Below are 57,671 nucleotides of genomic sequence, written 5' to 3'. Positions count from 1 at the left end.
CGACAGCATGAACCTTGAAAAATACATCGCAGTACAGTCCCAGTACAACCTTCTTCGAAGGGAGATCGAGGATGAGATAATTCCATTCTGCAAATCTGAGGAAGTGGGCCTGATGGTATACAGTCCGCTAGGCCGGGGAATGCTGAGCGGAAAATACAAGATGGGATCACCTCTTCCAGATGACAGCCGCGGTGCACACGGTGAACAGCTGCTTAAGAACTACTTCACTGAGCGTGACTATAAGCTTGTAGAATCCTATATGGAGATTGCAATGGATAATGGAGTGAGTCTTCCAAAGCTTGCCATGTCATGGATAATAAACCAGAAACAGGTTACATCCGCGATAATTGGCGCAAGCAAGACCTATCATGTCACCGATGCGGTTGAAGCGGTAGAATGGAACGCGCCAGCCGGTCTTATGGAGAAGGTCAGCTCGATAGGCAGATAATGTGATACTCTCTTTCAAATTGGGTTTGCTGATTTCATTGATGAAATGCCCCGCTTGTCATTTTGGCAAGCGGGGCATAGTAAATTTCAGATGGTTTATTCTTCTCCTCTGGCTGCCTTTGCAGGGTCGTTTCCAGGATAGTCAATTAGTATTGCCCTGAGGCCGAAAAGGTCCATGACCTTCTCTTCCATGTTTCCTACCTTGAATTCGCTGATTATGTTTATTCCACTGGCCCTAACCTCTTCAGCAGCCTTTTCGATGCCATCAACCTTGAAATGGAAGCTCCTGAAATGTATCTCTTTTCCTGGTATCTCCAGCAGCTCAATTCCCTGGTTGCTTATTGCGAGCTTCACCTTTTTGCCGTCAGGCATTGTCGCTTCGCCAGAGAACTCGAACTCAAGTCCCATAGTCCTTCCAAACATAGCCTTGCCTTCTTCCAGGTCCGGCACCCCAATACACAGCCTGTCCAGTCTCTCAACTTTCATTCCACACACTCCTTATTTAATGATTATTTACAGACACTTTTTCTTATTGTATCACCATTCAAGTAAACATATGCTATCCGTAATTTATATGCGGCTCAGCTTCCTAAGCCTTGCTGCGATCATGATACAGAATACTATCCAGGGGATCAGGGACAGAAGTGAAAATATAAGCCCTATGATTCCTGCTGTTGACGGTACTACCATCAATATGCCTGATATCAGCCCTACGACAGCTGTCCTGTTGCTGAAAATACCGCTTCCGTACATTACCTTCGATATGAGCAGCAGCGTAATTCCATTCAAGACATAGTATGTATTGAAGGCTGTTCCTCTCCAGGTCTCTATCATAACCATGGCAGATGCCATTATCATGTTCCTGTCCGCTTCACTTGATGTCCTTTCGAAAGCCCTGCTGAGAGACAGCATCTCAAAGGATGTATTCGATGCGAAATAAGCTGCTATACCTAAGAATCCGAGGAGCATGGCGATCGCCATTAGGCTCTCATCCCTTTTCCTTAGAAGCACATAAAGCGAAAGATAGATTACCGCAACAAGCACATTGTCGATAATGTAGATACTGTCGAGGTGTATGAGACCGAGGAGCCAGCTTTTCCTGAACAGCTCGAACCATCCCTCTATTGTTTCAGGAGGCAGGGAGACAGAGAATATGATGACCTGTATGGGAATAAGGATCACCATGATAATTGCTGCAACACCTGAGATCCGAAGTAACGTCCGCCAGTCCTTGCCGATGGTGCCTGCGTCAGAAGCTAGTACATGTTGTTCCATCTTTAACCCCCATTCTGAACTCATTACCGCCTTTCCATAATCTATAGTATCTTCTTTAGTCAGACTTCCCCAAGGTACTCTGCAGGGATCTCCGTTTCAATAAGCTTCCCGTCAAACCGAACTTCATATGCAAACTTTCCAGTGTGAGAGCTTACTATCTTGAATAGTCTGTCATCGAGATAATGTAATGCAACTCCATCTTCTGCTGCCATTCCAGGCTGCAGCCTGCCCGAAGCAATAAGCTCCTGATACACCGGACGCCTATCCGGCTCAGAATCGTAATGGGGGCAGTTGCTTCCCTTAAGGAATCCAAGGCACTCAAGAGGTTCAAGACTGTCACCGTATGAATCTGTAAGCCCCTGCTCGAACCAGCAGATTGAGCCTGCGCTGATTCCCGCAAGAACCATACCTTTTTCCCAGGCTTTTCTCATTACCTTGTCCAATCCCCATTCCTTCCACAGGACCATGAGGTTCTTAGTGCTGCCTCCACCCACATAAATGATGTCCTTTTCAAGCACGAAGGCTTCGATGTCCCTTGATGGCGGCTTGAACAGAGACAAATGCGAAGGCTGGCATTCCATTTTATTGAAGAAATCATAGAACCAGGAGATGCAGATGTCTGAATCTCCACTTGCAGTCGGAACATAGCATATCTTCGGATTTTCTTTTCCACTGCACCCTAAAATGTACCGGTCAATAAGCTCATTCTCCGGTTCAGTGGAGAATCCCCCGCCACCGAGGGCAATGATCTGCTTCATTCCGTCACCTCCTCGAATCTTTTCACTCTATATCCATATTAAGTTCTTACATATCTATATAGCAATACTGTTTCAACGCTTTTACCAACAAAAGATGATTATTTCACGGGCATCTACATACTGAAACCACATGATTTCTCTTTGCAGGGACAAAGGCCGATATGATAACATGGATTGAATAAGTTAAATAGACAATTTACGAGGTACCAAATGATTACAATAGAAAAGAATCCTGAAACCAAATCAGCGATCAGTGCCATCATGCAGTCAATGTTTGACCAGCGGAACTACCTTGCTGATATCCTTGAATACCTTGAGAAGCCGCTGACTCCGGGCATGGAAAGGCAGGTAGAGGGTATCCTCAAAAAATATGGGATGCACGGCGGAAGCCTGGCACTGGATGAAAGGATACTGACTGATAACCCATACTTTCGAAATATCAGTTTCGACAAGGTCGATTTCCCGACAGTAAAGTATTCCAAAGATGTCATTCCCAAAAGGACACTTATGAACACGGACTTCAACAGGCAGCTCGGAAAATATCTTTTCCATTACCATCCAGTCGGATACTTCAACATTGATCTGGCGATGCCATCACTTAAGGAAGGCAATATAACCTGGATGTCCCCGGCTCCCAGTGAGATCATAAGCATGGCGGAAGGTATAGAGAAAGGCTCAGGCAAATGCCTTACCATGGGGCTTGGAATAGGCTTTCTGCCCTACATGTGGCTCCTGAAGGATAGCGTGGAAAGTGTCACTGTAATTGAACACAATAAGGACGTGATCGACCTTTTCAACAAGGTCATCCGACCTCAGTTCAATACAGTCAAGAACCTTGAGATAATCCACGGGGATGCCTATGAGTACTTCAACGAGGAGTACCTCAGAGGATTTGATTATGCCTATATCGATTTCTGGGAATCAAACGAAGACGGGCTTGATGACTACATAAGGCTTATGGAGAAGAAAGTTGATCTTCCACATGTTGACTATTGGATCGAAGGGTCGATTCTCTCGCTGGTAAAGCAGATAGTCGCGCTTTATCTCATCACTCTTTATCAGGGTAGGAGCATCACCGACTTCATAACATCCCTTGACGATGACAACAGAAGATTGGCCAGGAAGGCAAACAAATTCTTCAAGAGGAGAACTGATGTCATCTCAACCGAGGAGGAGCTTCTTCACCTGATCCATGACAGGAACGTTCTAAGAGATATGCTCTCTGTTCCGGTTTCCATGTGACAGACCTTTACCATGATATGTCCATTTGTATGGATTTCATTTGATAAGAGCGGTCAAAGATCTTTATTGATCCATGACCGCTCTTATTATTGTTCCGGCTGTTATTGATGCTTCCTACATCCACCTTGCATCGTTCTCCACAAGGTCCTTTATCCTGCATTCGGCCAGCTTCCTGACAGTTTCGGCAGGAATTGGCTTATCATAAGGTATCTGAAGTGCGCAGTCTGTTACCTTTTGTGATATAAGCTCATCCCTGCATTCGCTTATCACTGAAGGTGTGGGACAGAAGTTCATATGTTTCTTGTATGCAGCTACTGTGAAGAGTATCCTGTCATACGAGAATGCCGGGGTCCCCCATTTAAGCGATATGCTGGCCTCAGGGGCTGTTTCCGAAAGGATCGCCATCATCTCCATGAAATGTCTCCTGGCATTTTCAGGCAGGGCTTCAACATATTCTTCAACAGTCTTGGGTTTGTCGGCCATATGGATCTCTCCTTTACAAGCTTCTAAATGACAAGCTCATGAATGGCTTCGAATGCAAGTCCTTGCTCCTTTATGAATCGAAGCAAAGTTTCCTTGTTCTCCGGAGCATCTTTCCAGGCAAGTCCGCATCCTGCCGTTATGGATGTCGGAACCGGGATCAGCCTTCCATTGAAGCCTGCAGCCTTTGCGGAGTCCTCAAAAGCCATCGCTTCGGTGGTTGCGTGGAATGTGATCACACATTGCAGCTCCTTGACCCTCATCTTGCTTCCTCCCCGATGGTCCTTAAGGCATCAATAGCTGCCTTGACTTCCTCCATGGTATTGAAATGGGAGAAGCTGAACCTTACCATTCCCTGCTTTTCCGTTCCGAATGTCCTGTGTACAAGCGGTGCACAATGGGCACCGGCACGTACGGCAATGCCGAACCTTTCATAAAGCTCATCGGCAAGCTCTCCTGCATCCATATCCCTGATATTAAGGGAAACCACAGGGGTCCTGTTTCCATCACTAAAATCACCATATAGTACAAGCCCTTCGATGTCCATTATCCCATCAATGAAGGCTTTCGAAAGCGCTGTAGCCTCTCTATGCATCCTGTCCTGTCCGTAGCTCCTGATATAGCCGCAAGATGCCAGGAGTCCAGCCAGACCATGTACATTTAAAGTACCAGCCTCAAGATTTTCGGGGAGGACTGATGGCATGTTCTTCGCAAAGCTATCCATTCCTGTCCCGCCGTATATCAGTGGTTCAGGGAGCACACCTTCCGCAAGGCAAAGCGCACCTGTACCCTGAGGGCCGAGAAGGCTCTTGTGTCCTGAAAGGCACAGGGCTGAGATATGGCTCCTAACCATATCTATTGGCAAAAGACCTGCAGTCTGGGCGGCATCAACTATGAAAAGAAGCCTGTGACGCCTGCAAAGATCCCCGATTGCCTGTATGTCCGTGACATTTCCGGTGACGTTTGAACCATGTGCCATGATGATCGCTTTGGTGTCCGGCCTTATCGCCGCCTCAAAGAGTCCGGGGTCTACCCTTCCTCTGCTGTCGGCAGGAAGAATATCAAGCCTTATTCCCTTTGTCTCCATATGGTAAAGCGGCCGAAGCACGCTGTTGTGCTCCATGGCTGTGGTTATGCATCGGTCTCCTGGAGAAAGCAGCCCCTGAATGGCAATGTTCAGGCTTTCCGTTGCATTGGAGGTGAATACTACCCTTGAAGGGTCAGTCACATTGAAAATCTCTGAGATCGCCGCCCTGGTCCTGAACACGATCCGGCTTGCCTCGAGTGATGCACCGTGTGCTCCCCTTCCGCTGCTCCCGGTACCCTGGAGCGCATTGAATACGGCCTCTGCCACTTCAGGCGGCTTGTGGTATGTGGTCGCTGCGTTGTCAAGATAAATCATGAGTGTCCCTTCTTCCGGTTCTTTTCCTGATAATATGCCTGTCAGACCATTATCGGATCTTATGGTTTCACGATTTTTGCTGCCTTCATCTGCTTTTCTGCAATGACATACATGTTGGTGACTGATCCTACACCAAGCTTTTCAGTGATGCCATAGAAGTTCAGGCAGGTGCCGCAGGTGAGTATCTCAACACCCTGGGACTCCAGAAGCTTCAGGTCCGGCAGCGAATCAGAGCCATGCACTGAGAGCTTCGCGCCATTGTTATACAATAGGATTGTTTTCGGTAGGATGTCCTGCTCGGTGAGTGCGTATATGAATCCTTTCATTAAGGTACGCCCAAGCTTCTCGTCACCTTCGCCCATCTTGTCTGAAGAGAGCACAACTACCGTGTTTCCCCTTATCCCGTCAGGAATGCACTCAGCTGCTTCCACGATGTCTTCAGCTTCAGGTGCTGTCTCAGTCATCGTAAGTGTCACTACATATTCTGACTCATCGACCTTAATTGAAGATACCGGTATGTTCTTCTGGCTTGCCATCTTGCTCAGGTTCTGCACGGCAACATAGTTGTCTACCGTTACCACAACAGTATCCCCTGAAGCCATACCGGCAAGCAGCTTCTTTGTTTCGACCACAGGAATGGGGCAGGCCTTTCCTCTGGCATCAAGTTCCTTTTTCATATTGCCTCCTCTATTTCACGATTATCCTTTTGTCCTCTGACCCTGTTATCTTTCCAACTATTCCGCAGGGCATGCCCAATGCTTCAATTTCAGAAATGGCGGCTCTGGCATCTTCACTGGAAAGACTCACAAGAAGTCCACCAGAGGTCTGCGGGTCGAAAAGTATCTCTTCCATGGCGAAAGGCACATCCTTGAACAATACCCTGTCGCCTATATGGTTTCGGTTCTTCTGGCCTGCTGATGTGATGTAGAACTCATTTGCGTAATGAACCGCTTCACGAATGTATGGGACCTCGATGCTGTCAATCTCCGCCCCGTATTTGTCCCCTACCATCTCCATTAGATGTCCAAGGAATCCGAATCCTGTGATATCCGTGCAGGCATGTACATCATACTTTCTGAAGACCTCAGCAGCATACTTGTTTAGCGTGGTCATGGAACGGATCGCCTTTTCCATGGCCTCCTCTGAGCTCTCGCCGATCCTGTCAGCCGTGCAGACTATTCCAACTCCAAGGGGTTTTGTCAGTATCAGGAGGTCTCCTTCCCTGCAGGTATTGTTCCTGAATATCCTGTCCGGGTGAACTATTCCAGTTACCGATAATCCATACTTTACGTCAGTGTCATTTATCGAGTGTCCCCCGGCAAGTGACCCTCCGGCCTCCATTACCTTTTCGCTTCCACCCTGGAGTATCTTCCCAAGAATGTTCAGGTCCATCGTCTCCGGGAAGCAGACAATATTCAGGGCAGTCTTTACCTCACCACCCATGGCATAGACATCTGATAAGGCATTTGCAGCTGCAATCTGCCCGAAGGTGTAGGGGTCCTCAACCATCGGAGGGAAAAAGTCCAGTGTCTGCACAAAGGCAATGTCATCTGTCAGCCTGTATACGGCAGCATCATCTGAGCTTTCAAAGCCTACTATCAGATTGGCATCAGTTGGCCTTGGCAATTTGCCAAGTACGGACTCAAGTATTCCTGCTCCAAGCTTTGCCGTGCAGCCTCCACCCTTGCAGAATAATATCTCTTCCTTCATATAAAACTCATCATCCTTTGATTTGCGCCGCATCAATACTAAACAATTATGTTCAGGCGCTATTTCACTTCCTATTATAGCTTATTCATAGGAATCGCGGAGCATATAATCTTCTGGTTTCACCATTGGCGGCATTTCAAATAACCAGGGGAAGTATTCATGACAGGGAACCTGAATCCTGACTGGTATGGCACATGGTTCCTGTCGCAGTCTGAGCCACTTTGCTAAGGAAACAGAGATAAAGAAAATACCGCCAACTGTATATGCAGCGGCGGTATTATTTGGTTATTCGACGTCCGTACGAGCCCTTCCTTTACCGGTAAGTGCCATTGAGTTGAAGATTCCGACCAGCTTTCCAACAAGGAGGGCGGATAGCACCGTACCTTCCCTGACTCCAAGGATGCGGCCAGCAAATACGAGCGATACGGCAGCCGAGATGATGACCACGGAAGTGTCGAAAATCATCTTCACCTTGTGGAAGGAAATCCCGGTCAGCTGGGATATCGCAATCATCACGCCTTCTGCCGGCATCGGCATGAGGTCAGCGCCCATGTACAGAGTGACGCCTATGGCCACCAGGACTATGCTCATGGCAAGGTACGCCATCTGGAGCGGATAGAATTCCGCAACCGGGAATGTGAGCATTTTGTTGCTGAAGCTTACGAAATAGCCGAATATTGTCGAGAACACTATCTGCAGCAGGTATTGAGGTTTGAACTTCCTTCTAAGAAGCACCAGCTGAAGCAGAACATAAATGGAGAATATTACTGTTATTACCTTTCCCTGGTCGATTCCCATTATAACGCTGAGCACATAGCCGATTGAATTGACAGGCGATATGCCAAGGTTCGATTTTATCGAAAATGTGACTCCGACAGCAAGGAAGAGGAGTCCCAGGCAATACTTCGGGATTTTAACCAACAGCTTCATGAGCATTGTTTGTCGAGTTCATCGATTATCGCAGGGATTACCTTGAACAGGTCTCCAACTATGCCATAATCGGCAACTTCGAATATCGGTGCATTTTCAGCTGTGTTTATCGCGATGATCTGCTCTGAATTCTGCATACCTGCGATGTGCTGTATCGCTCCTGATATTCCGCAGGCGATGTATATCTTTGGCTTGACTGTGGTTCCTGTCTGTCCTACCTGGTAGGCATGGTCCATCCAGCCGGCATCGACCGCAGCCCTTGATGCCGCTACGACTCCGCCAAGCCTGTGGGAAAGCTGTCTCAGGAGTTCGAAGCCCTCAGGCCCCTTCATTCCCTTGCCGCCTGAAACGATTATCTCCGCATCGGTCAGGGATACCATTTCCTTGAGGTGCTTAACAACATCTACAACCTTAGTCCTTATGTCTCCTTCGGAGAATGAAACTGACAGTTTTACCGTCTCTCCCTTTCTTCCGGGAACCTTTGCAGCCTTGTCCATGACGCCAGGCCTTACGGTTGACATCTGTGGGCGATGGTTAGGGCATACTATGGTTGCCATAAGGTTTCCGCCGAATGCCGGACGGGTCTGCTTAATCTTCTTGTCATCAGGATCTATCTCAAGCTTTGTGCAGTCTGCAGTAAGGCCTGTGTTGGCTTTGACCGCAAGGCATGGTCCAAGGTCCCTTCCTATATGGGTTGCGCCAAGGAGCACGATCTCCGGCTTGTATTTGCCTATGGCTTCGAAAATGACCTTTGTGTATCCATCCGTAGTGTACTTTTCAAGCTCCGGTGAATCAGCAACATATACCTTGTCAGCACCGTACTCGAAAAGCTCGTCAGCAAGGTTTCCAATACCGGATCCACACACTACAGCTGACAGCTCACATCCGATCTCTGCTGCAAGCTTCTTGCCTTCGCCAAGCAGCTCGATGACAACTGGCATTATCTTCTTGTCCCTCTGCTCTGCGAACACCCAGATTCCGCTGTATTCTGAAAGGTCGGTAGTTACCTTCTCTTCCTCAATCTTCTCTATGGCCTTGAACGGGCATTTGTCTACGCATACGCCGCAGCTTGTGCAGGCCACGCCTATGACGGCAAGCTTTCCTGACATTGTTATCGCACCAAAAGGACAGTTCTTTACGCATATGGTGCAGCCCTTGCATTTCTCGTTAATTATGTTTACAGACATGTTATCTCAGTCCTTTCAATTTAGATGTAATGTTTCTGCTTAAGCCTGGTGACAAGATCCCCAGCCATGACCTGAATTGTTCCGCCCAGCATCTCTCCCTTTCCCTTAGGAGGAGGAGTGAATGAACGGAATACCTGTGTCGGTGAAGCGCTGAGTCCGCAGCAGGCTGGGTCAAGTTCAACATCCTTGTGGCCCCAGACCTCTATCTTCTTCTGGTATGCGTTCATTACTCCGCCTACCGACATGTACCTTGGCACATTGAGCTCCTTGACAGCAGTCAGAACGCAAGGCGTCTTGACCTCTACGACCTCGTAGCCGTCCTCCATCTGCCTGTGTACGACAGCCTTGTCCTTTTCCAGGCTTACAAGCTTCTCCACATAAGTCACCACCGGAAGGTCCAGCCTCTGTGCAAGCTGAGGTCCTACCTGCGCCGTGTCTCCGTCAATTGCCTGTCTTCCGGCAAATATGATGTCAACATCCTTTACCTTCCTGACTCCAGCCGCAAGGGTGGTCGAGGTAGCACAGGTGTCGGCTCCGCCGAATGCCCTGTCGCTAAGAAGATATGCTTCATCAGCGCCCATTGCGAGGCACTCCCTCAGCATATATGTTGCCTGAGGCGGTCCCATGGTAAGGACGGCGACAGTCGTGTCAGCCATGGTATCCTTCAGGGCTAGAGCTGCCTCAAGTGCATTGGCATCATCCGGATTAAGTATGCTCGGGACTCCGTCCCTTATCAGTGTGCCCTTGACCGGGTCTATCTTTACTTCGTTCGTATCAGGAACCTGTTTTACGCAAACCAGAATCTTCATTGTAAATTACCTCCCCTTACTTCTTCAGCAGGGTGCCAGCTATTACCATCTGCTGTACCTGCGAAGTGCCTTCATATATTGTGAATATCCTTGCATCCCTGTAGTACCTCTCAACCTTGTACTCCTTGATGAAGCCGTAACCTCCGTGTATCTGCACTGCCTTGGCGCAAATCTCGTTGCAGACCTCAGATGCGTAGTACTTCGCCATGGAAGCGCTCTGTCCTGATGGCTGTTTTGTATCCATAAGGTATGCTGTCTTGTAGACAAGCTGCTTGGCTGCCTCGAGCTTCGTCGCCATGTCAGCGATCATGAAGCTTATGGACTGGAAATCAGCTATCCTTCTTCCGAACTGCTTCCTCTCCTTGGCATACTTTATCGCCTCATCGAGGGCTCCCTGGGCAACTCCTATGGATTGTGCCGCAACTCCCATTCTTCCTGTGTCGAGGGTCTTCATTGCGTTTGTGAATCCCTTGCCTTCTTCGCCAAGCAGGTCATCCTTGTGCACCCTTACGTTCTCAAGTATGATATCGCTTGTTGCGCAGCCTATGAGGCCCATCTTGTGCTCGGCTTTTCCGCAGGAGACGCCTTCAAGAGTCATGTCGACTATGAACGCTGATATTCCCTTCGTACCCTTTGTAAGGTCGGTCTTAGCGTAGATTATGGCGTAATCCGCCAGAGGCGCCATCGTTATGAAGGTCTTCCTGCCGTTAAGGATATAGTAGTCGCCATCCTTCACTGCAGTACTTGTCATTCCGCCAGCATCAGATCCGGCACCAGGCTCTGTAAGTCCGAAGGCCAGTATCTTCTCCCCTGTCACTACAGGTCTCAGATATTTCTCCTTCTGCTCGTCAGTTCCTGCAAGAAGCAGCGGGCCGCCTGACAGAGAGTTCGGTGATGAGACATAAAGGCTGGCAACTGCGCTTACCCTTGCTACCTCCTCCATGACTATTGCGTAGGACCTGGCGTCTGCGCCCTGACCACCCACTTCCCTTGGGATCTTGATACCGAAAAATCCGGCTTTTCCCATCTTGTCCAGGATTTCCTTTGGAAACACACCGGACTCCTCAACCTTGTCAAGTACGTCGTTTGTAAGCTCCTTCTCGGCGAAATCCTTCGCAAGCTTTCTTATGAGCTCATGCTGTTCAGTAAAAAACATTTCATTTCCTCCTCAATCTCTTTTCAGTATGTATTGCTCTGTCATCTAGTTTCTTTATGGTCTGTGCTTTAGTTTCTACAGCTTAAGCCCGCCCCAGTCTTCACAGAACAGGCTGCTGTCCATAAGCTTAAGGTCCTCTGCTATTTCCGGAATGAACTCCATCTGGCCTATGATGTCCTTTTCCAGGTCCACACCGGGAGCGATCTCGGTTACTGTCATCTTTCCGCTTATCAGCCTGAAGACGCAGCGTTCTGTCACATACAGTATCTCCTGCCCGCTTCTTGCTCCATACTCCCCGCTGAAGGTCACCTGCTCAACTTCCTTAAGGAACTTCATTCCCTTTCCTGGTTCATGGACCACAAGTTTTCCATCCGCGACTTCCATCCTGCATTTCGCTGTGAAGGTCCCTGCGAACACTACCTTCTTGGAACTCTGCGAAATGTTTATGAATCCTCCTGGACCGGTAAGCCTGTCCCCGAATCCCGGAATGAAGAACTTGCTTACATTGATGTTCCCATGCCGGTCGGATTGCGCCAGGCCAAGTATTGCGACATCAATTCCTCCTCCGTCGTAGAAATCGAACATGTAGCCATGGTCAATGTTCGCCTCGGCGTTATACGAGCTTCCGAAGTTCGGCTGGCTGGCTGGGACTCCTCCGAAAGCTCCGCTCTCTGTAGTCAGGACTATGTCCCCTATGTGCCCTTCTTCAGCCATGACGCTTGCCACATCGGCGGGAATGCCAACTCCCAGGTTGACTATGTCACCTTTCTTCAGTTCTGCTGCGCATCGCCTGGCGATCACTTTCCTCTCGGAAAGCGGCACCACAGGGATACCGTCCAGCGGCTTCCTGATGTTTCCTGCGAATGCCGGCTCATAGTATGTTCCCTCAGTCTGCCAGCAGGCTCTCTTGTCAGTTGCAACCACCACATAATCCACGAGGGCTCCGGGTATCTTCACACTCTTCGGATGAAGGGTCCCCTTGGCAGCCTCGTACTCAACCTGGACTATCACTATTCCGCCGCTGTTCTTGGCAGCCTGAGCAACCACCAGACCTTCGTTTATCGGGCCTTCATTCTCAAAGGTGATGTTCCCGTTCCTGTCCGCTGTCGTTCCCCTGAGTATTGCAACGTCAAGGGGAAAGGATTTGTAGAACAGGTACTCTTCTCCATGAAGGTTTACAACCTCAACCAGGTCTTCAGTGGTTACCTTGTTCATCTTGCCGCCTTCCATGCGGGGATCGACAAAGGTACCAAGTCCTATCTTTGTCATAAGTCCCGGCCTGTGCGCCGCTATTTCTCTCCACAGGTTGACGATCACTCCCTGTGGAAGGCAATGGCATGCTATCTTGTTTGCCCTGACAAGGTCATTCATGGCAAATGCAGACCCGATATGTGCAGCCGACCACTTTGATACAAGGCCTTCCACGCCGAACCTTGTCATGCCTCTCTCTTTCCAATCTCCCAGTGCGCTGCCCTGCTTCATCGAGAGGCATTTGGGATGGCCCGTTGCTTTATAGTTCTCTGCAATTGCCACCGCCACTTCCTCAGGCCACCCTGAGAGGCCCATTCCCGCGACGCCGACAGTCGCATTGTCCGGTATGAGCTTTGCAGCTTCCACCGCAGTTATGAATTCAACCATGACTCTCTTCACTCCCACAAACTTCTTATCGTTAATTTCATAACAATAGTATAACATGTTAATTTAATCACGTAAATATTTACATGTTTGAATTTACGCCTTTTTCTAAAATTTTCACAAACATATTTTTGGATATGCTGACCATTTTATGCTTACATAGATGTTCAGTTTTTATTTTTGTTATGGTATGATTGCTTCAATATGTAGGAGGTAACATGTATGCGAACACTTAAATATGCAATACTTGGACTTATCAACCGGGAGCCCATGACAGGGTACGACATAACCAAGGAATTCAACTCAAATGTCCTCGCCAACTTCTGGTATGCAAACCACAGCCAGGTATATCCCGAGCTCAGCAAGCTCATCGATGAGGGCTCCATAAGCTTCGAGGTAGTGATCCAGGGTGAAAAGCTGGAGAAGAAGCTGTACACGATAACCGAAAAGGGCAGACAGGAGCTGATGAAGTGGCTTATCAAGGATGATCCGCTTGAAGCCACACCCAAGGACATATTCCGTCTCAGGGCATATTTCTCTGAGTTCCTGGACCTTGACGAGCTTTCAGGCATCGTCGCTTCGCAGAAGAAGAAGCACCAGAAGAAGCTTGAGTCCCTGTCAAGGATCATGGACGGAGCCTATCCGGTTCCACCATCAGTGAAGACCAGGGAATTCGGCGACTTCATAGTCCTCGAGGGTGCCATCATGCGCGAGAAGTACTACATCAGCTGGCTTGACGACTATCTCTCGCATATTTCAAGGGCATAATCTGAAAAAGGAAGGCACGGGTTCTACACCGTGCCTTCTCTTCTTTACCAACGGTCAGAGGTTTACTTGAGTATCTTTACAGTAGCCTCACCATCAATTACGATGACGCCATCCTGGTTTACAGCGTAGTTGTGGACCTTGAGTATCTTCTTCTCTTCGATCTTCTCAGCGACTTCAACGAAAGCTGTGATAGTGTCTCCCATCCTTGTTGGTGCCTTGAATTTCTGTGTATGTCCCATGTATACCGATGCTCCTCCGAAGAAAGGTGCTCCGGCAGGTCCGAAAAGGCTCTCTACAAGCATTCCATGGCAGATCCTTGATTTGAATACTGTTGTCTTTGCGTACTCGTCGTTCATATGGAGAGGATTGAAGTCACCGCTTATACCTGCGAACAGTATTACATCTGTCTCTGTTATGGTCTTTGTGAAGGAGTTCTTGTCTCCTACCTTGAAATCGTCAAAGCTCTTCATTTCATATGCCATTTTTTTATTCCTCCAAATTTCATTTTTATTCTTGTATCAGTATTAGCTGCAGTAGGTTCCGCCATTGACATTGAGTGTAGCTCCGTTTATGAATCCTGCTTCGCCTGACGCAAGGAAAGCCACTGCTCCAGCGAGCTCCTTAGGGTCTCCGCCTCTTCCTACAGGTATCTGGGCGATGAGGTTATCGATTATCTCCTGCTTCATGGAGAGTGTCATTTCTGTCATCATGAATCCAGGTGCTATTGCGTTGCAGGTTACACCCTTCTTTCCGAACTCCTTGCTCCAGGTCTTGGTCATTCCGATCACTCCGGCCTTTGCTGCGCCGTAGTTGGTCTGACCGAAGTTTCCTGCAACTCCTGTAAGTGAGCTTATGTTTATGACTCTTCCGTACTTTCTTTCGAACATATACTTGACAGCTTCCTGGGTGCAGATGAACATGGACTTCATGTTTGTGTTGATTACAAGGTCGAACTGGTCGTCTGTCATCTTGAGGAATGATGCATCCCTTGTGATTCCTGCGTTGTTGACAAGTACATCTATCTGTCCGTATGTCTCAACGATAGTCTTCATCATGTCTGCAACCTGAGCCCTGTTTGTCACGTCACATGCGATAGCTATTGCTTCTCCGCCTGCAGCTATGATCTCATCCCTTACTACGATGCATGCCTCTTCGTTGATGTCGGTGACTACAACCTTGGCACCTTCCTTAGCGAACCTCTCAACGAAAGCCTTTCCAAGGCCTCTTCCTGATCCTGTTACTACTGCTACCTGATTTTCAAAACGTCTCATTTTAAAATCTCCTTTATTACTAAGCGTTCTTATTGTTTCTATTGATTAGCCGACCTTAATTACTATGGAAGCTCCTATGTCACCGGCTGCACAGCCTGTGAATGCTCCATATCCGCCGCCCTGCTTTGCAAGCAGCTCTACAAGCTCCATTATTGACCTTCCTGCTGTAGGACCCTGTGGATGTCCGTAGATCATTGATGATCCGCCGTTGTTTATTATCTTCTGGTCGATGTTAAGCATCCTTCCAAGGTTTGCATCGTTAACTGCAAACGGATTGTGTGTCTTAACCTGGCTGAGGTCGCTGATCTTTATCCCTGCCCTATTGGCAGCAAGTTCAAGAGCCGGTACCGGTGCAGCTGCCATACGGCCAGCTCCGATCCTGACTATCCCGTATGAAAGGACCTGTACTGTAATGTTCTTGTCTGTGCTGAGTTCCTTTGCCTTGTCCCTTGTCGTGACTATAAGTCCGCAGTTTCCGTCAGCCGGGTGAGTCTGGCTTCCGTATGAAAGCACTCCGCCCTCTTCGATCGGCTTGAGCTTTGCAAGCTCCTCCGCTGTTACAGGCCTTACTCCCTCATCCTCTGAGATATATCTGACATCCCTTTTGCTTTCCCTTACTTCAACAGGGAACATGTACTTCTTCTGGAACTCCCTGTCGTTGGCAAGTGCATCAAGGTACTGCTGGTATCTTAGGAGCGCAAGCTCGTCACATTCCTGTTTGGTTATTCCGACTTCCCTGGCTACTGCCTCGGCTGTCTGGTACATCTGCAGTCCTGCTCCCGGCGACGGATCCCTTTTGAAGTTGTCAAGGACCACATTCTCTATATCAAGGCTGCCTGTCCTTGGGTTGGGTGCTACAACGATAGGAGTGCTGGAGCATCTATCGGTCGAGAGGCAGAATACAGAATCAAAATTTCCAAGCTCGATGTCATTTGCTGCGAGTCCCAGAGTAGTAGTTGAAGTAGCGCATACCTGGTTCATTGAAAGCGCAGGTATGTTCTTCTTCCTGTCGAGGATGACCGCTGCAGCATATGCATGTCCGTAGAAGGACAATGGATTTACAACTGTTGATCCCATGTACAGGAAGTCCAGTACCGTCGGGTCAAGCTTCTTGTCGGCAAACCAGCGTTTCGCTGTTTCCGCACTGAGTACTATAGGATTTTCAGACTTGAGTGATCCGTTCCATCTTACGAACGGTGTCGAGTAATATCCTCCATAGGGTATGAATGCTTTGGTAAATGCCATTTCCTTGTCTCCTTTTCTCTGTTATCTATATAGTTCTTTTACCTACCTGTTAAACCCTTAAAGTGACTGTTCAGGTTTCTCTATAATCATTCTTGTCTTTTCTGACTGCTATACTATGCTCTTCAGGCTGCCCCAGGTCTTATTGAATATCTCAGGATCCATTGTCTTCAGGTCCTTGCTCACAAGAGGCCTGAATTCCATGTTTGCCAGTATATCCTTTTCAACGTCAATCCCTGGTGCAACTTCAATCAGCTCCATTCCATCCTTTGTAAGCTGTAATACGCATCTTTCTGTCACATAGAGGACTGTCTTGTTGTTTGCCGCTGCTGTCTTTCCGCTGAAGGTGATCTGGTCGACCTTCTTCATGAATTTCTTTTCTGTGCCTTCCTCGACGATGATGAGTTTTCCATCCTCCACTCTGGTCTTGGCACCGACCATGAAGCTTCCGCAGAATACAACCTTCTTCGACGCCTGCGATATGTTTATGAATCCGCCCGGTCCCATGAACTTCGGACCGAACTTGCTCACATTCAGGTTGCCGTCCTCATCGACCTGGGCAAGTCCCAGGACTGCAAGGTCCAATCCGCCGCCATCGTAGAAGTCAAACATCTGGTTGTGGAGGATTATTGCCTCCGAATTGTATACCGCACCGAAATCGGGCTTTGCTGCAGGTACTCCGCCGAAGCTTCCACCTTCCACAGTCAGAGTGATCTTATCTATGCAATCTTCCTCTGCTGCTATGGAAGCCACGTTGGCGGGCATTCCCACTCCAAGGTTCACTATCATGCCGCTCTTGAGCTCCCTGGCGCATCTTCTTGCGACGATCTTCTTTTCATCCAAGGCTAGTACCGGCATTGATCCTGTCGGAACAAGATGCTCACCCGAAAATGCCGGGCTGTAGTATCTTCCTTCGGTCTGCCATGATGCCTCCTCTTTAGTCGCTACGACAACGTAGTCGACAAGAGCTCCCGGAATCATGACATCCTTTGGCTTGATCGCTCCATTCTTTACCTTGTATTCAACCTGGACTATGACTATTCCTCCGGTGTTTCTCGTCGCTGCTGCAAGCGAGTAGCCCTCGTTGAGGAACATCTCCTTTTCCATGCTGACATTTCCCTTTTCATCAGCTGTGGTTCCCCTCAGTATGCATACGTTCACGGGGAAGCTTGGGAAGAAAAGGTAGTCTTCATTGTCGATGTTGAGCATCCTTACTATGTCTTCCGACTGCCTGGCTGCCTCATTCATTTTGCCGCCTTCAACTCTCGGGTCTATGTAGGTTCCAATGCCGACCTTTGTGATCAGTCCCGGTCTGTGGGCTGCAATCTCTCTCCAAAGGTTGATTATTACTCCCTGGGGTAGAGCGTATGTTGCGATCTCCTCTTCAAGTGCCAGCTGGCACATTTTCGTCGAACCGCCTATATGTGCACCTGTCCAGCTTCTTACCATGCCCTTGATGCCGAACCTTGTGGTTCCTCTCTGTTTCCAGTCTCCGGTATGGCATGCCTGCTTGATCTTCAGGTTTGCAGGATGACCTTCCTCTTTGTATCTGTCTGCCATCGCTTCCCCGATCTCATCAGGCCAGCCTGCGAGACCCTGTGCTGCTATACCTACTGTGTCGAAGTCGTTTACCAGAAGCGCAGCTTCCTTTGCTGTAATATACTTAGCCAACTATGTTTCCCCCCTTTAGTCTTGTCTTCATCATATATCCACTTTCTAATCCTGTATAATACCGGTGTCTTATTGCCAGCTATCAGAAAAATCTATACCTTCAGTGTCCCGATGACCATTTTCTTAAGCTCACCTGTGTTCACCTTGCCAGTCCGTCCGATTGGAAATTCGCTGAAGTACTCGATAATCTCAGGTATCTTGAATTGTGCAAGATGCTTCCTCATATGGTTTATGAGGAGCTGCTCGTTGATGCGCCAGCCCTTCCTGAGTATGATACAGGCGACTACCTTTTCCTGAATGACCTCTGCAGGCACTCCGATCACCTTCACATCTTCTATTCCCGGATAGTTCCTGATGCAGTTCTCTACCTCAACCGGTGATATGTTCTCACCGCATCTTATGATGAGTTCCTTCACTCGCCCTGTTATATGCAGGTTTCCGTCTTCATCCAGCATCCCAAGGTCTCCTGTCTTCATCCATCCATCTTCTGTAAATGTCTTTTCAGTTTCATCCTTCATCCTGTAGTACCCCTTCATTGCATTGAAGCCTTTGATCTCAATCTCCCCGGAAATCCCTGACAGCCCATCAGCTCCACTGATCCTAAGGCTGGTTCCCTCGATCGGCTTCCCAACATGGTGCGATTTGCGCTCAAGGCTTTCATCGAAACCAGAGAAGGTTATCCCGGCTGTCGCTTCTGTCTGGCCATATGACATCTGCAGGTGAGGTATTGAAAAGTTTCTGCTTATCTCCATGAACTCATTTGGGGATACATAAGACCCCGCAACCGTCCCGGTAATGAGCGAGCTGATCTTGTAGTTCATCCTGTTTTCGTGTCTCATCATGGCGAGGAACATTGTCGTGACTCCGTTGAACACGGTGCATCTGTTCTTTTCAATGCATTCAAGGACATCTGCCGACCTGAAGGATTCAAGTAAATAAATAGTCCCTCCTGCTGTAAGTCCCGCAAGCAGGTCCACTGAAAGCCCGTAGCAATGATAAAGCGGAAGCACGGAGCATATCCTTGTTTCCGGTCCCAGCCTCATATGCCTCGCTGCCTCAGCAGCCGCTGTCAGCATCTGGTATCCGCTGGTAAGGACACCCTTTGGCTTGGCTATAGTACCCGATGTGAAAATGAGGTTCACAGGGTCCTCCTGTTCAACTGACGCTTTCCTTCCTCTCAGGTATTCAGCCTCCAGCTCGCCTGGCTCCTTGTACATCATCAGCAGATGTCCAAGATCATGGCCAATGTGGAATATCCGCTTCAGATTAGGGGCTGACTCCCTGTTTATCTTGTCCAGGCATACTTTGAATTCTGCCTTTTCAGCCCTGTCCCCACATGTCAGGTATGTCACATCAGCATAATTGAGTGCATTTGCGAGCTCCTCACCTGTAAGGTGGGTATTGAGCAGTACTGCTATTGCCCCAATCTTGCAGAGAGCGAGATAATGTATCACCCACTCAGCTGAATTTGATGCCAGAAGCCCAACATGGGTACCTTTGCTTATTCCGTTTCCAAGGTAGAAAAGCATTATCCTGTCCGAAAGGAGGTCAAGGTCCCTGTATGTAAGCTCATCAGCTCTGAATACTAGTGCAGTCTTGTCTCCATATTTTCTTGCAAGCTTTTCTGTGAATTCACCAAATGTAGTACCCATAGTTCACCTTCACCAATCGTCATATTGACTTCTCAGGTCCAATTCTATTGATGAAGACAAGGTCTGTCTAATACTGAAAATCTATTACTGCGTATAACCATTTTTTATTTTACATGTGAATGTTTACATGTTATAATTGACATGTCTACATGTATGCCTACATGGATTTCAGGTGGTGTAAAAAATGGAAATAAGGCAATTGAAGTATTTTTTGGAGATCGCACAGGTCAGGAACTATTCCATGGCCGCTGAAAGGTTGTATGTTTCCCAACCTGCACTTAGCAGCTCCATCAAGCAGCTGGAGCGTGAAATCGGCGAACCGGTATTCATATACAAGAACAAGACACTTTCCCTGACTCCCGCAGGAATGGACCTGCTTGGAAAGACCAAGGAGTTCATGGAAAGTTATCACCATTTTCTGGATTCGTTCCAGAAGACCGGGGAAACCATGTCCGGAAGGATCAGGCTCGGCATAACTCAGCTTCTGGCAAACAGCGAATATATACCGAATCTCGTGAACTTCATCCAGGATTATCCAAACATAAACCTGGCACTCAGGGAAGAAGGTTCAAGCGAGGTACATAACCTGCTTATAAATAACAAGATAGATATCGGCCTGGTAGTCAATCCAACCGAAACACCGGTTATTGGAGTTACCTACCTTCCATCAATAAGAAGCAAGAAGGTGCTTGTCTGCAGGAAAAACCATCCAATAGCCACCCTCAGCAGGATAACCTTCGATTCTATACGGGCAGAGCGATTCGTTGAACTGTCCGAGCGTTTCAGCTTCACATCATCGTTGATTCAGGAGTGCCTTAACTACCATTTCACACCCAACATTCTCCTGAAGTGCACATCCAAGGAGCTTATCCGTTCAACCCTGCTCCACTCAGATATGGTTGCAATACTTCCGGAAATGTTCCTGTCACCGGAAGATTATGCCAGCTTCCACGTAATTCATGTCGATGACAGTGTGGAAGAAGAGATAAAGATAGGCCTGATTTACAAGAAGGGCTATAACTATAAGCCAGGGACAATATTCATGAATTACCTGGAAGAAAGGATGCTTCCTTCAGAAGCAGTCTTATAGCCGTTTAAAAGGATACCAGAGATACGGGAAGTCTCCTGATTGGGGGTTATTATGCAAAATATACATTTGCTTACAAATAATCCGAAATTGTCTTTTTTTGACACGCATACAAATTTGCGGGAATTCGAATCAATACAGAAGATAGAGTTCATGACTGCAGCTACGGTAATGCAGCCAAGGACCCTTTATATAGTCACCTCTCAGAGGGATATCGACAGTATTGACATATTCAAGCTGCCGTTTCCTTCAATACTTGTTCTTACCAGGGATGTAAAGCTTCAAGATGTGTCTGTGCGGCAGTTCAATGGCAGCGTCCTGCATTCAGCAATGGACCCCTTCTGCCTGTACAACAATCTTAGCGAGGTACTGAGCTGCTATTCCGGCTGGGAAAACAGGTTCAGGATACTTGAACTAGAGTCATCAAGCTGCCAGCAGCTCATCGACAAGGGATCTGAAATGGTGGGCTGTCAGCTTGCATTCGTCTCCTCGGGCTACTCATTGAGAAGCTTCAGTGCAAAAGGAGAGAAATCCAGTTCCTTCATGGATGAACTGACTAAGGTAGGCTATCTGACAGGTCCGTACATGGACATGGTGCTTGAAGCAAGGAAGGCAGCGGAATTCGAGGATTCGACACTGACAATCCCCTGCAAGGACGGCACATCGATAGTCGTCTCATCGATCAGCTATCATCTCAAGAATATCGGGTATCTCTTTTTTGTATCCCATGACGTCGAGAGCATGTATAGGATCCTTAATTTCAGTTCGATACTTGGGGCAGCCTTGAAAAATCAACTGACCACAGGCACCGGTATTGGGAATTACAGCGGCAACTCGGCTTTCCAGAGCCTGGTATCGGACCTTATCGAGCTTAAGATCGAGAACATGGATGAAATAAAAACAAGGCTTGAATTCATGAATCTCAAGCTGAAGAAGATCTATCTCATAATGCTGGTCGAATTTGATTCAATCCCCCTCTCACCGGCTCCCATAAACTTTATCGTAAACCAGCTGGAGAGGCTCATACCCAATTCGATAGTAACGACTTACCTTGACGACATAATAATATGGTGTCAGCAGAATCAGTTTGACAGGTGCACCTTCGACCAGGAAGCAGTCACAGGACTACTCAGAAAATATGGTGCACGTATCGGAATATCCAATCCTTCAAAGCACTATCTCTTCATGAACACCTTTTACCTCCAGTGCAAGAGTGCAATCAAGTTCGGAAAGAACTTCACAGCTGACAGCAATAAGCTCATTTATTACTATGAAGAGGTCCGGCTGATGGACATCATCGACATGTGCAGCGTAAACTTCAGGACAAAATACAACCATGGCAACCTGATCTACCTATGCGACCCTGCAATACTATGGCTGGTACATTACGACAGGAAGCACAATACGAACCTTGCCGATGTCCTGTATGCATACCTGATGAACGACTGCAATTCAACGAAGACAGCAAAGCAGCTGAACCTTCACAGGAATACCATGCTCTACAAGATCGACAAGATAGAATCGCTTGTCAACCATAGCCTGAACGATGGCACCTTCAGGCTTAACCTCATGTTTTCATATCTTGCGATAAAGTATCTTCAGGATTACAAGAAGATAGACCCCTGGGAAATCAAGTTCAACTAGTGAAAACCATGCACTCCTGATACAGAGATTGCATGGTTTTGCTTAATCCATCTTTATTCGGCAAAATCCGTTCATCAAAGCAGTGAAGGATCCGGGGAAAACCCAGGATCCTTCACTGTTGTGCTTCTTTAACCACTTTACTATACAGATGTTCCCCAACTGGTCTTGCACGAGTCATCAGCCCCTATATTATATGCCTTGCCTTCAGAGCTTCATATTCCTCATCTGAGAGACCTGCGTATTCCTTGAATACCTTCTCGTTATAGCTTCCAAGCTCTGGTGACACCCTGTACTCCACGTGGTTTTCAGACATCCTTGGTGCAAAACCCGGTATCACCAGAGTACCCCTCTTCGAGTGGTCTATCTCTACCATGGTCCCTCTTCTCCTGAGATACTCATCATTTGTTATGTCGTCGCAGTCGAAGACAGCACCTGCAGGGATATCAGCCCTGCAAAGGATATCCATGGCTTCCTGTTTCGTATGCTCCCTCGTCCATCCCTCTATGATCGGATTAAGGATGTCCTTGTAAAGGTATCTGGACCTTGGGGTCTTGAACCTTGTGTCCTCAAGCAGGTCGCTTCTTCCGATCACATTGCAAAGGTTCTCGAACTGCTTGCTGCCAGGATGCCTGGAGCAATAGATATGAACATAGTCATTCTCGCCATATGGCTTGCAGGCATACATCCCTGCAGGTGCGACATCCTCGAGAGGCATTCCGTTGCCTACCCTCTTAGGAGGCTTTCCTGTCCTGTAGTACGGCTCCCAGTTTGACCTTCCGAAACCAATGACCACGTCCTGCATCGCAACTTCGATCTTCTGCCCGATCCCCTGCTTCTCCTTCTGCAGGAGAGCAGCAATAACGGACAATGCGCACATGTAGCCAGCCCCTGAATCAGCAAGGTTAAGTCCCGACTGTACAGGCATTTCGCCAGGCTGTCCTGTTACCGCAGGCATGCCTCCAACAGCAGCTGCTATTGGATTGAATGCCGGGTATTCGGCATAAGGTCCGTCTGTTCCGAATCCCTTTATCTGGGCATATACTATCTTCTCGTTGAGCTTCCTGCAGTCCTCGTATCCAAGCCCGAGCTTCTCCATGGACCCGGGACCCATATTCTCAACCACCACATCTACCTGTTCCACCAGCTTCCTTATGAGCCTCAGCCCTTCAGGGTCCTTGAGGTTGCAGGTTATCGACTCCTTGTTCATGTTGAGTATGACAAAGCCCACCGCATCGACTGAAGGCTCTTCAACGGAATATCTGCCAAGCTCCCCCTTTACCGGCCTTTCGACCTTCCATACTTCTGCGCCAAGCCAAGCCAGAGTCTCAGTGCAAACTGTTCCCGACTCGAACTGGGTGAAATCTAATACCTTGTATCCTGAAAGCGGTCCTATTCCTGCCATATTAGTCCTCCTGCCTTATTATTCTTGTTTCGATGAATTCACTTACTACCTTTGTCATGCTGTCCTGGTTCCACTTTCTCGGGTCTACCGGGTCAGCCTTCAGCTGAAGTACCGGGATTCCCGCATCCTCCATCATCTTTGTTATGAAGTATGAGCCTTCAACCGCCTGCATGCAGTTTTCAGGTACCAGGTACACCACTCCGTCAATCTTGTTGTGCTGAGCCTCAGATATGAACCACTCAGCGTTCCATGGAGGCATATGGAGAAAGTCCTCCATTCCTATGAATCTTGCCGCAAGGGCCCTTAGCGGGTCCTTCTCGACTCCGTTCCTTATATAGGCGTCTGCTCCCATAGCAAGATACATTGACCATATGAATGCGGCTCCGTACTTTTCCTCGAAATACTGGTAGAAGCCCAGGTTGAACCATAGTCCGCGTCCTATCCACATGAGCCTGATCTTCTCATTGGGGACTGCCTTGTAATCGTCCTTTACCCTTTGCTCAATCTCATTGTAGAAGAATTTTGCATGGTCCGCTGCCCATCTTGTGCCTCTCTGCCACTGTGCCTGCATCACAGCATTTATCGTGTCCGTGATCACAGCCGGCGCCGGGCATCTTTCCGCAATGAGGTTCCTGGCCATCTTGTAGTATCTTTCCTGTTCGTTGACGAGGTTCATGACCTCGATGAGCTTGTTCTCATCGAACATCCTGCCTGTCTTTATCTCAAGGAAGGCAATGAGCCTCTTAAGCTCTTCAACTGCCGTATCAAGCCTCTCCTCGGAATAAAGCTCCTCCCATCTGTCCTCTGCCTTCTCCCACCATTTTTCAGGCACTGAAAGCGGCACGGTGTTTTCCATAGGATAGAATTCGGCACCGTATCTGTTCGCGAAGAGCTCGAAGATCTTTCCCTGTGAGTCGCAGGTTAGCCTTGTTATTGCCATTGTAGGCTTCGGCAGCCCATTCCATGGCCCGTCGCTCTTGTCCGGATCAAGGGACCCTGCGAATGCAGTTGCACAGTATGAGCACAGGTCATCCCTGTAGTTAGCTTCCTTCAGCAGAGCGAAGTATTTGCTGGACAGCTGCTTTGCCGAGCATATGGCCGCCCACCACTGGTTTACAACGAAGGGGATGTCCATGGCTCTCAGGATCTCCATGGGGACATCCGCATTGATGTACGCGAAATCCTCACCTGCATTTACCCTGTCGTGTATCCCGGCGAACCATTCCTTCTGGTATGTGCTTGCGATCCTCGCTGCTTCCATGGTCTTAACCGAGCGCATGGCCCCGTCCTTTGCATTCTTTTCTTTCTCCATTTCAGCAGCCTCCTTTCATGTCCGATATGAACGCGGTGATATCCGCCTTCAGCTTTGCATTCCCTGTGATGTCCGTACCCTGTTTAGCTATGTAAATGACCTTCTTGCCCATGGCTTTCAACCTCTTGTTCTGCTCAGGGAAGTCCCACGAAGGTGAGTCCTCGTAGATCCTCAGATAGAACAGCACGCCTTCGGCCCCTGATGCTTCAACTGCATCGGCCAGTGCCTCCACCCTCTGGGAAACGAAAGCCTTCTTGGAGCTGAACATCCTCAGCATGTATCTGTCGACTATACCCCTTACAGGATCCAGACCTGTATTGACATCCCTGTCCATATGCCTGTCACCCCAGTCATGGTCTTCCGAAACGATGAGTCCGCCGGAAGCTTCAACAAGTTCGTAAAGCTCGGTACTCTCCTGTACGCTTCCGGTCATGTATACTTTAGGACCCGAGAGCTTTTCCCATGACCTTGCATCCTCGATTACCTGATTGACAAGCTCGGTATGCTCCTTCCTGTCCATGAAGAGGGAGCTTCCGATCACTACCAGGGCCTCACTGGAATTTACAGTCGCATTCTCTCCCTTTCTCAGTGAGGAGAAACTTCTTAAAGCCGCTCTGTTTTCGTTGCATACTTTACTTGCTGTCCTGATCTCAGAGTCTGTCAGTGCCTTTCCTGTCCAGTTTTCAACTTCTTCGATGAACCTTTTTATGGTTCCTTCGTTCCTCACCTGATGCATCCTGGTCCTCGTGAACAGCCAGTCTATGAAGTATACGGGAGGTACCTTCTTTTCAGGCTCTATATGATGAACTTCTCTAAGATAGAAGTATATCCTTATCAGGGCATCTGTCGAGTTGGAGATCACTATCCTGTCGACAAGGTCGTAGTATGTCCCGTCAACTATCTTCTGGAACTGGGCCCTTATCACCGGATCGAACGAAAACTCCAGGTACTGGTTGGCATCCCTTAAGTCCGGGTCCTTGTCAGCATAAAGCCTTATCGGCAGATACCCTGCCGCCATGAGTATCTCGTCAGGCACGTCGCAGCCCAAGGTTCCGACGACCTTCCTTCCTTTTGCCTTCGCATCTGTAAGATAGCCTTCCCGGTTGTCATAAATATCCTTCAAAGCAGCAAAGGCTCTGCTCTGCAATGCTCTTTCCCTTATTGCCACAACAACACTTCCTTTCACTTTTCCCTAATCGCTATCTCGTCATCCACCCAATCAAATGTGGCGTTGAGGCCAGCGAGCTCTGTTATTCTGTCCATGTACCCACGGACCCTGTCCCCGCCGTTTGACCTGCTTACCGCCTCAGGTATTCCGGCTTTGTTCACTATGAGAGGTATGAATCTCGTCTCAACGATCTTCCCGCCTTCGATTATGCATTTGGCGATTATCGAGTATATGGAGTCAGGGTGGAAGGGATATGTGGGATACTCAGGATCCGGAACGAATCCGAACCTCTCCACCCTCGCCCTTGCCCAGGCTTCCGGGTCGAAGACCTCTGAAGCCTTGCCTTTGGTCCGCCTCCAGTTGGGTCCGAGCGAAGGCACCCAGGCAATCAGGTTGTTAAGTCCGTGGAATATGGTCTTCCCCTTGTATATCTCGATACCGTGCAATATATGGGAGTGACTGCTGAAAATAATATCTGCACCTGCATCGATCGCGCCCCTTGAGATGAACTTCTCATAGTCCGCAAGCTTTACAGGCTTGTGTACGATTCCCTTGTGAAGATATACAGACAGCACATCACATTTTTTTCGAAGTTCTGCTATGTCCCTTACCATCCTTTCATAGGATGCAAGCTCTGGAAAAGTATAAATCCTGTCAGGATTACCTCCCGGATTTGCGACATCTCCAGGCTCATAGTGCGTGATAACATCGACATATGCGGCTCCTGCCTTTTTAGGACCTGCATTCATGACCCTTGTTCCAACGCAGTTGTAGTTGAGGAATCCGAATCTTATTCCATCCTTATCGATGATTACCGGTTTTACAGCTTCATCTATGTTTCTGCCAGCTCCCGCATGGGGTATTCCATTTTCATCAAGCCACTCCAGTGTGTCATAAACTCCAGTCTCGCCTGCGTCATATATGTGGTTGCCAGCCATGGTCAAAAGGTCGAACCTCCCCTTTAACGGCTCAAGGTTCCTGAGCTCCCTGTGCAGGTCATCAAGCTCAGGCGCCTTATCGCTGTACGGGACCTCAAGCTGAGCGAGGACTATGTCTCCACTGCCGAGTATGCTGTCGATCCCAGTAAAATACAGCTCCGGATTTTCACCAAGGATGGTGTCTCCTCCAACAAGCATTGTCATTCTCTTTTTCATACTCTTACCAGCCTTCTCAAATATGGAGCAGCATGTTGACAACGGATATGAGCACTGTGAAAAGCACTACTCCCAAAACAACAAGCCTCTTCTGAATTATTGTCATTTTCATACCTCCTCTGGAGGAGAATGGCAATCCTCGACGGATCGCCATTCCCGGTTGAATGCCGTCTCTAGAATGGGATGATGTTAAGGACTCCGGCGGCTACTGTCACGATTATGCCGATGGCCCATACATACTTGAAGCTGTACTTCAGGTGCGCACCCATTTCAACATCCGCAAGTCCAAGTGCAAGATATGGTGTAGGTCCTATGAGTGTAAGGTTTGCTGCCAGGCAGGAACCCATAAGAAGTGCCGCTGACAATATGAGTGTGCTTATCCCATAGGTCTTGAGTATGGTTGCCAGTATTGGTGCAAGTACCAGATACACAGTATCACTTCCGATAATCATGGATAATGGTACCGAGAAGAATGACAGCAATATCGGGAGACGTTCTCCCATGCCTTCTGGAATTACAGATACGAAAGCGTTAGCCATTCCTGCTATCATTCCTGTTCCGCTGGTTATCCCAACCAGGACTCCAATTGCGAATATTATTATGATCATGTTCAGGGCGGCTCCGCCATATTCCCTAATCTTCGCACTTTGCATTTTCACACTTGGATAGTTGACAACGAGCGCTATGCTGAATGCGACCATGAATCCGAGGTTGGTCTTCAGGATTCCTGTCAGAAGCAAGACAATGAGGACCACTGTCATGACCATGTCAAATGCAAGAACTCCATGACTTACTGATATCTTTGCCGGTTCATCAATTGTCTTCTTGAGCTCTGCAAACTCTTCATCAGACATCCCAGCGCCGTTCTTCCTCTCAACCCTTCCAACTACAATTACGCTGGCATAGGTAAGGAGCAGAGCGATTATCTGCAGAGGAAGTATGTACATCCAGAGCTCCTGGGGATCCCCTCCGACAGCTGATGTAAGTCTCAGCACTGACGAGCACCATGGTGTTACGTTCATGGATCCTGATGCAAGGGCAGCCATGAGCAGAAGCGCTTCAGGTCTTATCTTCATCTTCTTGAATATCGGGAGCATTGTCGGTATCGTTATGAGCATCGTTGTCGCTCCTGATCCGTCAAGATGTGAGATCGTTGCAACGAACGCTGCCATGAGAAGCACCATTTCAACCTTGTTGCCCATATACTTCATGACCTTCTTGACTATGACGTCGAACATGCCGACATCGCTGAGAAGACTGAAGTACATGACCGCGAAGGCAAAAAGTGCGGCGGTGTTAAGGACTGATTTGAGGCCGTCTCCCATAAATGTGTTGATCTTGTTCAGGTCATAGCCGCAAAGCGCTGCTCCGATTATCGGTACGATAACGAAGACGGGGGCTATTGAAACCTTTCCCCAAAGTAAAATAGCTACTATGATGGCAATCATCAGGAATCCTACCAGTGTCACATTCATTCTCTAAAATCTCCTTTTATTCTTCTTTTAACCGGTTGAGTCAATTGTATGCTCCGGGGTTTTTTAACTGTAGGTACAGAATGTATAGATTTACATCTTTTTTTATATGCAAACTGCACATACCGAAAAATCGTTTACTCCCCCCTTGTACCCTGTCCTGGCCATGACCCAGGCATCCTTAATGTCAGTCACCTGCCTCCGACCTGCAACAAGTATAAAAAAGATCGGCCTGAGCGGACTCAGGCCGAATATAAGGTGGTATTGCGGTAGCTTCTTATAGTCAGGACTCTGCCTGTCACTTTACCTCTATCCCGTATGAACGTATTATGTTTCTAAGATTCTCCATCTCTCCGGCTTCCGGAGCATGGCTTTTAAACGTCAGCTCTTCCTCAAGCTGGCTTTTCTTGCCCTCACCCAGGTTATGGTAAGGCAAAAGGTTCACTTCAATCAGGGTCCTGACATTTTCCCGGAGGAAGGCAGCCATCAGGTGCGCATTCTCTTCAGTGTCATTGTATCCTGGGATTATTGGGGTCCTTACGATTATGGGAATGCTCATCTCTCTAGATATCCTTGTGAGGTTCTCAAGTATCCTTTCATTTCCGACTCCGGTGCCCTTCATGTGCATCGTGCTGTCCATATGCTTGATGTCATATATCACAAGGTCCACGTATGGAAGGATCATTGAAAAGGCCCTCCAGTCTGCGTAGCCGCAGGTCTCGATTGCAGTATGTATATTGCTTTCCATGCATTTCCTGAGGATTTCCCTTGCAAACAGCGGCTGGAAAAGTACCTCTCCGCCGGTAATGGTTACACCTCCGCCTGAGTTCCGGTAGAACAGTACATCCTTGGCTGCCTCCCTGTACACCTCATCCGAAGTCATGGTTTTCCCCATGATGGTCCGTGATTTCGACGGACATGACGCTGTACATTCACCGCAGCCTGTGCAAAGTGCCCTGTCGGTAATTACCTTGTCTGAGTCTTGCCTTATTGCATTCTGTGGGCAGGCTCCGATGCACCCAAGGCAGCCTGTGCAGGTATCCCTATTGTACATGATCTGCGGCCTCACAGAGTTTGACTCCGGATTCTGGCACCACAGGCATGCCAGCGGGCATCCCTTCAGGAACACGCTGGTGCGGATGCCCGGTCCGTCATGTATGGAATAGTGCTGTATGTTGAATACTGTCCCTTTCAGATCAGGCGTACTCAAACGAAGTCCTCTCTATTACCTCATCCTGGATGGCTTCGCTGAGCCTCGTGAAGTATGCGCTGTAACCCGCGACCCTCACTATGAGCTCCTCATGTTCCTCCGGATGGGCTTTTGCGTCAATCATGTCCTCCTTTGTCACCACATTGAACTGGACATGCTTTCCGCCGTTAGTAAGGTAGGTCTTGACCACGTCACCAAGCTTTTCAAGGTCATCATCTGTCTTGAGTGCGCTCGGATGGAACTTCATGTTCAGAAGAGTCCCCTGGTATGGATCCTGGTTGACCTTCATGGCGCTCTGGAGTACCGCAAGTGGGCCGTTCCTGTCCTTTCCATGGTCAGGCGAGAGCGATGCATCTGCAAGCACCTCTCCTGTCCTTCTTCCGTCGGGAGTCGCTCCGGTGCTTGCTCCTCCTGGCTGATGGGCCGAAATTGATATTGCGTTTGGAACCACCTTGCCGCCGTATGCCGTGTCCATGGTACTGCAGGTATCTGCAAAGAACTTATAGACTTCAGCTACCAGCTGGTCAGGCATGTCCTCATTGTTGCCGTACTTCGGTACGGCTATGAAGTCCTGCCTCATGCCCTCATAGCCCTCCCAGTTGGCATCAAGCGCCCTGAGAAGTTCCTCCATCGTGTACCTCTTCTTGTCGTAGACAAGTTCCTTTATGGCTGCCAGGGAATCCCCTGTATTGACTCCTCCGACAGCTCCAAGGAGGCTGCCGTTCTCGAAATCAAAATGCCTGTCAAGCATGTCCTTGCCGAGGCTAACACCACCCTCCATCAGGGCAGACCGGAACGGATCCGGGAACAGCTCCCTTTCGGCGATGAGCTCCACGTTGTTCCTTTCGGCTGCCAGATGCAGCAGATAGTCGAACTGCCTGAAGAATGCCTGCTTGAATTCATCGAATGTAGCCATTTTTGTCACATCGCCGCTCTCGATACCTACCTGCTCATTGGTATACCTGCAGTACCCGTTGTGCATGAAGATGTCGAAGGCCTGTGCAATTATGAAGAACGTTACAACCTGGCTTCTTGTCTTTGCCGGAATGTTTCCGTCGACGCAGCCTGTAGCGCAGTAGTCCCTGGCTTCAGCAAGGTCCATTCCACCGTCCGTGAAGAACTTGATGTAGCTCTTGTCACCAAGGAATGCAGGCATTCCCATGCCGGTCTTCACCACCTGCAGCGCCTTCAGGAGAAACTCCTTCGGCGAGTTCTCGTGTACCCTTACTGTAACTGTAAAGTGAGGGAGGTTCGTATCCCTTGCAGATTCAAGCAGAAGGTATGACAGTTCATTGGTAGCATCATTGCCGTTTTCATCAACTCCGCCGATCGTCCAGTTATACCATTTCGCCATTCCTGAGTTCTTGGCCCTGTTGGCCTTTCCTGATACCCTGTTTATCTTCATGCACTTGCAGCGCATGATCTCAATAAGCTCAAGGACCTTCTCATCTGTCATGATTCCGGTCTCTATGTCCTTCCTGTAGTATGGGTACATGTACTGGTCGAATCGTCCTGCAGTGGTTGTGGGTGACGGGCATGCAAGGAGGAATGTGAACCAGAAGGACTGCATGGCCTCGTGGAAGCTGTCTGCAGGCTCATAGGGAACCTTGCGGCATATCCTGGCCATTTCAAGGAGTTCAGCCTTCCTTTGTTCGTCCTTTTCCTCAGCTGCCATTTTTCCGGCAAGTTCAGCATAACGGCCTGCAAACCTCACCCATGCCTCATAGACACGGATGACCGCTTCCCAGAAGTTCTGCTTCTCTATGCTGTCTGCTGTCGTGTACCTCAGTTCCCTTATGTTTCTCTTTGCCTCTTCTATTATCGATCTTGCGCCTTCCCTTATGATCTTCTCGAAGTCGATGCATACCAGGAAGAAGCCCGGCCCCAGGCCATAGCCTGACATTGCGAAGCCGCCGCCTGAGCCGCCCTTCTTGTCCTTCCATGGAGGAAGGATGCAGCCCGATTTCATGAAGGGCCACATGCGTTCGTTCATGCCCAGGGACTTTGACAATGCATCAACCAGGTTGCTGTTCAGCGCATTGTCTGCAAACCTCTTGTTAAGCTCGTAAAGCTCTGCTTCATCCTCAGGAGTGATGGTGTATATCTCGCTCTTCAGCGACTCTACTTCATCCTTTGTCCAGACGCCGTACTCGTACTGCATCTCCATTCCGAATGGCTTGCTTGCTCCTGAACCGCAGAGGAGGTCATCCTCCTCTATGAATATGGTTATGTTGTCGAGAATGTGCTCGTGGAGCTTTGCACGCCTTGTTATCATCGGCTCCCCGACTGTCTTGTCAAGGGATTCGTTAGCAAGCCTGAACAGCTCTATGCAGAGCGGATACTTGCTTATTCTTAGGCTTTCCTTCATTTTCTTTACTCTTAAGTTCATTTCAATGCCTTTCTTCTATCAAACCGAGAAAAGTCCGAATACGCCGATTGTAGCCAATATCACGCAAATTAGCGGTACCGCTACAGCAGATACTGGAATCATCCATTCTGTCAGCTGTTCCTTTATCTTCGGGTCAGGACAGCCTGAGATTACCATTGCTCCGCCAGTTGAGAACGGCGAAAGCGATGAAGCCATTGCTCCGATGAATATGCATGAGAAGAGCATAACCGGATTGAGGCCGAGCGATGTGGCAAGTACCGGAACCAGAGGGTACATCAGAGGGCATACCACGGATGTTCCGCTTGAGAAGAAGCTCAGGAATGCTGCGAACAGAACAAGCATTGCAGGTACCCAGAACTTTGGTATGTTGTTTGTAAGGATAGCCGCTATCTGGTCGACAAGTCCTGCCTCCTTGGCTATTCCAAGAAGGAGTGCAACTCCTGCGATCATCAGGATGGTATTCATAGGGAGCTTCCTTATGATGTCCTTCTCATCTCCAAGCTTGAGAGCTCTTGCAAGGATCGCTGCTATGACCATGATCACCTGCGGCTGCGAGAACGTGGCAAGTGCCTTCACAATCTTTATTCCCGGCACCCATGTGTTTATAACTGCAGGCAGGACCATGAACGCGAATGCTGCAAGGATAAGCCAGAGTGTCTTCTTCTGGATCTCATCGAAAGCTTTGGGCTTCTGTATCTCCACCCTCTTTGCCTTGTAGCACTTGAATACGATATAGAATATTGCGATTATGAAGATCTGCTTGAATGCGCTGTTGATCCATACATAATTTGCTATTGTGAACGATGCGTCGCCATAACCAGCCTTTTCAATAAGGTTCTTGGATATTACTCCGCCAAACCCGTTGATAGGATTGTCAGCTCCGATAAGTGTTGCACAGCCTACTGTCACGGCAATCATGACAGGATGTATTCCTGCCGGGATTCCAAGTGCGAACGCGAGCGGTCCGACGATCGCAGGTGTCGATGCACCGGCTCCAAGGAACGCAACTACTGCACTGACAAGGGCTATGACCCAGGGAATCAGCTTCGCATTTCCATTCATTGCATAGAGCAGCTTCTCCCCGACCAGTGTCATGGTTCCGTTGCTTGTGGCATAAGTAAAGAACAACGATATAGCTATAAGGAAGAATACGATATTGGTAGGCCAGAAATTGATGATCTCAGATACCTTCAGTCCCATAACAAGGTTTCCGATGATGAATGCAAAGCCCATGGCAAGGATTCCGGTATTGAAGTTGAACTTCCATCCGATTACGATGGCAGCAAGGATTGCAAACAGGCATAAGTATAATGACATTGCTTAATCTCCCCTTTTTTTGTATTGAAAGTACTTTTCGTGATAAGGTTATCATCGCCAAATATTTAACACAATTACGTTTTCATTTTTATGATGATTATTGGGCGCTGCGCATAATGTATTCCATATGCCATGTGACAGCTGCATATGTATTCTCTGAAATGGCAGCTGCTAGTATAATCCAAGCCAGTGTTATCCCTGGAAACGGTCATCAAAATATCATCAGCTATAGCCTTCATGATATGATAAGGCCTTTGCTGTAGCATATTCAGCACCTTTAGATTATAATTCAATTGTCTGTCATCAAATATATGTTTCCAGCTGCTGCTGCAGACATGGTCGGTAAATTTAATGCATATCACAGTTTCCTATGCATAACCATACTTTACTCACACTCATATGATATTGATATTTCTAAGCCAAACAATTGCAGCATGCATTACGGAGGAATTTCAGATGCCCAATATTAATTTCATAGTCAATGTGCTTGGAAAACATGTGGTCTCCAGATCATTACCCCATGAGGAAATGCCTGAACTTAACGGGATACTTTTCTATAAGAAAGGCGTTCCTGTATCGAGTTCCTTCGTTTATATCAGCTCCGCATCATCAGTGAAGTCGCTGCTTGAAAGTGAAGGCGCTGATGAAAGCATTACGATATTTATCCCTGTCCAGACTGAAAAGACTTTCATCGAACCGTCACTGAGACACAACATAATCCAGACTGATCTGGAGATTACATCCTTGTATAACAGGCTCACCACTCTGGTCCACAGCTACAACCACTGGCGCACTGTTCTGCTTCAGGCCATGTTTGACGGCAAAAGCCTTCCTGATATTCTTTCAAAAGCTTCAGATCTCGTCAGGGCTCCGATATTTCTTCTGAACCCATATGAGCGGGTTATTTACAGAAGCGACAGGACCTATATCAGCGATGCCTGCATCGATGCCCTTACTTCTGAAGGACATCTTCCGCAGAACGATGCCGGTAAATTCAAGTCTTCGTGCACAAGCATCTACAAGAAGGACTTCTACGAGGTCTACCACTCAGAAAGGCTGAATCACTATTATCACTTTATGAAGATCCATGAGAACGGAGCTACAGTAGCCAAACTCCTGATAGTCACTAATCCTACTCACAGGAATGTCGATGTGGGCTATATGCTTTACTGTCTATCCACGATAGTCGTGAAGTTCCTGAGCGACCTTAACATGGATAATCCTGAGAATGATATTCTGTTCTCCTCTTTCATCACCGATATCATAGAGTCCAGGCTGACAGATTCCAGGGCAATTGATGAGCGTTCAAAATATCTCCGTTTTCCCCTTAAGACTTTCATGGCCATCATCGTAGTAAGGCATTCTGATAATCATGAGTTTGCTAATACTCACCTTATCGAAGAGCTGATGGAAATCTTTGAAGGTGACAATCTTACCATATATGGCAATGATATTGTCATTCTTCATACTCAGGAGGAGCGCAGCTTCGAGAGGCTTGGTTTTGACTATGCCAAGCTGGAGGAGCTTATGACCCGCTGCAATGCATATGCAGGAATCAGCAACTCCACACGGAACTCCGACATGCTGCGGACGCTGCATCTCATTGCAAGTGATACGATTCGCCTTGCTACCACACTTCATCGGCGAAGCCTTTCAGACAGGGTATTCATCCATGAGGATTACAGCTTCTATTACCTGATAGACCTGGCTGCCCGGAAGTTTGTCGAGGAGCACCACCATGACAACATCATCTACCTGATCCATCCCGCTATAGTAGCCTTGTACAGATATGACACGAATAACGACTCAAACCTTCTTGATGTGCTGTTCTACTACATCCTCAATGAAAGAAGCATTTCTCTGACCGGAAAGGCTCTCTACATGCACAGGAACACAGTACTGAACAAAATAAAGAAGATAACCGAGATAATCCAGATTCCAATAGAAGACGGTCATACGGATTTCCGCATCCTGTCATCCTGCCTGATTGTAAGGTACTACCAGAGGTACATGAACCAGAACATCAAGGTCTGATATGAAGTCCTATTGAACTATAGTCTCAAAACATGGTTGGTTTCATAGACAAACCCCGGCCGCACCGCGACCGGGGTTTGTACTTCTCTAAATCATTTATTCTGACATCATTCGCTTAAGTAAGGTTTGGCTATTCCTAGTCTTCGAGTCCAAGATGAGCTTTTGCAGCGTTATCAGGCAGCTCCCTGTTGTTCCTTATGACCTTCTTGTAGCCTATTACAAGTATCGGGATTATTACAAGCGGAAGGCACATGTAGCCGAGCATAGTGAACCCTGGTCCTACTATCTTTGTAAGTCCGAGGAGCGATACAGCTGTCGCGCCCATCATGAATATCACGTTCAGAACTACATTCTTGACCATTGGATTGGTTATCTTCACATATTTCTGTATCCTTGTGACAACTCCGTTGTTGAGACCTATAACAGTTGATACGACAGCCAGCTCAACAAGTGCAACATACATCCAGTAAAGAACCGGTATATTAAGAAGCTTCAGTATTTCATAGTTTGGCATCTCAGCCTTGGTAAGCTGTGGATATCCGTACTGCATCACGATGATCATTACTATTAATAGTGAATTCGTGAGGAATCCAAATATGGCAGCAGCCTTTGATTCGGCTTTGCTGTTAAGTCCGCTTGTTACGGATGCAACGGATCCGATTGCTCCAGTAACCTGGAATGAAGCGTAAATTACAGCAGCCTTTAGTGCAGGGAAGAGTGTTCCTGAATCCCATGTCTTTGCAGTCCACTCTGTGGAGAACTGAGACTGTGGGCTTCCGAGTGAGAAGAACAGAAGAGAAACGATAATTGCAAGCATCAGCCATGTCATTACACTGTTTGCGTTACGTATGAGAGCTTCTCCGTATATGATGAGCATGAGAGCGATTATTCCGATGATAGCAGCGCAGACAAGATACGGAAGGCCTATCTGATTGGAAAGTATCTTTCCGCCTGTTGCAAGTGATGCACCTACAACCATGAAATAAGTGAAGAAGAAAAGTATGTCGAACAGTACGCTGAATATCTTCTCATAAGGTGAGAAGAAGTGATTGAAGAAGTCCTTGTACTTTGTAAGCCCATTCTGCCTGCAGTACTCAACGACGATGTAGATGATGAATCCAAGTATTCCCATAGCAAGCAGCGGTGTGACGAGTCCCCAGTTTCCGTAGGTGCTGTAATAGGTTGAACCCTGTCGGCCTGAAGCGGTACCTGGTCCCATGTGCACACCGAACCAGGTAGCACCTATTCCCATTGATGTGGCTAGCTTGAAGTTGCTTTTCTTAGCGGTTTTTTCTGCCATGATTAAACTCCTCTCAAATGATTATAATGATTTTATTGGGATACAATCTACTTGCCCGGTATGGAAATTTCATGCTTCCTGTCAGGTCAGTCTGCCAGGTAACCCTCTTCGTCAAATTCCATATCGAACGGTTCGCCTATGATCTCTATATCCTCACGTCCCTTAAGCTCCTCAAGGTAAGCCTCGGATACGAGTATGTCCTCCATTTCCGCAGTATTCCTTATTCGCACTATCCTCGCATTGCTGAAGTCGATGTTGTTGCAGGTGCGGATGCATATCCTTATTGCCTCCAGGTCACTGTTTGCGTACATTGGAAGCTTGGCGCCGTTCAGCATTGTTGCAGTTACGACATTGGTCCATGTTACCTCCAGGTCTATGTCATTCATGACCCTGCGGGTAGTGATATCTGCTGCGGATAGTCCGCATGCGTTGTGATGGGATACTTCAGTCAGTCCTCTTATGAACATCTTCCTGCAATCAAGGACATCCTCAAAACCCTTTGAGTTCGAACGTCCTGTAATATTCGGGTCATGTCCGTTGCCGCTGATGTTCTTTCCAATCTCATCTATGATGAGCACATCGATGCCCTTCATCTTGAAACCTGCTATCTTTTCCTTTGCTGTCTTAAGCAGTGCCGCATCGCGTTCCATTATCCTGCTGTGAGGTATCACTTCAAGCTCGCTTATCTCATCGTATGCGTTCTGGACAACTCCGAGGCCGAATGCTATTGGAGCCTTCTCAAGGAACACTTCAGCGACCCTTGGGATCCTCTCAGCAAACGTGGGGAATCCCATCATATGGAAATATGATGCTCCAAGATGCTTTGCAAGTCCTATTGCACACATCTTCACGAGTCCGCTTTCATGCTCTCCGCGGAAATCGGTATGGGGCTTGATCTTGTTGAAGACTATTATTCCGTCTGATTCGAAGGCATGCCTGTCGCAGTATACCGGAGTTCCGTCTTCAAGTTCCCCCAGCTGCACTACCTCCATGGATGACAGTATCGGAACCCCCATTGACTCCTCAGTGATGCCGTACCCTGCTATGAACTCCTTCTGCCCTTCAGCTGTTCCGCCGCCATGGCTTCCCATTGCTGGAACTATGAATGGATCTGCTCCCTTTTCCTTAAGCCAGTCGATTACTGTCCTGACCATGAGGTCAGCATCGGGGATCCCCCTGCTTCCGACTGTGATGCATATCCTCTTGCCCCTGAAGGTTTCCTTCTGATTTTCAGGAAGCTTTGATTCCAGCTCCAGCTTCAGGTATTCTCCTATGTCTTCAATCTTTCTGCTGTCGTATTTCTGTCGGACCTTCATCATCCTCGGGATCTTCACATCTTCCATGCCCTGGATCGTAAGCTTTAGTTCCGGAAATTCAACACGCTGCATAACATCCTCCTTATCTCGAATTTCAGTCAAATTTCATTGTTACTTTGTATTCTTAGATTACTGGTAAGACCAGGTATCTAAGTCGTAGTATAACGTTTTCTTTTTCTTAAGTCAATATGGACTGTCAACACTTTGTGAATATATTTTCAAGCAATTTTTCTGATATTCACGGAAACTGATTTACTCCTAATATGCAAATTCAATTCATTTGGTTTGAATATCGATACATTTGACCGTATACGATTAAAATAGTATAATCGAGTGTAATCATACGTGAAACTAAATGGGGGAAACATAGTGACAAACAAAGATACGCTTCTGCCTAATGCTGTAAACCTTAAACCAATACATACACAGCGAGCCAGTGAAGCAATATACGACCAGATCAAGGATATGATCCTCAGTGGACAGCTGAAACCGGGAGACAGGCTGCCCTCAGAGAGGAATATGATGGATATGCTCCAAAGGAGCCGCCCTACCATACGTGAGGCGCTGAGGATGCTTGAGCGTGCCGGATTCATCAGGACGATTGCAGGAAGCAACGGTGCCATAATACAGGAACCGAATACCAAGGGTGTTGAGCAGTCACTTGAGGCAATGCTTCAGTCAAGCCAGATAACCCTCGAGAAGATGTCTGAATACCGGTCACTCAATGATGTTGCCATAGCCGGATGGGCTGCAGAACGCCGTACGGATGAAGACCTGGAGGCAATCGATGCCATTCTTGCCCATGCTGAGGCAACTGTTGAGAATTATGAGCAGTTCATCCTTATCGACCCTGAATTCCATGGTCTTCTGGCTAAGGCATCTAAGAATGAAGTCGCCTATATCATGACCCAGGTATTCAGCAAGCTGCTCGTCAACATGATGAGTACAAGGATGGAGCCCATGACCACTCCGGAGCGAATCAATATGTGCAGGGGTATTCTGAAGATGCACAAGGATGTCGTTGAGGCTATCCGTGCCAAGGACGTAAGTGCTGCAGAAGAAGCGATGCGATACCATGTTCATGCATTCCTTGTTGATCTCAAGGCAACATATTAGTATCCACCTGCAATACCCAAGGAATCATCCGATTCTTGGATAATTGAATATTTACTATCGGACAAGGTGATCTCAAGACTTTTGATCATCTTGTTTTTTATTGGTTAATAACCCTGCAGAGAGCTGGAAGGCTCCTTTGCAGGGTTTGTTCAGCTGTTTATTTGGTGAGGTTTGCCTGTCTATTGTGCCTTATGAGGCATTGCATCTCCAGCCTCTATCATTGCCTTGACTTGTTCCTTTGAATAACCGAGCTGTACAAGGATTTCCTCTGTCTGCTCTCCAAGGTATGGTCCTCTCTTGTATGGAGGCAGCTCAGTCGACTCGAACAACACTGGCGGTCTAACCAGCGTGCGAGTTGCTCCTGTAGGATATTCCATTGCATGGAAGCAGTCGCTTGCCCAGGCCTGTTCATCGACAAGAAGTTCATTCCAAGTCTTTGCTACTGCAAATGGCAAATCGGCAATAGTGAGCTTCTCAACCCACACGCTGATGTCTTCCTTAGCGATTCCTTCTTTCACTATCTCATAAAATTCCTCAAGGTTGGCCTGGAGCGCTGACTGAGGATAGTACCTCGGGTCACCTATAAGGTCTGTCCTGCCTATGACCTCCATGAACTTCGGATAGAAGAAATCATATCTCGGCATTGCAATCTGGAGCCATCTGTCATCCTTGGTCTTATGTGCGACCTGAAGAGGATTCGCTATCTTCTTCCTTGATATCGGGTACTGGGTTGAAGGATGGCCGTACTGCGCGCTCTGAAGCATGATCGCAACATCCCAGAGTGCAGAATGGAACAGGCTGACTACAACCTTGTCGCCATATCCTGTCTCACGTGCCCTGTACAGCGCAGCAAGGATTCCTGATGAAAGGTTCATACCGACCTGATGGTCTCCGAATCCTGCTATTACGTTCATAGGCAGGTTATCCTTGTCGAACATGGTACCCATTACGCCGCCTCGTGCGAAGAAGGCTGTGAAATCAAATCCTGGCAGGTCCTTGTCAGGTCCCTTCTCGCCATAGCCGCTCACTATTCCGAATACGAGCTTCGGATATCTCTCCTTCAGGCTCTCATAGTCAAGGCCTGACCTCTCAAGGGCATTCTGCCTCCAGTTGGTTATGAATATGTCGGCACTTGCGATGAGCTTCTCCATGGCCTCACGGCCTGCCTTGGACTTTGTATTCAAGCAGATGCAGGTCTTGTTCGCGTTCTCCAGGTCATAGCTTGTATTTTCAGCCTCTCCTGCAGGTCTCCCCTCATTTACTGCTGTGAACCTCAGCGGATCACCCTGGAATGACTCAACCTTTATGACCTCAGCTCCGAGGTCTGCCAGATATCTTGCGCAGCAGGGACCTGCTACGAATGTCGCAAGTTCAACTACCTTTACTCCTTCTAACGGTCTCTTTATTGTGCTCATACAAATCTCCTTCTTATACAAGTATTGGTGATAGTTCAGATTCTTCCTGGCTGTTGGCGACAACGACATCCCTGAATGTTTCAAGGATAGTCCTTGCCTGCTCATAATTGACCATCTGCCTGTCCACTTCAATCAGTGCGAGTGGTATTCCAGCTGCTTCGCAGGCTTTCTTGACCATGACATAGTCAAACTCTTCTGGGTCGCAGAACTTGGTCAGGATAACCAGAACTCCATCAGCAGACTTTTCCTTTGCGATGCTCACTACAAGGTCAGCCCTCTTTTTATCAACGTCATACAACACGCTGCAGTTGTCCATGAGGCCGAATTTTTTGGTCAGCCTGTCCAAGGCACTAGCTGCTGCTGGCGCATCTGTCCTGTACTGCCTGCTTTCTGCTGCCACATCATCAGCGACAATATGGATACCCAGTTCATCGAATATCGCATTTAGGGATGGATTGTCCACAATTATTCCGCTGGTAATTACCCTTAAGTCTGACTTTCCTGGTTTTGATGTTTCAAGTGCTAAGATCAGCTCTGAAACAAGTGCTGTATGGTCTTCTTTCAGCATCAGTGTCGCACTCTTGAATATGTTGCTCCTGTCGGTTGAGCTGACTTCCGGATGAAGTGCAAGCACATCAGAAACCTTTCGCATAATATCATTGTGCTCGTTGTATATTTCTATTGACCTGGTCAGCGATTCATCGTCAAATTTGCTGCCAAGCACTTCCTCAAGTGATCTGATTACTGTCTCGTAGCCGGCTTTTGTGAATGCAAGTCCGAACTCGTTTGCCCTGTTCTGCGGGTATGTCATTGGGATGAAAGGAATTGAAGGTACCGCGTACTTCCAGTTTTGCCCGAGTGTCTTAAGGCTGTCGCACAGTGAAGGTATGATTATCCCTGATGTTCCTTCATATGCTCCCTTAATGCCAAGCTCAAGTATGCTCTGCATTATGCTGCATATGAACGAGGGGAAGTATTTCTTGGCTTCCTGCAGTTCGCAGTCTGCTCCCCATGCGCCTATCGGCACTGCTCCCATCGAATGAACTATTTCTTCAGGAGTGTATACCGGTGCAACAAGTACAACCTTCTTTCCTGCAGCAAGATAAGCTACCTTCTGTGCAGAGGGGTTTGAAGCAATGTCGCTGAATTTCGCCAATATCTTATTTACTCCCATTACATCATCCCTCCCTTGTTTGATTCCATTATTTCAGTAAGACCCTGCACCCTTGTCTCATATTGTGCGGCTGAGAAGTTTCTCGGGTCTGCCTGGTCACCGTCAAAGCTTGTCACCGGAATCTCGCATGCTTCGCCAATCTGTCTGCTCATCTCATACATGAATCCGCTCCACAGCTTGCATGAACGGTTAGTATGAACCAGCAGGCCTTCTGCTCCTGTCCTCTTTGCGATGTCTATTCTCATGTCCCTCGAATGTTCAAGGTTCATGGCATTCGGTACATTGCAATAAGACCTTATGAGTCCGTCAAAATCATCATAGATGAATCCAAATGCGTCAGCGTAAATTGTAGCAACCATGTTTATGTTCCTGCTCTTAAGCCCTGTAGCTGTTGCCCTGAGGTGTGGCCAGCATGCAATGCCTTCAAACATGATCCTGTGTTTCTCTTCTCCACGGAATGTGCTTGTTCCTTCTACAACTGCCTTGCTGTATTCCTCAACAAGTGTCTCGAAAGCTTCTGCAGCATCAAGAGTACCTCTTGCACAGACCGCAACAGCCATATGGTTAAGCAGGTCAAATCCGTTAAGCGGACTAGGCTTGTACTTTGTATATGCTGTAGCGTCAAGCCATGCCTTTGAAGTTCGGTTTGAAATTGCCATGATTTCCTTGAATTTCTCGTCGCTCCAGACCTTTCCTGTTATCTCTTCAAGCTGCTTTATAGCATCAAGGAACTGACCCTTGACATATTCAATCTGGGCAGGTGAAACCTTGTAATCAGGATTGAATGGAATATCTATAAGGATCATTGGTATCGAAAGCTCTTTTGCTATATTCTCGTACCACTTCATCATGGTGTTGCAGATATTGTTGCAGCACAGCATGAAATCAGGCTGAGGCATGTTCTGCTCCGGTGCGTCCTTGATCTCCATATATGCAAGGCTAATCCTGGCGTATGCGCAAATATCGTTGGAATAACCGTTAGCTTCGGATATCTCACATAGCTTCTGGCCTGCACCTCGGGCTGAGATTGCCGCTGCCTGATTTTCCGGATAACAGACCTTAATACCAAGTGTCTGAAATATCTCCTGTGGAAAGTTGCTGGCGCACCATCCTATCTTCTCTCCTCTGTCCTTTGCTTCCTGCACCTCCCTGTAATGCTTGGAAACAATAGCATCCAGCTTGTATTTCGCTGAATTTGGATCTGGTGCTTTTTGAACCTTAGTTTCTGCTGCCATATTTTTACCTCCTCTTACTTGACCTGATTTATTTTGTTGTATGCATATATTGCTGCGCCTAAGGCGCCAAAGAGCTGTGACAATGGCGAGTAAGCGATCGGTACGCCAAGGGACTTTTCGATTGCTTTCCTCACTCCGCCGTTCTGGGCAACTCCGCCACCCATGCAGACCTGCTCTGTAACTCCGATCCTCTTTACCATGGAAGCTGTACGTGATGCCACTGAGTCGCAGATACCTGCAACGACATTCGGTATCGTCGCTCCGTTTGCAAGCTGGCTTATGACTTCGCTTTCCGCGAATACGGTACATGTGCTTGATATCGATGATGGTTTGTCAGCAATCGCAGCCAGGTTTTCAATGTCACTGAGCTTTATCTGCAGAACTCCTGCCATAACGTCTAGAAATCTTCCCGTACCTGCAGCGCATTTATCATTCATCAAAAAATTGACCATCTTACCGCTGTCAGAAAGAGAAACCACCTTTACGTCCTGTCCTCCGATATCGATGATTGTTCGGAGTTTCGGAAATACAAACCTGCCTCCGATAGCATGGCAGGATAGCTCGCTAACCTGCATGTCAGCTGACTTAAAGTTAGTACGTCCATACCCTGTAACCACCGTATAACTAATATCCCCCAAACCGAGTCCGCTTTTCTCCAGTGCTTCAGCAACAGCCCTGTCAGGACTGCTTGTACCGATTCCACCAGGTACCAGCGACTTGGCTACGATATCTACCCCGTTCCTTAGCAGCACGCATTTGGATGTAGTTGAGCCGATATCAATTCCTAACGTGACCATAAACACTCCCCATATCTGATAAGCATCAATTTAATCAATTTTAAAGTTACCACACTTATCAATCATAGATTACTGGTAAGACCAGGTATCTAATGGAAAGTATAACGTTTTCTTTTTTAGAAGTCAATAATGGAGCAAAACATATTTGTGAAATAATTTTCAAGGAAATCCGTAATTTATATGTCCTATAATTACATAATCACATCAGTGATTCAACAATTTATATAGTCAAACATACAGTCTATCAAGCTTACAATATAAGTAATATAGACTATCAGTTTTAGGAAATATTATAAATTTTAGTTCATATTATATTTATATGTGTAATTCTCATGAGTACTGTTGGAATTTTTATGATATTCTAGTAATATATACATAAATAGTCTAAATTTTTAGAATTAAGGAATAATGATATGGAAAAAGATATGATTGCACATGTCAGAAAAAATTCAGGTGACACTTGGGCTGAACCCCATGCTCTTTCAGATCACATTAATGGAACTGCAAAAATGGCTGCACAATTCGCATCAGCGTTCGATTCGGATGAATGGGGATATGTTCTTGGATTGGCACATGATGCCGGAAAATCCCGTCCATCCTGGCAGGGCTATCTTAGAACTAAGAGTGGATATGATGAATTTGCACATATTGAAGGGAAATCTAGAAAGATACTCCACGCAATCTATGGGGCAATCTTAGTTGAAGAAATTTATGGCAAGGAAATTGGCAGAATTCTATCATATTGTATTGCCGGTCATCATGCTGGTCTCCCGGACTGGTCCAGTTCAGAGACTGGAAATGCATCATTGAAAGATCAAAAAAATAAGATTGAATCAACTAATGATATTGATTCTAAATTAGTTGATATGTTAGTCCAAAGTAAACCGAAGTCAATCCCAAGACGGTTTAGTCAAGGATTGGACATTTCTTTTTGGATAAGAATGCTTTACTCATGTCTTGTTGATGCTGACTTTCTTGACACAGAAAACTATATGGATGGTGGAAAATCCATACTACGAGGGGGCTATCTCTCAATTGATGAACTCCTGGAAAAACTTAATCATCATATGAAAAAGTTTGAGGAAGACTCATCAAGGACTAAGGTCAATTTATTAAGGAATGAAGTCAGGCAAAAATGCAGAGTTGCAGCCCTGAAAAATCAAGGAATTTTCTCACTCTCAGTACCCACGGGGGGTGGTAAGACTCTTTCCAGCTTAACCTTTGCACTGGAGCATGCTAAAAAACATGGACTTGAAAGGGTAATCTATGTGATACCATACACAAGTATAATCGAACAAAACGCGAATGTATTCAGGTCTGTACTGGGCGACGACCAAATAATAGAACATCACTCAAGTATTGATGAAGAGAATGAAACACCTAAATCGAGGATCTCAGCTGAAAACTGGGATGGTCCTGTCATAGTGACAACCTCGGTACAATTTTTCGAATCGCTCTTTTCAGCTAAATCAAGCAGATGCCGTAAACTTCACAACATTGCAAACTCTGTAGTTATTCTTGACGAAGCTCAGCTGGTCCCAGCTGAATTCTTAAAACCAATACTATCAGTTATGCAATTATTGGTTGATCATTATAAAGTTAGTTTCGTTATTTCGACTGCTACACAACCAGCTTTTTCGTATAAAAATGAGCCTAACTTCAAATTTCAAGGTCTTAAGGGAATCACAGAGATAATTGGTAGTACTGAAGAAGTAAGAACCCTTTATGATTCGCTAAAAAGAAACAATATTATATTCCCCCAAGACTTCGATGTTCCGATAAGCTGGAATGATTTATCTATGGACTTGATTAAGCATGAGAAGGTACTTTGCATTGTATCAGACCGGAAAAGCTGCAGAGAGCTCTACAAGCTTATGCCCGAAAATACATTCCATCTGTCTGCACTAATGTGTGGAATGCACCGTAGTAGTGTGATTTCTGAAATTAAGCAAAAACTATTATCTAATGAACCCGTACGAGTGATAAGTACCCAGCTTGTCGAGGCAGGTGTGGACATGGATTTCCCTGTGGTATATCGTGCGCTATCTGGACTTGACTCTATTGTCCAAGCAGCTGGGAGGTGTAACAGAGAAGGAAAATCGGAATCTGGTGGCAATGTTTTTGTATTTATTCCAGAACGTCCTGCTCCTCCTGGTTACCTAAGAAAAGCGATGGAAACAGCCGTTGGAATATTGAAGTCAGCTCCGATAAAAGAAATAGATAATTCAATTATTGAACGATACTTTAGCGACTTATATTGGAAAGTTAATAGTCTTGACAAGGCAGAAATAGAAGCATTGCTTGATCCAGTCAAAAATGACAGAAGTGAATTGAGCATATATTATCGGACAGCCTCAAATAGATTCAAGCTAATTGATGATAGGACTCAAAAGCAAATATTTGTCCGATATAAGGATGGAAATGAACTAATCGATAGAATAAAAAAGGATGGCCCTGACAGAATGATACTACGGAAGCTGCAGAGATATGTTGTAAACGTTTCAACAAATGAATTCCTTAGACTACGTGGAATCGGTGCTATTGAAGAAGTCTATCCGAATATTTTTGCACTTAGTACTGAGCTTTATTATTCAGAAGAATATGGTCTAATCAGTGATGAGAATGATATTGATATTTCAAAATTCATAAATTAGAGGGGGAATTTGAATGAATGACTGGTGCCTGGAAGTCTGGGGCGATTACGCTTGCTTTACTCGCCCTGAGATGAAGGTCGAACGCGTCAGCTATGATGTAATAACACCTTCATCTGCAAGGTCAATTTTCGAGTCCATACTATGGAAACCTGCTATCAAATGGAATGTTACAAAAGTAGAGGTGCTAAATCCAATAAAATGGATCTCAGTGAGACGAAATGAGTTGGGTAAAGTCGTAACCGCGCCTACTGAAAAACAGATGTCAGGAGCATTGGGCGCTCCAATGGGAATCTTCATAGAAGACGTAAGACAACAGCGAGCTGGCTTATTCCTTAGAGACGTTAGGTACAGAATCTATGGCTATTTTGATTTCATCAACCCTGAATCCAGAGTTGTAAAGAAGAAAAGCCGTGAGGAGGAAGTCGGTACGCCTATAAGGAATGATGAAACTGAGGCAAAATATGCAGCAATGTTTCAGAGAAGGGCATCCAAGGGTCAGTGCTTCCATAGACCTTATCTGGGCTGTAGAGAATTTGCTTGTGATTTCAAATTGATCGAGGATCAAGGTATCGATAAGAAAAATCCAATTGATATCACACGTGATCTTGGTTACATGTTATACGATATGAATTTCGATGAAGACGTTGAGAATCCTATTCCTTTGTTTTTCAAGGCAAAAATGGAAAATGGAACTATTAATACAGATCGTAGGCAAGTGGAGGTAATAGGATGATTCTACTTGCATTGAAAGAATATTATGACAGAAAGATATGCGATGGCTCCATAGCAAAGGATGGTTGGATAAACGGTAGCATTGATTTTTTGATTGACCTTGATGAAGATGGCAATGCAACCGACATTTCTGATCTTAGAGAACTTGATGGAAAAAGATATATATCAAAGCGTCTTGACGTTCCTAACATTGGCAAACAAGCACTAAAGCACTCAAACAGCGGTAAGGATGCCAATTTTCTCTGGGATAACGCAAGTTTTGTACTTGGTTTGGGTGAAAAAGGGGATTCTCGGCTCGAAAGCATGCTAGCTGTCATTGAAGAGTTTTCGCCTGATACAACGGATATTGGTGTGAGATCTGTTAAGACATTCCTGGAAAAAGGTCTACGAGATCGAACTCATTTCCACAATATTTTGAATCACTCGGAGTTTGGAGAACTATTTGCATCAGGAAGTCCGAAACTCAGTTTTAGGGTGCCTGCTACTGGCTTTCGGACCGTATTTGACTCCCCTGAAGTATCCGAAGCTTTGGTAAATGTAGGTCAGCAGTCAGGAACCGGTGAATCTCATATCGGAACTTGCCTGATTACTGGCAAACAAAATTGTATTATTGAAGCAACCCACTCAGTCACAAAAGGTGTTTGGGGTGCACAGACATCCGGGGCGTGTGTAGTAAGCTTTAATAAGGATTCATTTAACTCATACAATAAAATCCAAAGCTATAACGCGCCTATTGGCAAAACTGCAGCTTCTCAATATACCAAGGCACTTAATACATTACTCGAATCAAAAAAACAAACCATGCATATAGGAGATACAACTGCAGTTTTCTGGTCCGAAAGAAAATCTATGTTTGAGGATAGCTTCTCATTGTTCTTTAATGAACCAGACAAAGATGATCCCGAAAAAGGCACTGAAAAAATAAAGGAGCTCTTATCTTCATTCCAAACAGGCACTTACTCTGTTGATAATGGAGATGATAGATTCTATATCCTTGGTTTGTCACCAAATGCGGCTCGTGTTTCAATCAGATTTTGGCATGTTGGAACGATAGCTGAATATTCAGACAGGATTAGGCAGTATTTTGAGGACTTCAAGATCATCAAACCTGCATCTGAGCCAGAGTACTATTCAATATGGAGAATCCTTGTGAATACTGCAGTCCAGGACAAGAGTGAAAACATACCACCTAATGTTGCAGGTGATTTAGTTAAATCAATCCTCGAAGGTACCCCCTATCCTGAAACGCTTCTTCAAGCTGTACTGAGAAGGATACGAAGCGATAAGGATAATAGAGTAAAACCAGTGCGTGCAGCAATCATAAAGGCCTATTTGAACCGTTACTATAAATTTCATACTAATACAAACTATAAGGAGGTAAGTCTATCATTGGACGAGAATCAAAAATCAACAGGTTACCAATTGGGACGTTTGTTTGCTATCCTTGAAAAGATTCAAGAAGAGGCGAATCCTGGAACTAACACAACAATTCGAGAGAGGTTCTATGGTTCTGCTTGCTCAAGTCCAGTTACCGTATTCCCAAATTTAATGAGATTGAAAAACCATCATCTTGCAAAAATGGATTCAAAAGGCAAAGTGGTCTACTTCGAGCAACTTCTGGGCAATGTAATTGAAAATCTTTCAGACTTTCCGAGTCACCTTCCATTGCACCAGCAAGGTCTATTTGCAGTAGGTTACTATCACCAGCGTCAGGATTTCTTCACTAAAAAATCAGAGAAAAAAGAAAGCCAGGAGGGAAAGTAAATGAAGAATATTATTGAGAAGCGCTACGATTTTATATTGCTATTTGATGTTAAAGATGGGAATCCGAACGGTGACCCTGATGCAGGAAATCTTCCAAGACTAGACGCTGAAAGTGGACATGGCTTAGTTACAGATGTTTGTCTTAAACGTAAAGTAAGAAATTTTGTATCAATAAAATATGGTGACCAATCCCCCTATTCAATATTCATTAAAGAAAAATCGGTATTGAACAATACTATTGAGCAAGCTTATAAGGCACTTAACATCAATACTAATGAGTCTCCTACTGACCCAACTGATGGAAAGAAGCGGAATAAGCCTGGAAGTGGACAAGGAAAGGAAGTCGAACGTGCAAGACGATTCATGTGCGAAAACTTCTATGACATTAGATCTTTCGGGGCTGTTCTCTCCACTGGAGCCAATGCTGGTCAGGTTAGAGGACCAGTTCAACTGACCTTCGGACGGTCCATTGATCCTATAGTTTCATTGGAACATAGCATCACTCGTATGGCTGTTACAACTGATTCAGATTCTGAAAAGCAGGGCGGAGACAACAGGACTATGGGAAGAAAATCTACAATTCCATATGGATTGTATAAAGCCTATGGTTTTATTTCGGCTCCTCTCGCAAGCCAAACCGGATTTAATCAGGAAGATCTCAACCTATTGTGGGAATCCTTGATTTATATGTTTGAGCATGACAGGTCAGCAGCCCGTGGATTTATGAGCACTAGGAAACTCATAATATTCGAGCATTCATCCTTAATGGGCGATGTACAGGTACAAAAACTATTTGATTCTGTTTCGGTTTCAAGATTGTCAGAGAATAAGCCTGCCCGTGATTTTAGTGATTATGCCGTTAAAATTGACAAGAATTCAATCCCAAGTGGAATTAACGTAATTGAAATGTGATGGATATATACAGTGATGAAGATCTGATTCAACTTTCCGGAATCCAACATATCGCATTTTGCGAAAGACAGTGGTCACTTATATATTTGGAACAGGTATGGACAGAGAATATACATACACTAGAAGGTAAATATCAGCACGAGCGCGTTGACGATCCTTATTTCAATGAAACAAGGAATGATATCAGAATTGTACGATCAATGCCTTTGGTTAGTAGGAGATTAGGCTTAACTGGAATTGCTGATGTAGTTGAATTCAAAATAGCATCTTCTAACGACACCCGTGCCGTAAAACTACCACAAAGGAAAGGATTATGGCTTCTTTATCCAGTTGAACATAAAAAAGGACATCCTAAACCTGATGACCGTGATGCTGTACAGCTTTGTGCTCAAGCAATGGCTTTAGAAGAGATGTTCGGAACAAAGATTGAGGTTGGCTACTTGTTCTATAATCAGACAAGACATCGCGTAGAAGTTGTTTTGAATGACACATTGCGTGACCGGACAATCTATTTGTCAGAACGTATGCATAGTTTACTAAATTCCGGTATAACTTCAAAAGCAATACCAGGAAAACATTGTTCACAATGCTCGCTGAAAGAAAATTGCCTACCAGAACTAACTTTGAAACATCATTCCATAAATGACTATTTAGCAAGAATGTCAAAATTGGAGGAGTATGACAGTTGAGAAAGCTATTGAATACTCTATATATTACATTACCAGATTCGTATCTTGCGTGTGACGGTGAGAATGTTCTTGTCAAAATAAACGGAGAAATCAAGTTCAGAGTACCAATCCATAATTTAGAGGGAATAGTATGTTTTGGGTATGCTGGCGCGAGTCCTGGTCTTATGGAATTATGCTGTGAGCGAGGTGTTTCCATATCATTTTTGACACATTTCGGGAAATTCATCGGGCGTGTTAGCGGACGAATTTCGGGAAACGTTCTTCTTCGGAGGACTCAATATAGGTGGAGTGATGATTTTGAATCAAGTCTAAGACTTTCAAAAAGGTTTTTATTAGCTAAGGTTATTAATTCCAGATCTGTTTTGCACCGAGCAATACGTGATCATTCCCAGATTGTTGATACATTAGCTTTATCAAAAAGTATGGATGATTTATCTGCTTATTCGAACAAACTGATTACATCAAATGATATGGACTCACTTAGGGGTATCGAAGGACTTTCTGCCGCTAGCTATTTTTCTGTTTTTAACCATCTAATTCTGAATCAGAAGGATGACTTTTGTTTCACAGGAAGAAATCGCAGACCACCTACTGACAGAGTAAATTCATTACTGTCTTTCCTCTATACATTACTATCGCATGAAACTGCTGCAGCATTAGAAAGTGTTGGTCTTGATCCTCAAGTGGGATTCCTACATAAGGATAGGCCCGGAAGACTAAGTCTATCTCTTGACCTTATGGAAGAACTTCGTCCTCATTTCGCTGATAGGCTTGCATTAACACTAATAAACCGCAATCAAATTGATGGTGGCGGATTCACAATTAAGGAAAATGGGACCGTAATAATGGATGATAAGACAAGAAAAGAAGTATTGCTTGCATGGCAAAAGCGGAAACAAGAAGAGATAGTCCATCCATTTATTGAAGAAAAAATACAGTTTGGACTTGTTCCATATGTGCAAGCAATGCTATTATCTAGACACCTTCGAGGTGACCTCGAAGATTATCCCCCCTTTTTTTGGAAGTAGGTGATCGATATGTTGGTATTAATCACTTATGATGTTAATGTAACAAGTAATGGAGGAAAAAAAAGACTAAGGCATGTCTCAAAAGAATGTCAAAATTTTGGACAGAGAGTTCAGAACTCTGTTTTTGAGTGCTTGGTTGATCCTACACAATTCAAAGAACTCAAGCATAGACTTGAGAACATAATAGATCCTAGTACCGATAGTCTTAGATTTTACTTCCTTGGTAGCAACTGGAAGCGAAGGGTTGAACATATTGGATTCAAGGAAGCATATGATCCAGAAGGCGTGCTTATTATTGATGCGAACCAATAGTACACATGAAATATGTGGGACCTTCGCATTCACCAATAATTAACATCCGTAGTCCTTCTTACTTACATAATCATGAAATAATCATTTTTATCTACCTGATTCGCAATTAAGGCATTTAGACCGATTGTGTATCAATGGTTTGATTTCTTAGGGTCGCACCCCGTGCGGGTGCGTGGATTGAAACATCGATAATCTCCAACGGTGTTTGATGCTCCCTTGTCGCACCCCGTGCGGGTGCGTGGATTGAAACCACATAAATTATCAACCCAACACGATTTATCGCGTCGCACCCCGTGCGGGTGCGTGGATTGAAACAATGTTCCGCCTGCAGTTATGGTTGATGCTGTGCGTCGCACCCCGTGCGGGTGCGTGGATTGAAACCTATAAGTGTTAATGGAACATAAGTGTTAAATCCGTCGCACCCCGTGCGGGTGCGTGGATTGAAACAATAATTAATGATGAATCATCAGGTAATATTGAGTCGCACCCCGTGCGGGTGCGTGGATTGAAACGATAATCTGAACCCGGTATATGAATATACGGTGAGTCGCACCCCGTGCGGGTGCGTGGATTGAAACAGTACTATAGCAGCCAGGATGTCGCTGGGTTATTCGTCGCACCCCGTGCGGGTGCGTGGATTGAAACTTAACTGCATTGTCATATGCAAGTTGAGCCTTTTGTCGCACCCCGTGCGGGTGCGTGGATTGAAACCTTCGTCTAGTGACTTAAACCAGTTGATTACACCGTCGCACCCCGTGCGGGTGCGTGGATTGAAACTTTACCGCATCTGTCACTGCGGATATCTTAGCTTGTCGCACCCCGTGCGGGTGCGTGGATTGAAACGCGAATAAGAATGTCCTTACCTCATTGATTCCCCAGTCGCACCCCGTGCGGGTGCGTGGATTGAAACTAAGGAGGAAGAGAAAATGTACAACCCAGAAATAGTCGCACCCCGTGCGGGTGCGTGGATTGAAACACGTAAGGCACACTGTACATGGTGACTATGTTGGTCGCACCCCGTGCGGGTGCGTGGATTGAAACGCCGCATCCTTGGCCATACTCTCGATACCAAGTGCGTCGCACCCCGTGCGGGTGCGTGGATTGAAACTATTAGTTGTCAAGTCAAATGATATTACCCCCCCGTCGCACCCCGTGCGGGTGCGTGGATTGAAACACCGACATCAGCGATTGTATCGAGGGTCGCGAGCGTCGCACCCCGTGCGGGTGCGTGGATTGAAACATGGCGTAACGTACGTTGACACCATTGACTATGTCGCACCCCGTGCGGGTGCGTGGATTGAAACTCGGAAACAATTCTAAAGCGATTGGAAATACCGTGTCGCACCCCGTGCGGGTGCGTGGATTGAAACTGACTGTCGAAGCGAGATAATCGTCGTATAGCAGGTCGCACCCCGTGCGGGTGCGTGGATTGAAACTCCGTCTGTAACTGGTTTATGATGGCTGTCTTGACGTCGCACCCCGTGCGGGTGCGTGGATTGAAACAATCCAGCCGATGCTGTCACAATTCCTGACCGCGTCGCACCCCGTGCGGGTGCGTGGATTGAAACAGCATACGAACCATGGCAGGCTTTCAATAGCACAGGTCGCACCCCGTGCGGGTGCGTGGATTGAAACAAGCGGTATTTGCTATAAGCCACAGTATTTGCAAGTCGCACCCCGTGCGGGTGCGTGGATTGAAACATTATCGACATTAAGCACCTTAGCCTGTCTTTCAGTCGCACCCCGTGCGGGTGCGTGGATTGAAACCCTGAGGTTTGGCGGCTCCGGCTACTCCTTGCGCGTCGCACCCCGTGCGGGTGCGTGGATTGAAACGTAGAGTAGCACCCCTATAGCTATTACCGCTGCGTCGCACCCCGTGCGGGTGCGTGGATTGAAACAGAGTCAATTGTTTTGAGGTAAATACCTGTTCCGTCGCACCCCGTGCGGGTGCGTGGATTGAAACCTCACAGCATGAGGGGGGCTATATGATTCTGGTGTCGCACCCCGTGCGGGTGCGTGGATTGAAACGTTTAAGTCTTAATATCTCATCCAGATCCATGCCTGTCGCACCCCGTGCGGGTGCGTGGATTGAAACATGATGCATATGCACATACGCTTGTAGCTAGGCACGTCGCACCCCGTGCGGGTGCGTGGATTGAATCTTTCTCGGTCATGTGTCACCTCCCCAGGTTGCTTGTCGCACCCCGTGCGGGTGCGTGGATTGAAACATCAGGTCTATAGTGTCATTCAGTTCGTTTGCCCGTCGCACCCCGTGCGGGTGCGTGGATTGAAACTCAGATCCCTCCAACATTGCTCTTGGGCAGTGTGGTCGCACCCCGTGCGGGTGCGTGGATTGAAACTGATCTTAGACTTGGCGGGAATTGGCAAGTTAAAGTCGCACCCCGTGCGGGTGCGTGGATTGAAACTGCTGACGGTACTACTGCGAAGGTCCTCTTGACGTCGCACCCCGTGCGGGTGCGTGGATTGAAACGAGACTACCGACGTGGTAGGCTACACGCAGTCCATGTCGCACCCCGTGCGGGTGCGTGGATTGAAACACTGTGGTAGACCTGCTTGAGATAGTGCTTGAGTAGTCGCACCCCGTGCGGGTGCGTGGATTGAAACGAGATTGCTGCCCTGAAGTATTCCTCTGTCCAGTGTCGCACCCCGTGCGGGTGCGTGGATTGAAACAGTGACAATCGAAGCTGTAACATATGCCAACGCCGTCGCACCCCGTGCGGGTGCGTGGATTGAAACATCTATCTTCCCAGCCTCAAGGCGGAGCCGGATCAGGTCGCACCCCGTGCGGGTGCGTGGATTGAAACAACTTCACATCTTAATAGATCATCTGCAATTAAGTCGCACCCCGTGCGGGTGCGTGGATTGAAACATATGAAAACATATCCAACATATGATGAAATACAGTCGCACCCCGTGCGGGTGCGTGGATTGAAACATCGGCTGCACACTCATGGAGATAACGGACCTCAGTCGCACCCCGTGCGGGTGCGTGGATTGAAACTATAAGAGCAAGGAATGGCAGGCCAAGCGCAAAGGTCGCACCCCGTGCGGGTGCGTGGATTGAAACAGCAGATACCGCATGGCAGACCATGAGCGCATATGTCGCACCCCGTGCGGGTGCGTGGATTGAAACTAAAGATAGATGCAACAGAGGCCACAACGCAAACGTCGCACCCCGTGCGGGTGCGTGGATTGAAACCTACCACCCCAATCCTATATGACTGTCCAGATATGTCGCACCCCGTGCGGGTGCGTGGATTGAAACCGTAATAATAACTTCTTCCCACGGAATCATCTTTGTCGCACCCCGTGCGGGTGCGTGGATTGAAACGATAACATGATAAATTTGAAATATGGGATTGACGTTGTCGCACCCCGTGCGGGTGCGTGGATTGAAACTTCTTGGTAGCTGCTGCTTGCTTTAGGTTGTTTATGGTCGCACCCCGTGCGGGTGCGTGGATTGAAACACCGCCAGCCTGTCGAGCCGAGGTCTATCGAGCCGTCGCACCCCGTGCGGGTGCGTGGATTGAAACTGGAGATTCTCCACACTTATGCCGGTTGTCTTAGTCGCACCCCGTGCGGGTGCGTGGATTGAAACAATGACATGATCAATGTAAATGATTGCTTGTTTGTCGCACCCCGTGCGGGTGCGTGGATTGAAACGTGGCATAATGTTATTAGAAGCCGCATCCAGGAAGTCGCACCCCGTGCGGGTGCGTGGATTGAAACAGTAACCTGTGCCTGTGCATCTTTAAGCTTCTTCGTCGCACCCCGTGCGGGTGCGTGGATTGAAACGTCAAAGAGCATAACACATGAGACAGCCTCAAGGGGTCGCACCCCGTGCGGGTGCGTGGATTGAAACTCTAGTAAATCATATAACTGATCTTGTGTAGCAAGTCGCACCCCGTGCGGGTGCGTGGATTGAAACGTATGATTACCGGGATTTTGTCCAAGAGCGCCGTGTCGCACCCCGTGCGGGTGCGTGGATTGAAACGCACTACACAGCAATGCGGGCGGTGGAGTGGGCAGTCGCACCCCGTGCGGGTGCGTGGATTGAAACATAAACAAATTGCGGGCTCCCACATCCACCATCTCGTCGCACCCCGTGCGGGTGCGTGGATTGAAACAGTGTAACTTCAATTCCTGTCAATTTGTCTCCGAGTCGCACCCCGTGCGGGTGCGTGGATTGAAACCTTGCATCAGCTTAGTCACCCTGTTGCCAATTCCGTCGCACCCCGTGCGGGTGCGTGGATTGAAACATCCCAAGTAGGGTCGCTTGCTCCCGAAGTGCCGTCGCACCCCGTGCGGGTGCGTGGATTGAAACTGCTCCCGCAGGAACCGCACTGCCAACGGATGCAGTCGCACCCCGTGCGGGTGCGTGGATTGAAACAGCTGTAGGGCTAAGAGATAATTCCAGGATCAAAGTCGCACCCCGTGCGGGTGCGTGGATTGAAACGATAAGTACCTCTCCCAGGTAAAGTATTTTGACGTCGCACCCCGTGCGGGTGCGTGGATTGAAACAAACCACAAACAGGCTACCAGATACCAGAAACAGTGTCGCACCCCGTGCGGGTGCGTGGATTGAAACGGACTTGTCTTAATTGCTATAGTAAGGTTGTATGGTCGCACCCCGTGCGGGTGCGTGGATTGAAACTTAAGAGTGAATATCATCCCTGCCGGATACTTAGTCGCACCCCGTGCGGGTGCGTGGATTGAAACATGGGAATCTGCCTGATCCCTGGCAGTCCAGAGCAGTCGCACCCCGTGCGGGTGCGTGGATTGAAACAGATTATCCGCCAAATCCGACTTAACGGAGTTGATGTCGCACCCCGTGCGGGTGCGTGGATTGAAACGTTATGTCGCATTTGGTTGCTAATCCGTACTAAGGTCGCACCCCGTGCGGGTGTGTGGATTGAAACGGTCAACTCTGTCTGAGGTACAAATCTTGCTACGTCGCACCCCGTGCGGGTGCGTGGATTGAAACAGTTAATGTACCTAAACCATCCTATCGTTGATTCAGTCGCACCCCGTGCGGGTGCGTGGATTGAAACGCTCAGTGGCGGTAATGCGGGTTTGTTTTGTTGGGTCGCACCCCGTGCGGGTGCGTGGATTGAAACCTGCCGATGTGATCAGGGATGTATTTGGACTCGAGTCGCACCCCGTGCGGGTGCGTGGATTGAAACGGAGTTATCCCAAAGAACGCCACTCTGAAAACAAGTTGCACCCCGTGCGGGTGCGTGGGTTGAAAAGAGATGTACCTGGTTGCAAATGAAAACGCCCTTGGTATAGCTTTATTGCTACTTCAGGGGCTGTTTCTTTCATATCCACTCTGATAACAAATGGACTGGTATGGATTTCAGACGAGAGTGTAGAAAATTTTGT

The 57,671-nt window shown here is 47.1% G+C and carries 46 protein-coding genes and 1 CRISPR repeat array (1 of these 47 running past the window's edge); of the genes, 14 read left to right on the top strand and 32 right to left on the bottom strand.

The window, feature by feature from the left end; all coding sequences use genetic code 11:
• Positions 1-448, top strand: the end of a protein-coding gene (locus tag T472_RS13035; RefSeq protein WP_023384671.1) for an aldo/keto reductase. Its footprint begins 518 nt before the window's first position; only the last 448 of its 966 coding nucleotides appear in the window; its start codon lies beyond the left edge, outside the window; its stop codon occupies positions 446-448.
• A gap of 95 nt (positions 449-543) precedes the next feature.
• On the opposite strand, the gene T472_RS13030 is transcribed toward T472_RS13035, so the two are convergent.
• The 3 genes from T472_RS13030 to T472_RS13020 form a co-directional block, all read right to left on the bottom strand.
• On the bottom strand, positions 544-933 hold the full coding sequence (locus T472_RS13030) for a VOC family protein (protein ID WP_023384669.1): 390 nt from the start codon (positions 931-933) through the stop codon (positions 544-546).
• An 84-nt stretch (positions 934-1,017) separates the two neighbouring features.
• A complete protein-coding gene (locus T472_RS13025; RefSeq protein WP_023384666.1) occupies positions 1,018-1,722 on the bottom strand; it encodes a DUF4386 family protein in 705 nt (234 codons plus the stop codon).
• A 59-nt stretch (positions 1,723-1,781) separates the two neighbouring features.
• Entirely contained in the window at positions 1,782-2,480 is a 699-nt protein-coding gene (locus tag T472_RS13020; RefSeq protein ID WP_023384664.1) for a Type 1 glutamine amidotransferase-like domain-containing protein, read from the bottom strand.
• 210 nt (positions 2,481-2,690) lie between these two features.
• Here T472_RS13020 and T472_RS13015 point away from each other — a divergent pair, with 210 nt between their 5' ends.
• The gene (locus T472_RS13015; protein ID WP_023384662.1) at positions 2,691-3,722 is read left to right on the top strand and encodes a hypothetical protein; all 1,032 of its coding nucleotides are present in this window, start codon (positions 2,691-2,693) and stop codon (positions 3,720-3,722) included.
• A gap of 114 nt (positions 3,723-3,836) precedes the next feature.
• On the opposite strand, the gene T472_RS13010 is transcribed toward T472_RS13015, so the two are convergent.
• The 10 genes from T472_RS13010 to T472_RS12965 form a co-directional block, all read right to left on the bottom strand.
• Complete coding sequence (locus T472_RS13010; RefSeq protein ID WP_023384659.1) at positions 3,837-4,205, bottom strand: iron chaperone; 369 nt, start codon at positions 4,203-4,205, stop codon at positions 3,837-3,839.
• Positions 4,206-4,228: 23 nt separating this feature from the next.
• A complete protein-coding gene (locus T472_RS13005; protein WP_023384657.1) occupies positions 4,229-4,465 on the bottom strand; it encodes a putative Se/S carrier protein in 237 nt (78 codons plus the stop codon).
• Entirely contained in the window at positions 4,462-5,604 is a 1,143-nt protein-coding gene (locus T472_RS13000; RefSeq protein ID WP_023384654.1) for an aminotransferase class V-fold PLP-dependent enzyme, read from the bottom strand. Before T472_RS13000 ends, T472_RS13005 begins: the two co-directional genes overlap by 4 nt.
• 59 nt (positions 5,605-5,663) lie before the next feature.
• The gene (yedF, locus tag T472_RS12995) at positions 5,664-6,281 is read right to left on the bottom strand and encodes a sulfurtransferase-like selenium metabolism protein YedF (RefSeq protein WP_023384652.1); all 618 of its coding nucleotides are present in this window, start codon (positions 6,279-6,281) and stop codon (positions 5,664-5,666) included.
• Between the two features lie 10 nt (positions 6,282-6,291).
• A complete protein-coding gene (gene selD / locus T472_RS12990) occupies positions 6,292-7,314 on the bottom strand; it encodes a selenide, water dikinase SelD (protein ID WP_023384649.1) in 1,023 nt (340 codons plus the stop codon).
• 285 nt (positions 7,315-7,599) lie between these two features.
• Positions 7,600-8,244: a YczE/YyaS/YitT family protein gene (locus tag T472_RS12985; protein WP_052011815.1), complete on the bottom strand. Its 645-nt coding sequence runs from the start codon at positions 8,242-8,244 to the stop codon at positions 7,600-7,602.
• Entirely contained in the window at positions 8,241-9,431 is a 1,191-nt protein-coding gene (locus T472_RS12980; protein ID WP_023384645.1) for an electron transfer flavoprotein subunit alpha/FixB family protein, read from the bottom strand. Before T472_RS12980 ends, T472_RS12985 begins: the two co-directional genes overlap by 4 nt.
• 20 nt (positions 9,432-9,451) lie before the next feature.
• A complete protein-coding gene (gene etfB, locus T472_RS12975; protein WP_023384642.1) occupies positions 9,452-10,240 on the bottom strand; it encodes an electron transfer flavoprotein subunit beta in 789 nt (262 codons plus the stop codon).
• Between the two features lie 16 nt (positions 10,241-10,256).
• A complete protein-coding gene (locus T472_RS12970; RefSeq protein WP_023384640.1) occupies positions 10,257-11,396 on the bottom strand; it encodes an acyl-CoA dehydrogenase family protein in 1,140 nt (379 codons plus the stop codon).
• A gap of 75 nt (positions 11,397-11,471) precedes the next feature.
• On the bottom strand, positions 11,472-13,034 hold the full coding sequence (locus T472_RS12965; RefSeq protein ID WP_023384638.1) for an acyl CoA:acetate/3-ketoacid CoA transferase: 1,563 nt from the start codon (positions 13,032-13,034) through the stop codon (positions 11,472-11,474).
• Between the two features lie 219 nt (positions 13,035-13,253).
• On the opposite strand from T472_RS12965, the gene T472_RS12960 reads away from it, so the two are divergent.
• Positions 13,254-13,799 (top strand): PadR family transcriptional regulator, encoded by a 546-nt coding sequence (locus tag T472_RS12960; RefSeq protein WP_023384635.1) that lies wholly within the window; start codon positions 13,254-13,256, stop codon positions 13,797-13,799.
• Positions 13,800-13,861: 62 nt separating this feature from the next.
• Here T472_RS12960 and T472_RS12955 read toward each other — a convergent pair whose 3' ends face one another.
• The 5 genes from T472_RS12955 to T472_RS12935 form a co-directional block, all read right to left on the bottom strand.
• Positions 13,862-14,281: a MaoC family dehydratase gene (locus T472_RS12955; protein ID WP_023384633.1), complete on the bottom strand. Its 420-nt coding sequence runs from the start codon at positions 14,279-14,281 to the stop codon at positions 13,862-13,864.
• 42 nt (positions 14,282-14,323) lie between these two features.
• Entirely contained in the window at positions 14,324-15,070 is a 747-nt protein-coding gene (locus tag T472_RS12950; RefSeq protein WP_023384631.1) for a beta-ketoacyl-ACP reductase, read from the bottom strand.
• Positions 15,071-15,115: 45 nt separating this feature from the next.
• Entirely contained in the window at positions 15,116-16,315 is a 1,200-nt protein-coding gene (locus tag T472_RS12945; RefSeq protein WP_023863634.1) for a thiolase family protein, read from the bottom strand.
• A gap of 108 nt (positions 16,316-16,423) precedes the next feature.
• Positions 16,424-17,983: an acyl CoA:acetate/3-ketoacid CoA transferase gene (locus T472_RS12940; RefSeq protein ID WP_023389209.1), complete on the bottom strand. Its 1,560-nt coding sequence runs from the start codon at positions 17,981-17,983 to the stop codon at positions 16,424-16,426.
• 92 nt (positions 17,984-18,075) lie between these two features.
• A complete protein-coding gene (locus tag T472_RS12935) occupies positions 18,076-19,635 on the bottom strand; it encodes a class I adenylate-forming enzyme family protein (RefSeq protein ID WP_023389210.1) in 1,560 nt (519 codons plus the stop codon).
• 184 nt (positions 19,636-19,819) lie between these two features.
• Here T472_RS12935 and T472_RS12930 point away from each other — a divergent pair, with 184 nt between their 5' ends.
• Together T472_RS12930 and T472_RS12925 are read left to right on the top strand one after the other, a co-directional pair.
• Positions 19,820-20,725 (top strand): LysR family transcriptional regulator, encoded by a 906-nt coding sequence (locus T472_RS12930; RefSeq protein ID WP_023389211.1) that lies wholly within the window; start codon positions 19,820-19,822, stop codon positions 20,723-20,725.
• A gap of 114 nt (positions 20,726-20,839) precedes the next feature.
• On the top strand, positions 20,840-22,366 hold the full coding sequence (locus tag T472_RS12925) for a PucR family transcriptional regulator (protein WP_207643974.1): 1,527 nt from the start codon (positions 20,840-20,842) through the stop codon (positions 22,364-22,366).
• Positions 22,367-22,550: 184 nt separating this feature from the next.
• Here T472_RS12925 and T472_RS12920 read toward each other — a convergent pair whose 3' ends face one another.
• From T472_RS12920 to T472_RS12885, 8 genes are all read right to left on the bottom strand, one after another.
• Positions 22,551-23,768 (bottom strand): CaiB/BaiF CoA transferase family protein, encoded by a 1,218-nt coding sequence (locus T472_RS12920; RefSeq protein WP_023389213.1) that lies wholly within the window; start codon positions 23,766-23,768, stop codon positions 22,551-22,553.
• Position 23,769: 1 nt separating this feature from the next.
• Complete coding sequence (locus T472_RS12915) at positions 23,770-25,080, bottom strand: 2-hydroxyacyl-CoA dehydratase subunit D (RefSeq protein WP_023389214.1); 1,311 nt, start codon at positions 25,078-25,080, stop codon at positions 23,770-23,772.
• Position 25,081: 1 nt separating this feature from the next.
• Positions 25,082-26,248 carry a 2-hydroxyacyl-CoA dehydratase subunit D gene (locus T472_RS12910; RefSeq protein WP_023389215.1) on the bottom strand — a complete coding sequence of 389 codons (1,167 nt, stop codon included), beginning with the start codon at positions 26,246-26,248 and terminating at the stop codon, positions 25,082-25,084.
• Between the two features lie 14 nt (positions 26,249-26,262).
• Positions 26,263-27,402 (bottom strand): CapA family protein, encoded by a 1,140-nt coding sequence (locus tag T472_RS12905; protein WP_023389216.1) that lies wholly within the window; start codon positions 27,400-27,402, stop codon positions 26,263-26,265.
• Between the two features lie 173 nt (positions 27,403-27,575).
• Positions 27,576-28,877 carry an SLC13 family permease gene (locus tag T472_RS12900; RefSeq protein WP_023389218.1) on the bottom strand — a complete coding sequence of 434 codons (1,302 nt, stop codon included), beginning with the start codon at positions 28,875-28,877 and terminating at the stop codon, positions 27,576-27,578.
• Between the two features lie 295 nt (positions 28,878-29,172).
• Positions 29,173-30,084, bottom strand: coding sequence for a glycyl-radical enzyme activating protein (locus T472_RS12895; protein ID WP_023389219.1), 912 nt, complete (start codon positions 30,082-30,084; stop codon positions 29,173-29,175).
• Complete coding sequence (locus T472_RS12890) at positions 30,071-32,473, bottom strand: glycyl radical protein (RefSeq protein ID WP_082447692.1); 2,403 nt, start codon at positions 32,471-32,473, stop codon at positions 30,071-30,073. Before T472_RS12890 ends, T472_RS12895 begins: the two co-directional genes overlap by 14 nt.
• 18 nt (positions 32,474-32,491) lie before the next feature.
• Positions 32,492-33,790 (bottom strand): SLC13 family permease, encoded by a 1,299-nt coding sequence (locus T472_RS12885; RefSeq protein WP_023389221.1) that lies wholly within the window; start codon positions 33,788-33,790, stop codon positions 32,492-32,494.
• Positions 33,791-34,246: 456 nt separating this feature from the next.
• Here T472_RS12885 and T472_RS12880 point away from each other — a divergent pair, with 456 nt between their 5' ends.
• Positions 34,247-35,824, top strand: coding sequence for a PucR family transcriptional regulator (locus tag T472_RS12880; RefSeq protein ID WP_023389222.1), 1,578 nt, complete (start codon positions 34,247-34,249; stop codon positions 35,822-35,824).
• A 136-nt stretch (positions 35,825-35,960) separates the two neighbouring features.
• Here T472_RS12880 and T472_RS12875 read toward each other — a convergent pair whose 3' ends face one another.
• Both T472_RS12875 and T472_RS12870 read right to left on the bottom strand, forming a co-directional pair.
• On the bottom strand, positions 35,961-37,124 hold the full coding sequence (locus tag T472_RS12875; protein WP_023389223.1) for a YkvI family membrane protein: 1,164 nt from the start codon (positions 37,122-37,124) through the stop codon (positions 35,961-35,963).
• A gap of 86 nt (positions 37,125-37,210) precedes the next feature.
• Positions 37,211-38,512, bottom strand: a complete 1,302-nt coding sequence (locus T472_RS12870) for a nickel pincer cofactor-dependent isomerase, group 22 (protein WP_023389224.1) — start codon at positions 38,510-38,512, stop codon at positions 37,211-37,213.
• Between the two features lie 297 nt (positions 38,513-38,809).
• On the opposite strand from T472_RS12870, the gene T472_RS12865 reads away from it, so the two are divergent.
• The gene (locus T472_RS12865) at positions 38,810-39,556 is read left to right on the top strand and encodes a FadR/GntR family transcriptional regulator (RefSeq protein ID WP_023389225.1); all 747 of its coding nucleotides are present in this window, start codon (positions 38,810-38,812) and stop codon (positions 39,554-39,556) included.
• 179 nt (positions 39,557-39,735) lie between these two features.
• Here T472_RS12865 and T472_RS12860 read toward each other — a convergent pair whose 3' ends face one another.
• Genes T472_RS12860 through T472_RS12845 form a run of 4 tightly spaced genes read right to left on the bottom strand, consistent with a single transcriptional unit; the run spans position 39,736 to position 44,177 of the window.
• Positions 39,736-40,971, bottom strand: a complete 1,236-nt coding sequence (locus T472_RS12860) for a CaiB/BaiF CoA transferase family protein (RefSeq protein WP_023389226.1) — start codon at positions 40,969-40,971, stop codon at positions 39,736-39,738.
• Between the two features lie 13 nt (positions 40,972-40,984).
• Positions 40,985-42,145, bottom strand: a complete 1,161-nt coding sequence (locus T472_RS12855) for a 2-hydroxyacyl-CoA dehydratase subunit D (RefSeq protein ID WP_023389227.1) — start codon at positions 42,143-42,145, stop codon at positions 40,985-40,987.
• A complete protein-coding gene (locus tag T472_RS12850) occupies positions 42,145-43,380 on the bottom strand; it encodes a 2-hydroxyacyl-CoA dehydratase subunit D (protein WP_023389228.1) in 1,236 nt (411 codons plus the stop codon). The genes T472_RS12855 and T472_RS12850 overlap by 1 nt, the downstream gene beginning before the upstream one ends.
• Before the next feature lie 14 nt (positions 43,381-43,394).
• Entirely contained in the window at positions 43,395-44,177 is a 783-nt protein-coding gene (locus tag T472_RS12845) for an acyl-CoA dehydratase activase (RefSeq protein ID WP_023389229.1), read from the bottom strand.
• Between the two features lie 413 nt (positions 44,178-44,590).
• On the opposite strand from T472_RS12845, the gene T472_RS12840 reads away from it, so the two are divergent.
• From T472_RS12840 to cas2, 7 genes are read left to right on the top strand one after another with little or no spacing between them, the layout of a single operon-like run.
• Positions 44,591-46,831, top strand: coding sequence for a CRISPR-associated helicase/endonuclease Cas3 (locus tag T472_RS12840; protein ID WP_023389230.1), 2,241 nt, complete (start codon positions 44,591-44,593; stop codon positions 46,829-46,831).
• Positions 46,832-46,844: 13 nt separating this feature from the next.
• Positions 46,845-47,564 carry a type I-C CRISPR-associated protein Cas5c gene (gene cas5c / locus T472_RS12835; RefSeq protein ID WP_023389231.1) on the top strand — a complete coding sequence of 240 codons (720 nt, stop codon included), beginning with the start codon at positions 46,845-46,847 and terminating at the stop codon, positions 47,562-47,564.
• Positions 47,561-49,327: a type I-C CRISPR-associated protein Cas8c/Csd1 gene (cas8c, locus tag T472_RS12830; protein WP_023389232.1), complete on the top strand. Its 1,767-nt coding sequence runs from the start codon at positions 47,561-47,563 to the stop codon at positions 49,325-49,327. Before cas5c ends, cas8c begins: the two co-directional genes overlap by 4 nt.
• On the top strand, positions 49,328-50,239 hold the full coding sequence (gene cas7c, locus T472_RS12825; protein WP_023389233.1) for a type I-C CRISPR-associated protein Cas7/Csd2: 912 nt from the start codon (positions 49,328-49,330) through the stop codon (positions 50,237-50,239).
• Positions 50,239-50,928 carry a CRISPR-associated protein Cas4 gene (gene cas4 / locus T472_RS12820; RefSeq protein WP_023389234.1) on the top strand — a complete coding sequence of 230 codons (690 nt, stop codon included), beginning with the start codon at positions 50,239-50,241 and terminating at the stop codon, positions 50,926-50,928. Before cas7c ends, cas4 begins: the two co-directional genes overlap by 1 nt.
• On the top strand, positions 50,925-51,956 hold the full coding sequence (gene cas1c / locus T472_RS12815) for a type I-C CRISPR-associated endonuclease Cas1c (RefSeq protein ID WP_023389235.1): 1,032 nt from the start codon (positions 50,925-50,927) through the stop codon (positions 51,954-51,956). Before cas4 ends, cas1c begins: the two co-directional genes overlap by 4 nt.
• A 9-nt stretch (positions 51,957-51,965) precedes the next feature.
• On the top strand, positions 51,966-52,268 hold the full coding sequence (cas2, locus tag T472_RS12810) for a CRISPR-associated endonuclease Cas2 (RefSeq protein ID WP_023389236.1): 303 nt from the start codon (positions 51,966-51,968) through the stop codon (positions 52,266-52,268).
• Positions 52,269-52,420: 152 nt separating this feature from the next.
• Positions 52,421-57,538: a CRISPR direct-repeat array (repeat unit 32 nt; unit sequence GTCGCACCCCGTGCGGGTGCGTGGATTGAAAC).
• Positions 57,539-57,671: the final 133 nt, after the last annotated feature.

Origin of the sequence: Youngiibacter fragilis 232.1 (assembly GCF_000495435.3) — a bacterium.
Classification (GTDB): Bacteria; Bacillota; Clostridia; order Clostridiales; family Clostridiaceae; genus Youngiibacter; species Youngiibacter fragilis.
This window is presented reverse-complemented; position numbering and strand designations above follow the sequence as displayed.

Excerpts from the sequence above, each read along its gene's own strand:
- T472_RS12855 (WP_023389227.1), bottom strand. The coding sequence starts at position 42,145 with ATGGGAGTAAATAAGATATTGGCGAAATTCAGCGACATTGCTTCAAAC.
- T472_RS12905 (WP_023389216.1), bottom strand. The coding sequence starts at position 27,402 with ATGAAAAAGAGAATGACAATGCTTGTTGGAGGAGACACCATCCTTGGT.
- T472_RS12900 (WP_023389218.1), bottom strand. The coding sequence starts at position 28,877 with ATGAATGTGACACTGGTAGGATTCCTGATGATTGCCATCATAGTAGCT.
- T472_RS12870 (WP_023389224.1), bottom strand. The coding sequence starts at position 38,512 with ATGCAGCGTGTTGAATTTCCGGAACTAAAGCTTACGATCCAGGGCATG.
- cas7c (WP_023389233.1), top strand. The coding sequence starts at position 49,328 with ATGAAGAATATTATTGAGAAGCGCTACGATTTTATATTGCTATTTGAT.
- T472_RS12845 (WP_023389229.1), bottom strand. The coding sequence starts at position 44,177 with ATGGTCACGTTAGGAATTGATATCGGCTCAACTACATCCAAATGCGTG.
- T472_RS12860 (WP_023389226.1), bottom strand. The coding sequence starts at position 40,971 with ATGAGCACAATAAAGAGACCGTTAGAAGGAGTAAAGGTAGTTGAACTT.
- T472_RS13025 (WP_023384666.1), bottom strand. The coding sequence starts at position 1,722 with ATGGAACAACATGTACTAGCTTCTGACGCAGGCACCATCGGCAAGGAC.
- T472_RS12955 (WP_023384633.1), bottom strand. The coding sequence starts at position 14,281 with ATGGCATATGAAATGAAGAGCTTTGACGATTTCAAGGTAGGAGACAAG.
- T472_RS12930 (WP_023389211.1), top strand. The coding sequence starts at position 19,820 with ATGGAAATAAGGCAATTGAAGTATTTTTTGGAGATCGCACAGGTCAGG.
- T472_RS12850 (WP_023389228.1), bottom strand. The coding sequence starts at position 43,380 with ATGGCAGCAGAAACTAAGGTTCAAAAAGCACCAGATCCAAATTCAGCG.
- T472_RS13030 (WP_023384669.1), bottom strand. The coding sequence starts at position 933 with ATGAAAGTTGAGAGACTGGACAGGCTGTGTATTGGGGTGCCGGACCTG.
- selD (WP_023384649.1), bottom strand. The coding sequence starts at position 7,314 with ATGAAGGAAGAGATATTATTCTGCAAGGGTGGAGGCTGCACGGCAAAG.
- T472_RS13010 (WP_023384659.1), bottom strand. The coding sequence starts at position 4,205 with ATGGCCGACAAACCCAAGACTGTTGAAGAATATGTTGAAGCCCTGCCT.
- cas4 (WP_023389234.1), top strand. The coding sequence starts at position 50,239 with ATGGATATATACAGTGATGAAGATCTGATTCAACTTTCCGGAATCCAA.
- T472_RS12945 (WP_023863634.1), bottom strand. The coding sequence starts at position 16,315 with ATGGCATTTACCAAAGCATTCATACCCTATGGAGGATATTACTCGACA.
- T472_RS12875 (WP_023389223.1), bottom strand. The coding sequence starts at position 37,124 with ATGGCAGAAAAAACCGCTAAGAAAAGCAACTTCAAGCTAGCCACATCA.
- T472_RS12960 (WP_023384635.1), top strand. The coding sequence starts at position 13,254 with ATGCGAACACTTAAATATGCAATACTTGGACTTATCAACCGGGAGCCC.
- T472_RS13000 (WP_023384654.1), bottom strand. The coding sequence starts at position 5,604 with ATGATTTATCTTGACAACGCAGCGACCACATACCACAAGCCGCCTGAA.
- T472_RS12950 (WP_023384631.1), bottom strand. The coding sequence starts at position 15,070 with ATGAGACGTTTTGAAAATCAGGTAGCAGTAGTAACAGGATCAGGAAGA.
- yedF (WP_023384652.1), bottom strand. The coding sequence starts at position 6,281 with ATGAAAAAGGAACTTGATGCCAGAGGAAAGGCCTGCCCCATTCCTGTG.
- T472_RS12920 (WP_023389213.1), bottom strand. The coding sequence starts at position 23,768 with ATGGCAGGAATAGGACCGCTTTCAGGATACAAGGTATTAGATTTCACC.
- T472_RS12965 (WP_023384638.1), bottom strand. The coding sequence starts at position 13,034 with ATGGTTGAATTCATAACTGCGGTGGAAGCTGCAAAGCTCATACCGGAC.
- T472_RS12880 (WP_023389222.1), top strand. The coding sequence starts at position 34,247 with ATGCCCAATATTAATTTCATAGTCAATGTGCTTGGAAAACATGTGGTC.
- T472_RS12885 (WP_023389221.1), bottom strand. The coding sequence starts at position 33,790 with ATGTCATTATACTTATGCCTGTTTGCAATCCTTGCTGCCATCGTAATC.
- T472_RS12935 (WP_023389210.1), bottom strand. The coding sequence starts at position 19,635 with ATGGGTACTACATTTGGTGAATTCACAGAAAAGCTTGCAAGAAAATAT.
- etfB (WP_023384642.1), bottom strand. The coding sequence starts at position 10,240 with ATGAAGATTCTGGTTTGCGTAAAACAGGTTCCTGATACGAACGAAGTA.
- T472_RS12980 (WP_023384645.1), bottom strand. The coding sequence starts at position 9,431 with ATGTCTGTAAACATAATTAACGAGAAATGCAAGGGCTGCACCATATGC.
- T472_RS13015 (WP_023384662.1), top strand. The coding sequence starts at position 2,691 with ATGATTACAATAGAAAAGAATCCTGAAACCAAATCAGCGATCAGTGCC.
- T472_RS12970 (WP_023384640.1), bottom strand. The coding sequence starts at position 11,396 with ATGTTTTTTACTGAACAGCATGAGCTCATAAGAAAGCTTGCGAAGGAT.
- T472_RS13005 (WP_023384657.1), bottom strand. The coding sequence starts at position 4,465 with ATGAGGGTCAAGGAGCTGCAATGTGTGATCACATTCCACGCAACCACC.
- T472_RS12985 (WP_052011815.1), bottom strand. The coding sequence starts at position 8,244 with ATGAAGCTGTTGGTTAAAATCCCGAAGTATTGCCTGGGACTCCTCTTC.
- cas8c (WP_023389232.1), top strand. The coding sequence starts at position 47,561 with ATGATTCTACTTGCATTGAAAGAATATTATGACAGAAAGATATGCGAT.
- T472_RS12890 (WP_082447692.1), bottom strand. The coding sequence starts at position 32,473 with ATGAACTTAAGAGTAAAGAAAATGAAGGAAAGCCTAAGAATAAGCAAG.
- cas2 (WP_023389236.1), top strand. The coding sequence starts at position 51,966 with ATGTTGGTATTAATCACTTATGATGTTAATGTAACAAGTAATGGAGGA.
- T472_RS12840 (WP_023389230.1), top strand. The coding sequence starts at position 44,591 with ATGGAAAAAGATATGATTGCACATGTCAGAAAAAATTCAGGTGACACT.
- cas5c (WP_023389231.1), top strand. The coding sequence starts at position 46,845 with ATGAATGACTGGTGCCTGGAAGTCTGGGGCGATTACGCTTGCTTTACT.
- T472_RS12915 (WP_023389214.1), bottom strand. The coding sequence starts at position 25,080 with ATGGAGAAAGAAAAGAATGCAAAGGACGGGGCCATGCGCTCGGTTAAG.
- T472_RS13020 (WP_023384664.1), bottom strand. The coding sequence starts at position 2,480 with ATGAAGCAGATCATTGCCCTCGGTGGCGGGGGATTCTCCACTGAACCG.